Source organism: Allofournierella sp. (assembly GCF_048388525.1).
Taxonomy (GTDB): Bacteria; Bacillota; Clostridia; order Oscillospirales; family Ruminococcaceae; genus BQOK01.
Genome location: NZ_DBGCTQ010000045.1, coordinates 1 through 40,708 on the forward strand (window position 1 = coordinate 1; position 40,708 = coordinate 40,708).

Sequence of the window (40,708 nt, forward strand, 5' to 3'; positions counted from 1 at the left end):
TTTTCCCCTGAAAGCGGGGGGAAAGTTTGGTACAGCCGCATTTTGTTTTTTGTGCGCGGATGTGGTACACTTTTAAAAACCTTACGATCTGTGAAAGTGAAACGAAAAGGAGAATGTATTTATGGCGTATTATTTCGAGCAGCCCAGCCGCACCTTTGGCGAATATCTGCTTGTTCCCGGTTACTCTTCTTCCGCGTGTGTGCCGGACGCGGTGAGCCTGAAAACCCCCCTGGTAAAGTATCGCAAAGGGCAGGAGGAATGCCCCATCACCATGAACATCCCCATGGTGAGCGCCATTATGCAGTCTGTTTCGGGGGCTGAGCTTGCCATTGCGCTGGCAAAGCAGGGCGGCGTTTCGTTTATCTACGGCTCGCAGAGCGTGGAGAGCGAGGCGGAAATGGTGCGCCGGGTCAAGAGCTACAAAAAAGGCTTTGTGACCAGCGATTCCAACCTAAAGCCCACCGCCACCCTGGCGGACGTGCTGGCGCTGAAAGAGAAGACCGGCCATTCCACCGTGGCTGTGACCGAGGACGGCACCGCCCACGGAAAGCTGCTGGGCATCGTGGCAAGCCGCGACTACCGCATCAGCCGCATGGAGCTGACCGAGCAGGTGGCCGGTTTTATGACCCCGCTGGAAAAGCTGGTCATTGCGCCGGACACCACCACCCTGAAAGAGGCAAACGACATTATCTGGGCCAACAAGATCAACTCGCTGCCCCTGGTGGACGCCGAGGGTAAGCTGAAATATATGGTTTTTCGCAAGGACTACGACAGCCACAAGGAAAACGTGAACGAGCTGCTGGACGCGGGCAAGAGCTATGTGGTGGGCGCGGGCATCAACACCCGCGATTATGCCGAGCGCGTGCCCGCTTTGGTGGCCGCCGGGGTGGACGTGGTGTGCATTGATTCCTCCGAGGGCTTTACCGAGTGGCAGAGCCGCACGATCGGCTGGATCCGCGAAAATTACGGCGACAAGGTGAAGGTGGGAGCGGGCAATGTGGTGGACCGCGAAGGGTTCCGCTTTTTGGCCGAGGCCGGGGCCGACTTTGTGAAGATCGGCATTGGCGGCGGCTCGATCTGCATCACCCGCGAAACCAAGGGCATTGGCCGCGGGCAGGCCACGGCGGTGATCGAGGTGGCGAAGGCCCGGGATGAATACTACCGCGAGACGGGCGTGTATGTGCCCATTTGTTCGGACGGCGGCATCGTGCACGACTACCACATGACCCTGGCCCTTGCCATGGGAGCGGACTTTGTGATGCTGGGCAGGTATTTTGCCCGCTTTGAGGAGAGCCCGACCAATAAGGTGCGGATCAACGGCACCACCATGAAGGAATACTGGGGCGAGGGCTCGAACCGGGCCCGCAACTGGCAGCGTTACGACCTGGGCGGTGCCAGCAAGCTGAGCTTTGAAGAGGGTGTCGACAGCTATGTGCCCTATGCCGGCACCCTGGCCGACGGTGTGAACAGCACCCTTTACAAGGTGCGCAGCACCATGTGCAACTGCGGGGCGCTTAGCATTCCCGAATTACAGGAAAAGGCGCGCCTGACCGTGGTGTCGTCCACCAGCATCGTGGAGGGCGGCAGCCACGACGTGGTGCTCAAAAACAACGGCAGCAACAACTGAAAAAACGCTGAAAAGCGGCCCCGCCTGCGCGGGGCCGCTTTTTGCACGATGGGCGAAAGGGGAAGAGGGATACGCGGGCCGCTATTCGCTGCAAACCGCAGCCTCCGCCGGAGGCTGCCCGGTGCGGGAACGGATGCAGGCCGTGAGCGTTTGGCAGAGCTGCCCGATGTCCAGCGGTTTGCTCACATGGGCGTTCATGCCGGCCGCCAGGGCGTCGGCAATGTCGTCGGTAAAGGCGTTTGCGGTGGTGGCGATGATGGGAATGGAGCGGGCGTCGGGGTGGGAAGAAGCGCGGATGCAGCGGGCGGCCTCGTGGCCGTCCATGACCGGCATCTGTACATCCAGCAGAATGGCGGCGTATTCGCCGGGGCGGGAGGCCAGAAAGGTATCCAGGGCCTGCTGCCCGTCATCCACGCAGTCCACATGGGCCCCGTGCATTTTTAAAAGGGTGGCGGCGATCTCCTGGTTGAGCACGTTGTCCTCGGCGATGAGCAGCCGCAGGCCGTGCAGGGAGGTGATGCCCGGCTTGCCGGCTTCGGCGGGCGCCTGGCTGCGCTCCAGCGCGCTTTTGATGGCGGCATAGACCGAGGTGCGGTAAAGGGGCTTGGACAAAAAGCCGTTGACGCCGGCCTCCCGCGCTTCTTTTTCCACCTCGGAAATATCGTAGGCGGAGATCATCACGATGGGAAGGTCCTCGCCCACCTCGCGGCGGATGCGGCGGGTGACTTCCACGCCGTCCATATCTGGCATCTTCCAGTCGATCAGGCACAGATCAAAGCCCCGGCCGTCCCGCCGGGCCTCTTTTGCCAAGGTGACCGCCTCGGCACCGGACAGGCGCCACTGGGCGCGGATCTTGATCTTTTCCAGCAGGATGGAGGTCTGTTCGCACACCTGCTGCTCGTCGTCGACCACCAGGGCGCGCAGGCCCAGCTGGGCAAAATCCGGTTCCGGAACGCTGCTGCTCGCGGAGCGCTTGAAAGGAAGGTCCACGATACAGGTGGTCCCCGCGCCGGGTTCGCTCTCGATCTGGATCTGGCCGCCCATGAGCACCACCAGATTTTTGGTGATGGACATCCCGAGCCCGGTGCCGCCATAGCGCTTGGCGATGGAGGCGTCGGCCTGCTCGAAGGGCCGGAAGACGCGCTCGATGGCCTCCTGGGTCATGCCGATGCCGGTGTCGGAGAGAGCGAAGCGAAGCACATCCACGCTGCTTCGGCTTGCAAGCCGCGAGACCTTTAGCCGGATCTGCCCGCCGGCGGGGGTGAATTTGAGCGCGTTGGAGCTCAGGTTCAAAAGGATCTGGTTCAGGCGCAGGGAGTCGCCGATAAAGACGGTATTTTGGCCAAAGACGTCCATCTCCTCTTTGAAGTCGATGTTCTTGGCCCTTGCCTGGGTATAAACAGAGGCCACAAAACCGTTGACCAGTTCGAAAATATCAAAGGGTTCGTCTTGCAGGACCATTTTACTGCTTTCGATCTTGGACATATCCAGCACGTCATTGATGAGCATGAGCAGATGTTTGGAGGAAAAGGTGATCTTGGACAGACAGTCCTCCACCACGGCAGGCTCGTCGACCGAAGCGCCCGCGATGGTGGTCATGCCGATGATGGCGTTGAGCGGGGTGCGGATCTCGTGGCTCATGCGGGATAAAAACTCGCTTTTGGCCGTGTTTGCGCGCTCGGCGCTCAGCATGGCGTCCTGAAGCGCCTGGCGGGAAGTGACCTCCTCGGTGCGGTCGGAAAACACCGTGATCAATTGGGGGACATCCAGATTCATTACCCGATAGACCCGGATCAGAAGCCAGCGCGTATCCCCGCCCGGCCTGCGGTACTCGACCATTTTTTCGACCGAGGAAGAGGAACGCGGATCGGAAATGGCGGCGCGGAAGGCGTCCACATCCTCCGGCTTCATGCGTTCGTGCAGGGCATCCAGATCCGAGAGGGGGGCGCCCAGCACGCGCTCCATATTGAGGGCGCAGTAGTTGATGGCGTTGGTGCGGGCGTCGCGGATCATGAAGGTGTCGTCGATGCTCAAGGAAAGGCTGTCGAACAGCTTGCTGCGGAAAATAAGCTCTTTGCGCTGGCGGTGAAGCACGTATTGTGAGACCAGCAGAACGCCGACCATCAGCAGCATCAGAATGACCGAGGCCACCAGGGTGGCCTTTCGGAGCGTCTCTGCGGTTTGGCCATAGCCCACCTTTTTGTCCTGAGCGACAGAAGTGATCTGATCGGCCCGGCTGACCGCCAGATCATAAAGGGGCTGCAGGTCTTGTTTGGCGTATTCCTCGATCTCCTGGTCGGTGACGCCCGGCTGGCCAGCAAAGTTGAGGTAATCGCCCTGCGCGGTCTGCAAAAGCGCGATGACCTCGCGCAGGGCCTGCACGTCGTCCGGGCTGCCCAGGTATAGCTCGCTTACCTCGGCCAGGGACTGATCCAGCGAAGCGTAAAGTTTTTCCAGCTCGATGCGGGCCAGCCGGAGATCCTCGGCGCTGCGGTGGCGCTGCAGCCGTTCGGTGCGCAGGCTCATCTCCGAAATATGGCTTTTTACATCGCCGGTGGAGATCACCACCTCGAAGGGATGGCTGGAGATGATCTCGGTCTGGGCCGCCAGGCGGGCGGAACTGACGAGGGTCATAATGAGATAGGCCAGCATAAGCAGGATCAGAAGGGTTGTGCCCGCGGTGCTGATCCGCTGGCCCCGCCGAACGGGGTCGATCATATTTTGGGTGCTTTTGGGGGGCTTCATGGCTACGCCTCTCTTTTTGTGATGGCACATGAATGGCTGCAATTTCACAAAGGGCCGCTCATATGCATATTTATTTTAGTATATCAAATAAAGTAAAAAACGGCAATAGACTGAATCACAAATAGGCGAAGAAAAGAATAAGCGCCGCTTTGCCGGCATTCAAGTCGCCGCTGGTTGGTACGCAGGACCAGGGAGGGACGAAACCAATTATCGGCTTTCGGCATAAACTTATATTGGATACTGTTTTTGAGGTATCCGGGTGCGCATATCGTTTTGTGATTCCATACAGAAAGGAAGGGAAATATGAATACATATCATAGCGACAATGGCTGCAAGAATGAAAGACCCCACAAATATTGCTGCTGCCGGGGCCCGCAGGGGGAGCCTGGGCCGCAGGGCGAACCGGGCCCGCAGGGAGAGCCTGGGCCGCAGGGGGAACCCGGCCCGCAGGGGGAACCCGGCCCACAAGGGGAACCGGGCCCGCAGGGGGAGCCTGGGCCGCAGGGGGAACCGGGGCCGCAAGGGGAGCCGGGCCCGCAGGGAGAGCCCGGCCCGCAGGGCGAACCCGGGCCGCAAGGGGAGCCTGGGCCGCAGGGAGAACCGGGGCCGCAGGGAGAGCCCGGGCCGGCAGGTACCTTCGACCCGGGCGAGGTTCTGTTTTATATAAATGGCAACGGCGGCCCGATCCCGATCCGGTTCGGGGAGGATCTGAACTTTCTGTCCCCCAACCTGAATATTTTTTTGCACGGTGACCCCGCAACTGTTGAGATCGATGGCAAGGCAATGGATACTGCATTCGGCGGGCTCTATTCCAACATGAGCCAAGCGTTTGAATTTTCTTTTACTGATCAAAACGAACAGGTGCGGTTCAACGGTTATATGCCCGCTTTCAATATTGGGGCAAATCAAAATGAGCTGCAAATTTATATCCCGGGCGAATATGAGATCAATTATATGATCCGTATCGCCGCAGCGGAACTGCCGGACCAGGCGATTTCCGCGGGAGTACGGCAAGACGGAAATTTTATAGATTCTACGCTGCAATACAGCATACTTTCCACCACCGAAAACACGATCCTGCAGGGAAGCGTGATCGAATTCCTGGGCGGTCAAGTGGATTTGGCGTTTTTGGCTGCGGGAGCTGCGGCATTTGACTTGGCCCCGCTCACAAATGCTGTGCTTACGGTCAAACGGATCTCGCCTCTCCCGTAAATCTCCGCTTTTGCCCCTGCCGGCAAACCTGTATTTGTATTGTGCAATGCGGCCGGAAGATCTGACCGCGCCGGACTTTTGGACATAAAACAAGGCCCTGAATATTGAAGGTTCAAAAACTGTTCAATACCCAGGGCCTTATTGAATTGGTGCGAGGGAGGGGACTTGAACCCCCATGGTATATACCACACGCACCTCAAACGTGCGCGTCTGCCGGTTCCGCCACCCTCGCGTATCTGGCGGCCCTTACGGCCACAAGTGGTATTTTAGCAGAAACGGCGCCCCAAGTCAAGAGGGGGAGGGCGGTTCGACCGGCAGAATTTGCGCCGGGGCATCGGCGCTGGGCAGCTCGGTGACCTGGCGCAGCCGGCGCTGGATCTGCCTTGTGCGCACGCCCACCAGATTCTCCAGCTCGCTGCTGGCCTGGTTCAGCCGCGCCTGGGCCTGCGCAAGGGCCTGGCCGAAGGTGTCGAACTCGGATTTTACGCTGCCCAGCACCTTCCAAACCTCGCCCGAACGCTTTTGGATGGCCAGTGTTTTAAAGCCCATCTGCAAACTGTTGAGCAGGGCGGCCATGGTGGTGGGCCCGGCCACCACGATCTTGAATTCCCGCTGCAGGCGCTCGGCAACGCCCCGGCGCACCACCTCGGCGTACAGCCCCTCCACGGGCAGGAACATCACCCCGAAATCGGTGGTGTAAGGGGGCGCCAGGTACTTGTCGTGAATGTCCTTACCGAAGCCGCGGACCCGCTTTTCCAGCTCTTTGGCGGCCAGCTCAACGCCGGCCTTGTCACTTTGGTCGTAGGCGTCCAGCAGGGCGGAATAGGCGTCGACCGGGAACTTGGCGTCGATGGGCAGCAACACCTCGCCCGCCTCGTCACCGGGCAGCCGCAGCGCGTATTCCACCCGGTCGGCGCTGCCCGGCACGGTGGCCACGTTTTCGGCGTACTGCTCGGGGGCGAGGATCTGCTCCAAAATGGCCCCGAGCTGCACCTCGCCCAGGATGCCGCGGGTCTTCACGTTGCTGAGCACCTTTTTCAGGTCCCCCACGCCTGCGGCCAGGGTGCGCATCTCGCCCAGGCCCTTGTACACCATTTCCAGCTGCTGGCTCACCAGGCCAAAGCTTTTTTGCAGCTTGTCCTCCAAGGTCTTTTGCAGCTTTTCGTCCACTGTTTGGCGCACCTCGGCCAGCCGCCGGTCGGTGCCCGCCTGCATGGCGGAAAGGCGCACTTCCATAGTGGTGCGGATGCTCTCCAGCTTTTGCTCGGTCTGCACCGTGTTGGCCCCGAGGCCTGCCGCCACGCTGCCGCCCAGCTCCTGGCGGGTCTGGCGGATCTCGGCCAGCAGGTCCTGGCGCACCTTTTCCAGATCTTCGCCCGAAAGCTGATTTTTGGGGCGCCTTAAGAGGGCCAGCAGGCCAAAAAGGCATGCAAGAGCAGCAAGAATAAGGGTTGCAAGTTCCATCGCTTTCTCCTTGATCATAAAAGGGGATAAGTCCCCCCGGGCCGGCATAGGAATATAGGGAAAAGCCCCGCGGGGCCAAGGCTGCCGGTTACCATTAAGTATACGTGGTTTGCCGCGCCAAATCAACACAAGAAAACAGGGGATGGAACAGATGAAATTTTCGCTCAAGGGCAAAAAAGCGTTTTGGGCCGCAGGGTGGCTTGTTTGCTGCGCCGCCGCGGCCGGGGCCATGGTGTGGGCGGTGCGCCCGGCCACCGTTGGATGCGCCCAGAAGGACCTGACCCGCGTGCCGGTGGCCGGGGTCGTAGCGACGGCGAATTCCGGCAGCGAGGTACAGCAGGAAAAACGCGTTTTTCTTACCTTTGATGACGGCCCCAGCAAGACCACTGAAAAGATATTGGACGTGCTGAAAGAAAAGGGAGTGCCGGCCACTTTTTTTGTGATTGCGGCCCCGAACAATGAAGAAAATATGCCCACCATTCAGCGGGCGGTGGAAGAGGGGCACCAGATTGCACTGCACAGCTGCAGCCACGAATACAAAAAGATCTACAGCAGCCCCGCCGCCTATTGGGCCGATATCAAGCAGCTGCGGGAGAAGATCAGCCCTTATGTGGATGTGGAGAGCATTCACTGGCTGCGCTTTCCGGGGGGCAGCACAAACACCGTGAGCCACAGATACGGCGGCAGCGGGATCATGAAATCGCTCAAGGCCGAAGCGGAGGAAAAAGGGTATCATTATGTAGACTGGAACGTGTGTGCAGAGGATGCGGTGGGTGGGCACCCCAGTGCCGACACCATCTATAACAATGTGATCCGCGAGGCGAAGGGGCATGACATCTGTGTTGTTTTGATGCATGACACGAAAGCCACCAAGACGACGGCCGAGGCGCTGCCGCAGATCATCGACTGGTTTACCGAACAGGGGTACCGCTTTTGCAAAATCGACGAGCTGGACAAACAAATCTGAAAGCGATGCCGAGCAAAGGAACGAAACCTTGCGGCTTTGTAAACTTTTTGGGAAATTTGGCAGGAGCGTGGGGCGCTCCAATTGTAAAACCTTATAAAATGGTGTATCATAGTAAGGTCAATGGCTTGTGCCATTGGCCTTATTTTGATGAGGGGAAGGGGTTTTGCGGCTTGTTCGGTTACGTTACCCCCGCAAAGCCCGAGATGAAGGTCAGGGAGTTTGAGAGCTATAGGGCGGTGTATTGCGGCCTGTGCAAGCAGTTGAAACGGGATTACGGCTTTGCAAGCCGCATGCTGCTGAACTATGACCTGGTCACGGTGGCGCTTTTGGCCGACGGCCTTTCCGGAGAGGAGGGGCGCCCCTGCGCGGAGAGGTGTATCGCAAGCCCGCTGCGCAGGCGCTGTATGCTGCAGGAAACCCGGGGGCTGCGGTTGGCGGCGGCGGCGCTGGTGCTGCTGAGCTGGTATAAGCTGGCTGACGACGTGGCCGATGAAACCCTGGGAAAGCGCCTTGCCGCGCGCGCTGCGCGCCTGGCACTGCGTGGGGCACGCAAAAAGGCGGCTGCGGCGTTTCCTGATCTGGACGAATGCCTTGCCGCAGAAACTGCCCGCCAGCAGAAACTGGAAGCGAGGCAAAGCCAAAACCCGGACGAGGCGGCGGACCCCACAGGCCGCATGACGGGAGCAATCTTTGCGCTGTGTGCCGAAAACGAGGCCCAGGTGCACATTTTGCAGCGGCTGGGATTGTTTTTGGGCAAGATCCTTTACTGGCTGGATGCGGCCGAGGATTATGGGAAGGATGCGGAAAAGGGCCGTTACAACGTGTTCCGGCTGGCGGGCCTTGAGCAGGCGCAGGCGGCAGAGCGCACAAAAGTGCTGTGCCGCATGGCGGCGGGCGAGGCTGCCCGCTGTTACAACCTGCTGGATCTCCGGCTGAACCGGCCGATTTTGGACAACATCATTTTTTTGGGGCTTCCCGCCAGCATTGTGCGGGCCGGGCAGCCGCCCCAGCATACCAAACACGCGGCGATCGCCTGAGGGCGGGCGCGGAAAGGAACAGAAATGGACGCATACAAAGTACTGGGCATTGCCCGCGGCGCCGGGGAAGACGAGGTGAAAGCCGCCTACCGTGCCCTGGCACAGAAATACAACCCGGAAAATTACGAGGCGGGCCCGCTGCGGCAGGATGCTGAACAAAAGATGGACGAACTGAACCAGGCGTTCGACGCTGTGATGAGCGAGCTGCGGGGCGGCGCGCCGGCCAGCGGAGAGCCGGTGCAGCAGGCGCAGCCCGGGCAGAGCGGACCCCAGGGGGCGCAGGGCAGCCTGCCCGAAATACGCGCCCTGATCCAGCAGGGAAAGGTGGACGAAGCCCTGGCACAGCTGCAGGCCATTCCGAACGGCCCGGCGAACGCAGAGTGGAATTTTTTGATGGGAAGCGCTTACTATTATAAGGGCTGGCTCACCGAGGCCCTGCGCTATTTCCAGGAGGCGTGCCGGCTGGCGCCCTCCAACCGGGAGTATGCGGCTGCGCTGCACAATTTGCAGAGCAGCGCGGGCGGCCAGATGCCCGGCAACCCTTATGGGGCTTACGGAAACGGCGCGCAGGCCAATGCGGTGGGCTGCAGCTGCTGCGATATGTGCACGGCCATGATGTGCATGGACATGTGCTGCGGCTGCGGCGGGAACGGGTGCTGAGAAAATGCGGAAACGGCAGAGCGGGCGGATCGCTTTGTGCGGGGTCATGTGCGGTTTGTCGATCGTGATGATGCTCAGCGGCAGCATCATTCCCTTCGCCACTTTTTGCGCGCCTGCCATTGGGGGCATTTTGCTGATGCCGGTGGCGGTGGAGTGCGGTATGAAATTGGCCTGGGTCTGTTACGGTGCGGTGGCGGCGCTGAGCCTGCTGTTTGTGCCGGACAAGGAAATGGCGGCGATTTTTGTATTCCTGCTGGGATATTACCCGCTGCTGAAGGCATACATCGAACGGGCAAAGCACCGGCCGGTGCGCTTTGTGGTCAAGGCCGCAGTGTTCAACGGCGCGGTGTTCGCCATGTATGGGGCACTGCTGTACCTCTTTCCGCTGCAATATATCGTGCAGGAGTTCGCATCCACCGCAAAGCCCATGCTGGCGCTGCTGATTCTGCTGGGGAATTTGTGCTTTTGGATCTACGACGCAGCCCTGGCAAATATCCTGCAGCTGTATGTGATAAAACTCAAGCCCAAGCTCGCACATATTCTGTGAATGACCAAAAAGGAGCTTTGCGCCCATGAATCAAAACAACAAATGGCGGCCAAACCAAAATTTTTTCTCCAACCTGGCGGTGGTGCTGCTTGGCATTTTGTTCTATCTGGGGCTGTCGCATCTGGATCTGGTGCGGGGGACCCTGGGCGGCTTTGCCAGGATCGTGTCACCGTTCATCGGCGGCTTTGTGATGGCCTATCTTTTGGATGGGCCGGTCCGCTTTTTTGAAAAAAAGCTGCGCATACGCCGCAGCCTTGCGATCGTGCTGACGTATGTGCTGGCCATTGTGCTGGTGGCGGTGCTGCTGAGCTTTGTGATCCCCCAGCTGGTTCAAAGCGTGATGGCGCTGGTGGACAATGCGGGCGGTTATCTGAATGGGCTGAACGCGTTTGTGCAGGACCTCTCGAAGCAGTTTAAGCTGGACGAAGAGCTGTTGGACACCATGATGCTGTCGTACAAGGATCTGGTGCAGCAGGCGGCCAACCTGCTGAAGAGCGTGCTGCCGCAGCTGCTGAATTACAGCGTGGCGGTGGGCAGCGGCGTGATCTCGGCGCTCACGGCACTGATTGCCTCGATCTATATGCTGGTGGGCAAGGATAAACTGCTGGCACAGCTGCGCAAGGTGGTGTATGCGTTTTTGCCCCTGCCCCGCGCACAGCGCGTACTGGGCGTGTGCAGCCACGCAAACCACATTTTTACCGGCTTTATCAACGGAAAGATCATCGACAGCGCGATCATCGGGGTGATCTGTTTTGTTTGTACCAGCCTGTTTGGAATCCAGTTTGCCCTCCTGATCAGCGTGGTGGTGGGGGTGACCAACATCATCCCGTTTTTTGGCCCGTTCATCGGCGCTGTTCCCTGCATTATGATCCTGCTCATGGTGAACCCCATCCAGGCGCTGGAATTCGGCATTTTTGTGATTGTGCTGCAGCAGTTCGACGGCAACATCCTGGGGCCCAAAATTCTGGGCGATTCCACCGGCCTTTCCGCGATCTGGGTGCTGGTGGCAATCATCGTGGGCGGCGGCCTGTTCGGGTTTGTGGGCATGGTGGTGGGCGTGCCTACGTTTGCGGTGCTGTATTCGCTGACCAGCGATTTTCTGGCGGCCCGGCTGAAGGCAAAAAATATCAATGCCGCCGGTGAGCAGCTGCCGGCAGAAGGCCCGCCGCAGGAGGCCACGCAGAAAAAAAGCAAGGGATAAAACCATCTAAGATACAGTGAAGGGGCTGCGCCTGGGCAAAAACGCCGAAACCGGCCCCGCATTGGCCAAAATTGATGCAGGGAGGTGGTAAACACAATGCATTGATGCGTTTGCAGGATGCTTTATAGAGGGAATTTTATGTTCTAATTTGATATAAATGATACGTTTGCGAGGGAACTGAACAAGTTGAAAAAGGTTAAGACCTGACCTCTGGACCTGTCGGCTAATACCGGCGTAGGGAAGCAATTTCTTACGCCGGTTTTGCGTTTGAAAGAGCTTCCAATTTTTGGAGGCTCTATTTTTTATTGCTTCGCAATAAAAAACTTATTTCAATCGGCCGCGTTTCTCGCCCCGGCGGGGCAACCGAAACGCAAGGCCAAAAAAACAGCTTCCACTGCGTTGCAGCTGTTTTTACAATTAAAACACGGAGGTAGAAAAAATGACGTTTATGGAGAAGGTCCTGAAAAAGAACACGCCTGTTTGGAACGAGTGCGCTGCGACCCCCTTTGTGCGGGAACTGCGCGCCGGAACGCTGCCCATGGAAAAATTCAAGCTGTATATCATACAAGACAGCATTTATCTAAAGCACTATGCCCGTGTTTATGGAAAGGCGATCTATCATTCCACCGCTTTAAGGGAGATCCAGCTCTATTATTCGGCCCTTGGCTTCGTGACCGACAGGGAGTCGGCTGTGAGGCTGAAATATCTGACCCGATTTGGAATGACAGACGAGGACATTGAGCTGATTTCGCCGCTGGCGGAAAATCAAAACTACATTGATTTTATGCTGGGGATCGCGGCGCGGGGGAATGCCTGCGAAATACTGATGGCTGTTTTGCCGTGTATGTTGAGCTACAGCTATATTTTCAGAAAAATCGCCGCCGAACCGGGAACGCCCGATTCAAACTACATTGATTTTATTGAGGACTATGCGGAAGATGGGTATGCCGAAAGCTGTGAACAATGGTGTGGGTTCGCGGATAAAAAATGTTCCGTTTTGACCCGAAAGGAGCAGGACCGTGTAAACCGCATTTTTGAAAAGGCCAGTTACCTGGAACTTGATTTTTGGAAAATGGCGTATGGAGGATAAGCTGTGAAAAAAGTATTGAGTATTGCAGGGTCTGACTGCAGCGGCGGTGCAGGAATTCAGGCTGATCTAAAGACGTTTTCTGCCCATGGTGTTTTTGGCATGAGCGTGATCGTTGCCGTGGTTGCAGAGAATACCAGCCGTGTGATTGACATGCAGGACATTACGCCGGATATGATAAAAAAGCAGATCGATGCTGTGTTTGAGGATATTGAGGTGGATGCCGTTAAGGTGGGAATGCTGGCCACACCCCGATGCATGGGAGCCGTTGCGGAAAAGCTGCGTTACTATCGGCCGGGGAATGTTGTGATCGACCCTGTTATGTACGCAAAGAATGGCTGCCCGCTTATGGAGCCTGCAGCGGTTGGCGCGCTGATCAAAACTGTTATCCCGCTTGCGGACGTGCTGACACCGAATATTCCAGAGGCAGAGAAACTATCCGGCATGCGGATTTTGCGTGCTGCCGACATGGAAGCAGCCGCACGAAAAATTTGTGCGATGGGGTGCAAGGCCGTGATCATCAAGGGCGGGCACGCTGCCGGAGATGCGTTGGATATTTTGTTCGACGGGGAAAAATTTACTCGTTTTCAAACGGCGCGGATCCAAACAAAAAATACGCACGGGACAGGCTGCACCTTTTCCTCCGCTGTTGCGGCCCAGCTTGCAAACGGGAAAAGCCTGCAGGAAGCGGCCCGGGACGCAAAAAAGTATGTTACAACCGGGATTGAACACGCCCTTGCAATTGGGAAAGGATGCGGCCCCACGCATCATTTTTATGATGTTTATAAAAATGGGCTGCGGGGCATGGAGGAACAGGAGGCTGTAAAATGACGACTGATTATACGCTTTATCTTGTAACTGACCGTTCGCTTATGAGCACTGAAACGCTGGGGGAGGCAGTGGAACAGGCGATTCTGGGGGGCTGTACAATGATCCAATTGAGAGAAAAGGATATTTCGTCATTGGATTTTTATCAGCTGGCCACGGGGATCAAAAAAATCACGGACCGGTTTCATATCCCCCTGATGATCAATGACCGGATTGATATTGCATTGGCTGTGGATGCGGCGGGCGTACATATTGGGCAAAGCGACCTTCCCGCGGCGACCGCCAGAAAAATAATGAGGGAAGGGATGCTTTTAGGGGTGTCGGCAGCATCGGTTCGGGAGGCGGTGCAGGCGCAAAATGACGGAGCGGACTATTTGGGCATTGGAGCAATGTTTCCGACGGATACAAAAACGGATGCGGGACTTGTGACAAAAGAGGAATTGCAGAAAATCCGGCGGGCCGTTTCTTTACCGATCGTTGCGATTGGTGGAATCAAAAAAGAAAACGCTGAGGAGCTTTGTGCCGTTCCTGTAGACGGACTGGCCGTCGTGTCGGCAATCATTGCCCAACCGGATATCAAGCAAGCGGCGGCCGAGCTAAGAGGGATCTTCCGGAAAAGTGTTGTGAACAGATGAATTTTCAAACGGCAATTTCCGGTTTGGGCAGCGCCCTGCCAACTTGAATTTAAGATACATCCCTGCCGGCAAACGCCAGTGAAGAAAAGAGCTCCTGCCGAAGGATTGCCCTTCGACAGGAGTTCCCTTTTTTGCGGCGCGCTTTTCCGGGCAGCGCGCGCTGTTTTTACCGGGCTGTTTATTGTTCAGGGGAGCATTCGCGGCCCAGGGTGGTGTTGTCGGTCTTGCGGTCGCGCAGGGCGGGCACCGGGTTCGGCTTTTCCTCAAAGCGGTAATCCTGACCGTTTTTGGCCTGGTAGTCTGCAATGACCCGGTGGCTGGGGGTGTTCTGGGCGCCGCCCTTGTTCACTGTTTTTTGGTATTTGAAGAACAGCGCGCTCTGCGGCATCTCGTACACCGGGGTATATTGTTCGCAATCGGCGGTGAGCTCCACGGTCTTTTTCAGCACCTTGCGCACGTATTCTTTTTGGGGGCTGAATTTGAGCAATTCCGGGAAAGCGCCCTCCGGGATCACCTGCTGCCAATCCTTGCGTTCGTACTTTTTCAGCAGTTCGGCCGCCTTGTGCAGGTGGCTCACCTCGGCCTCGAAATTTTGCTCCCAGACGCCTTTTACATAGGGGTCGGTTTCATCCTCGTAGCAGGAGTAGTAAAGGTAGCACTCGTTGTATTCGTGCATCAGCAGGTTTTCCAGCCAGGTGCAGGTGGGGTCGAGCAGGCTGCCGTACTGGGTCACGTGCTGCTCCTCCACCATACCGATCTCCTGATACAGCTTGCGCCCCAGGTCGTTGGGGTAGAAAGCGCCCAGGTTCATATAGTAGTTCATGGTCTGCTGTTCAGCTGCGGTGATGATGCTGGTATCCAGCTTTGTCAGGGGATGGGCGGTCTTGAAATCGCAGGGGCGGCGCACACTGTCCATGGGGTGACGGTGGTGGGCGATGGTGGGCCGCCCGGGCATGATCTCGGTGTAGCTGCCCACAAGCCGCTCGGCCCGCACGCCCTGCTCCATCTCCAGAAGATCCGCATAGCGGTACAGGTGGTCAAAGTCCTCCAGCAGGGCAAAGTTCAGCGCCTGCACCACGTAAGGGTCCGGGTCGCGCTGTGCAAGGATCGCGGTCAGATCCACGGCAAGCTGCTCGTAGGTGATGGTGGTTTCCAGCTGGGTTTCGTCGGTAGGCTTCAGGCAGGCCAGCTGTTTTTGCTGCTGCTGCTCCACCCTGCGGCAGACGGCCAGCTCCCGCCGCAGGTCGTTGTTGTCGCAATGGCGGTGGAACTGGTGGCTGAACCATACCGCCTCGTATTCGGTGCCGGTCATCAGAATGATGCGCACCTTGGTATAAGCGTCCGTTTCGTCTTTTTGGTATGCCTTGGGGTAAAGGGCCTTCCAGCTCATAAAAGCGCTGCCCGGGCGCCCGGCCTTTTGTTCGAACGGGTTCATTGCGTTTCCTCGCTTTCCTGTTTTCTGCCCGCTTTTCCGCGGGCGGTCTGTCTTAGTATTTGGCTGGGCGGGCGGCTCTATTCAATTTGATTGACGGAATGCGTTCAAATGCGGTAGAATAACAAAAGCGCTGTGGGAATATGCGGCAGCAGCGCCCCATCACACCGGCCTCTGGGCCAAAAAGGAGAAACAAATATGTGGTTCAACGAGGCCTGTATTTATCAGATCTATCCGCTGGGGCTGTGTGGCGCGCCGGCAGAAAACGACGGCATCCGGGAGCACCGCATCCTGCGGGTGCTGGACTGGGCAGAGCATATCCGCGGACTCAACATGACGGCGGTGCTGTTCAACCCGGTGTTCGAAAGTGACCGCCATGGATACGATACCCGCGATTTCTTTGCGCTGGACTGCCGCCTGGGAACCAACGAGGATTTTGCACAGGTGTGCAATGCGCTGCATGCGGCGGGGCTAAAGGTGATGCTGGACGGGGTTTTCAACCATGTGGGCCGGGGTTTTTGGGCGTTCCGGGATGTGCAGCAGAAAAAATGGGACAGCCCTTATACGGACTGGTTCCATTTGGATTTTAACGGTGATACCCAGTATCACGACGGCTTTTGGTACGAGGGTTGGGAGGGCCACAACGAGCTGGTAAAGCTGAACCTGCAAAACCCGGCCGTGGTGGAGCATCTGCTGGAGGCGGTGCACCGGTGGACACAGGAATTTGGGGTGGACGGGCTGCGCCTGGACGTGGCGTACAGCCTGCCGCCGGAATTTTTGGCCCGGCTGCGCCGTTTTGCCGAACAGCTGAAACCGGAATTTGCCCTGTTGGGAGAAACGCTGCACGGCGACTACAACCGCTGGATGAACGATGACGCCTGCCATTCGGTGACGAACTATGAGTGCTATAAGGGCTTGTGGTCCAGTTTTAACAGCGGAAATATGTTTGAGATCGGCCACAGCCTTGCCAGACAGTTCGGCCCCGAGCCCTGGACGCTTTACAGGGGCAAGCATCTGCTGAGCTTTTTGGACAATCATGATGTGGAGCGCATCGCCAGCATGTTGACAAACCCGGCTCATTTGCGCCCGGCCTATGGCCTGTTGTTCGGAATGCCCGGGGTGCCGGCGGTTTATTACGGCAGCGAGTGGGGGGCTCAGGGCAAAAAAAGCGAAGGGGACGCCGCCCTGCGCCCGGCGCTGGAAATACCTCAAAAAAATGAACTTACCGATTGGGTGGCCGCTCTGGCGGCAGCGCGACAGAAAAGTGAAGCGCTGTGCTATGGCAATTACCGCAACCTGCTGCTGACAAACGCACAGATCATTTTTGAGAGGGCCGTGGAAAAGGAGCGGGTGCTGGTGGCGGTGAACGCTGCAGGGGAACCCTTTACGGCGCATTTTGACGCGGGCGCGGGCTGCGCGATTGACCTTGTGACCGGCCTGCCCCACGATTTTGGGGGCGGCAGCCTGTTGGAACCCTATTCTGTCTGCTATTGGCAAGTGAGTTGACTTTACAGCGGCTTGCTCAAACTTGGCAAAAGTTTGCTTCTTTTATTGTATAAGCTGGAAGCACTTGTAAAATATGGACGGAAGTGTTATGATAAAAATACAGGAAGGTTTTCATAATTTCCCTTTCTGCTCATTCTCCTTAAACAAGCAAAAAGCCCGATGTATGCCAGTGCATCGGGCTTTTTGCTGTTTTTTATGGATATTTACAAAAATTTTGTTCTGGCCGCGCACCAACGCGCTTAGGGCGTTTGGCAAAGCAGATAGCGTGCGGTGGCGTTGTTGGGCTGATGCGAAAGCTGTAAAGGCGTTCCACTGAACATTAACTCGCCGCCGTTGCTTCCGCCGCCAGGGCCCAGGTCCACCACCCAATCGCAATGGCGGATGAGCTGCTGGTTATGCTCCACCGCGATCACGGTATGGCCTGCGTCCACCATGCGGTCCAGCAAGGTCAAAAAATGCTCAACGTCCTGCGGGTGCAGGCCGGCGGTGGGTTCGTCCAGCAGATAGAGGGTGCGCCCGCGCCCGCCGGTGATCAGTTCCGAGGCCAGCTTGAGCCGCTGTGCCTCGCCGCCCGAAAGGGTGGTGAGGGGCTGCCCCAATTCCAGGTAACCAAGCCCCACATCGCACAAAAGCTGCAGAGTTCGGCGCAGCTTGGGGGACGCACGGAAAACCGGAAGTGCGTCCGCCAGCGGCAGGGCCAGCACCTCCAGGATAGAAAGGCCCTGGCAGCGCACGGCCAGAACATCCGGGCGGAAACGACTGCCGCCGCAGGCGGGGCAGGGGACCTGCACCTCCGGAAAAAACAGCAGGTTGCTTGCGACTGTGCCCAGCCCCTGGCAGGTTTCGCACCGGCACCCGGGAAGGTTGAAGGAAAAGTGTTTGGCCTGAAGCCCGGCTGCCTTCGCGCCGGGACTGGCCGCAAACAGCGCGCGGAGCTGGTCATAGGCGCCGGAATAGGTGGCCACGTTGGAGCGTTTGTTCCTGCTGATCGAGGCCTGTTCCAGGCAGATCACCTGGCTGAATTGCTCCAAACCCTCCACGATTTTGCCGCCCTTGGCCAGCACTTCAAAGATCAGGGTGGATTTGCCTGAACCGGAGGCACCGGTTACAGCTGCCAGACAGCCGCAGGGAAAGCGCACCGAAAGGTGATCGAGATTAAAGAGCACGGCGTTTCGTACACCAACAAAATGCCCGTTTCCGGGGCGTGGCTCTGTTTTGAAATCGTTTTGTGCTGCCAGCCAGCGGCCGGTAAGCGAGGCTGGCTGCCGCATGAGCTGGGCCGGCGTGCCGCAGGCCACGACCTGCCCGCCCTGTTTGCCTGCGCCCGGCCCCAGATCGATCAGATGATCGGCCGCGCGGATGATGTCCGGATCGTGCTCAATGACCAGAACGGTGTTGCCGTTGTCGCGCAGGGCGCGCAGAATATCCACCATGCCGGCGGTGTCCTGCGGGTGCAGGCCCGCGGTGGGCTCATCCAGGATATACAGCAGGCCGGTGAGATCCGAATCCAGGGTGGCCGCCAGTTTCAGGCGCTGGGCCTCGCCCCCGGAGAGGGTCATGGTCTGGCGGTCCGGGGTTAAATAGCCCAGGCCAACCCGGGCAAGGCGCCGGAGCTTGGTTTCAAGATCCAATAGAAAGGGCTCGACCTGCCCGCGTGCCGGCCCGGCCAATTGCCGGTCCAGCGAACCGAGCCAGCCGAGCAGCTGGTCCAGGGAAAGAAGATTTGCCTGTGCAAGGCGCACTCCAGCCACGGTTACCTGGCGGCTGGTCTCGTTCAGCCGGTCGCCGCCGCAGGCGGGGCAGGGGACAGAGGTGAAGCAGCGTTCCAGCTTGCCGCCATCGCCGGCCCGGGCCTCCATCCGCTTCCACAGAAGGGGCTCCACGCCCTCGAAGCGGCCAAGCTCGACGGTGCGGGGAGGCGCTTGGCCGGGGAATGCGGCCTGCACGGCCGCGGAGCCGACCCCCTGGTACAAAATAGTCTTTTGCAGGGCGGAAAAACACTCCACCGGGGCGCCCGGGGCAAGGGGCAGGCCATAGTGTTCCAGCGCACGGTAAAATGCGCCGGTCTGGTATTCGCCATAGCGCCGCTCCCACCAGGTCACAGCGCCTTCTTCCAGCGAAAGATGTTCGTTTACCGCGGCGCTGCGATCCACTGCTATAACCCGGCCCAGGCCGGCGCAGGCGGGGCAGGCCCCCTCTTTGGTATTAAAAGAAAAATGGGAGCGGGTGAGCTTTGGCATCCGGTGGCCGCAGCGGCAGCAATCCATCCACACCAAAAATTTACCGCCCTGCTTTTCTGTGGTTTCCACACAGTCGGCTGCACAGATCGTTTGCCCGCAGGCTGGGCAGCGGCGCACCCCCAGCTTTTCGAACAGCATGCGAAGGCCGGTGTAAATGTTGGTGGCGGTGCCCACAGTGGAGCGGGGGTTTTTGTTGGCGCCGCTCTGGCTGATGAGGATCGCGGGCCCGGCGCCCCGGACCCGCTCCACCTTGGGTTTGGGGATTCCCTGAAAGCTCATGGCCTCCAGGTATTGGCGCTGGCATTCCATGTAAAGAACGTCCCGCAAAAGGGTGGATTTGCCCGAACCTGAAAGCCCGGTGAACACCACCAGCTTTTCCCGGGGAATTTCCACTGAAATCCGTTTCAGATTGCCTTCACAGGCCCCCTGGATAAAAATGTTGCGCATGGCCGCCTCCCTTGCCAAAAATACAAAACGACTGATGGCGGGCGCCGTCAGTCGTTTTACTATACAACAGTTTTCCTCGTTTTACAATAGGGTTTGCAGGGAGGGAGCATTTGATGCGGCAGGGGCTACACCGCACACGGTAAGAAGCCCTTGCTGCACCGTGAATTTGACCTCGAGACCGGCAAAGAAAAAGCCGTAGACCCGGTCTGGATCGGCCTGATAGGAGGGGCGTGGATCCTGCGCGAGCACCGCGGTGAGGGGCGCGCGCAGGGGCTGCGGCACCCGCGCAAGCCAGCGCTCCGGGAACTCCACCTCGAGGGCGTAGGCCCGGGCCGGCTGGGCAAAGCCGCCTGCGGCGCCGGGGCGGCTGTCGGTATAAGGGAGATAGGGTTTGAGATCGAAGATCGGAGTGCCATCCATCAGGTCGGCGCCTGCCACGGTCAGCACAGGGCCCAGCGCGGCATCCTGTGTAATGCCTTCCAGCTTTACACAGGACAGGCCCAGGGCGTTGGGCCGGAAAGGCGAACGGGTGGCGAACACCCCCATGCGGGTATTGCCGCCCAGGCGCGGCGGGCGCACGGTGGGGCGCCAGCTGCCGCGCACTGCTTCGGAGAATTGCCAGATAAGCCAGAGATGCGAAAAGCCCTCCAGGCCGCGGAGCGCGGCGGGAACGCGATACTCCGGCTCGAACACGATCGTGGACAGCAGCTGTTCCACGAGGCCGCTCTGGCGGGGGATTCCGAACTTTGTGGGGAAATCGCTGTGGATGCGGGCGATCGTTTTGAGCGTATATCCCTCGTCCATCTCAAGGCTCCTTTTTGCCGGCAGGCGCCGCAAGGCGCGCCGAGGTTTCGGCGTCCAGCAGGCGGCGCAGCTCACACAGCAGCGCGTCGTTTTCAAAATAGGAGCTGCCGTAGCTCAGGTTAAACGCATAATCAAAATCCGGCGGCATGCTGCCCTGATTGTGCTGCAAAATGGTTTCGGCTTTGTCCAGCGCTTTTACAAAGCGCGCCTCGGGGGTCGTGCACGCCTCGTATTCTTCCCACAGGGACAGAAAGAGCGTTTTTTGCGCAGGGGGCAGCAGCTGGGTAAGCCGCAGCACCGCAGCTTGTTCCAGGCACCGCTTATGCAGGGGGTCAGGCAGGAGTGCGGCGGAAATATCGCCGTCGTAGGCTTCGCCCAGATCGTGGATAAGACACAGCAAAAGCACCCGTTCGGCGTTCAGCCCGGGGCGGCCAGGCAGCAAAACCGCGGCCAGCATTGCCAGCCGCCAGGAATGCTCGGCCGTGCTCTCGTGCCGGCCGCTGCTGGTCCAGGCGGTGCGGGTGGTATTTTTCAGGCGCTCCAGTTCCCGAACAAACTCAAGCTGCTGCACAAGGTCGCTCATATTGTTTCCCCTATCTTTGAGATGAATTTTTGCTTCCGGGCTTTTTAGAGAAGAGTGTGAATATTTACTGTGGGTCTTCTGTTAAGTCTCCGCCGCGGCAAAAGTCTGCAAGCTCAAAATCTGAACGATGCTGTTTCTTTTTATCGGTATCTTCGTACTGCAAGCTAAAGTCAAAGAGAATGGTATCGCAATTTTTACACCGGAATTCGCACTTTGCAGTTCTTTGCATTTGTGTTCCGCATTTTTTACAATAATGAGGGTTCATGAAATTCACATCCTTGTTATTTGTACGATGCTTTCCACATGTTCGGTGTGCGGGAACAGATCCACCGGCTGGATGTGTTCGACATGCCAGCCGCGCTGGATCAGGAATTCCAGATCGCGGCGCTGGGTGGCGGGCTCACAGGAAACATAGACCGCGCGGCGGGGGGCCAGGGCGTCCAGCGCGGTGAGAAATTCCGGCGTGCTGCCCGCCCGGGGCGGGTCCAGGATCACCACGTCCGGCCGCTGGCCGGACGCCGCTAAATCCAGCATGGCTTTGCCCGCATCGGCGCATATAAAGCGGGCGTTGCGGATCCCGTTGAGGCGGGCGTTCTGTACGGCGCACTGCACCGCGCTGCGGTTCACTTCCACGCCAAGCACATGGCGGGCCCTGCCCGCGCAGGAAAGGCCGATGGTGCCCACGCCGCAGTAAGCGTCCAGCAGGGTTTCGGCCCCGGTCAGGGCGGCGGCCGCGATCACCTGGTTGTAAAGCAGCTCTGTTTGAACGGGGTTTACCTGATAAAAGCTGGATGCCGACACCTGAAAGCGCACGCCGCACAGGCTGTCTTGGATGCAGCCCCTGCCGTACAGTACTTTTTCGGCGCTGCCCAGTACGGCGCTGGAATGGCGAGGGTTGATGTTCTGCACTACGGTGGATACCTGGGGGCAGAGCTGCCGAAGCTTTGCCACAAACGCCCGCGAACCGGGCAGCTCGGGAGCAGCGGTCACAAGGCAGACCAGAACCTCGCCGGCCGCCCGGCTGTGACGCACCAGCACATGGCGCAGAAGGCCGGTGCGGGCGTCCTCGTTGAAAGGCTCATAGCGGCAGGCCGCAGCGGCGGTCCGCACTGCCGCGATGGCCTCGTCCAGGGCGGGATGGTGGAGCAGACAGGCTTCGACCGGCACCACCTTGTGGGTACCCTGGGCATAAATGCCGCTGCGCAGTGATCGGCCGGGGCCGGCGGCGAAGGTGGAAACGGCTTTGTTCCGGTAGTGCCAGGGATCGGCCATCCCCAAGATGGGGCGCACGGGGCCAAAGCCGCCCAGCAGCTTTTGTATGCGGACCTGCTTTTTTTGCAGCTGCCCGGGATAGGGCAGAGCCAGCAGGGGGCAGCCCCCGCAGCCCTTTTTGAAAAGTGGGCAGGGATACATTTTATGTGGAACCTCCCGCCAAACGGCAAATCAGATGAAAAGAGAAGGCAGGGCTCAGCCGATGCCGCCGTACACAAAACCAAGGATCAGGATGAGCGCAGTCAGGGGTACATAGAGATATTTGGCGGCACGGCCGAAGGCGCGGCTTAAGGGGCGGGCGCGGCCTGTTTCAAGCTCTTGCCGGATACGGGGCCAGCCCAGCACATAATAGACCGCGACCGCGCCCAGCACCGCGCCGATGGGAACGACCACGATGGTGATAAAATCCAGCCAGGCGCCCACCACGGGCTCGGCTTCCAGAAAGACGCCCACCGTAAAAGTAACGCCGCCGCACAGGGCCACCGCCGCGCCCCGGGGCAGGCAAAAGCGGGTTTGCCAGCTCTCGATCACGGCCTCGAACATGTTGATGAGCGAAGTAATGCCGGCAAACGCCACGGAAAGGAAGAAAAAGACTGCAAAAAAGCGGCCGAAAGGCATCTTCTGGAATACGGTGGGCAAGGTAATGAACATCAGGGAGGGGCCGCGGGTCACATCCACGCCGAAAGCGAAGACCGCGGGCATAATGGCAAGGCCGGCCAAAAGGGCGGCCATTGTGTCGAACAGGGCCGTGCGCAGCGAGGCCGCGGGGATATCGGCGCTTTTATCCAGATAGGCGCCGTATACGATCATGCCGGAGCCGGTGATGGAAAGCGAGAAAAAGGCCTGGCCCATCGCCATGACCCAGGTGTCGAGCCGGAGCAGAGCCTGCCACCGGGGCACGAACAGAAAACGATAGCCCTCGGCGGCGCCGGGCAAAAAAGCGACCCACACCGCCAAAAAGAGAAACAGTGCAAAGAACAGAGGCATCAGGACCTTGCTGGCCTTTTCGATGCCTTTTGTTACGCCCAAGGCGAGAACCAGGCACACCACCGCCACAATGGCGGCGTGCCAGGGCAGGCTGCCAAAAGCCCCGGTGGCCCCCGAAAAGTAAACCGACGGGTCGGAGGCCAGCAGGCGGCCGGTGACCGAACCCGCCAGGCTGCGCAGCACCCAGCCCAGAATAATCGCGTACCCGATCGCAATGCCCAGTGAGCCGAGCAGAGGGATCCAGCCCAAAGCGGTGCCCAGCCGGCGCCTGCCGCGGCGTTCAAAGCAATAGCCATACGCGCCCAGGGTGCCGGTGCGCGCCAGCCGCCCGATACCGAATTCTGCGGAAAGGCCGACCCAGCCGAACAACAGGGTAAACAGAAGATAAGGGATCAAAAATGCGGCGCCGCCGTATTGCCCCACCCGGTAAGGGAACATCCAGATGTTCCCAAGGCCCACAGCACTGCCCACACAGGCGATAATAAACCCCACAGAAGAGGTGAAGCCCCCGTTGCGATGCGAGGGCAAAGAGCTGTTTTCTTTCACGTGTGATCCATTCCTTTTGCCCGCCGAAAAGCAGAGGGCGTTTTATCGTTTTGCGCACAGTGCGGCAGGGAAAACGGGGCGGATCAAAGCCTGCCCAGCGCTTTTAGAACAGAGTGCTCGCCAAAAGCCCAGTGGTAGCGGGTCCAGCAGGAGAAGCTGCAGTACAGGGTGTCGAGCTTTTGGAGCGTGGGCAGAAAGGCCTGCCGCGCTTTGGAGTATGGCTTTACGGTGATCTCGTCCCAAACCGAGGCGTCGCTTTTTAAGGCAAGGCGGACGGTGGATTCTTTGGCAGGGCAGGGAAGCACGAAGCTGCCATCCTGCACAGCCAGGGGGGCTCCGTTCACGGTGGCGGTAAAATTGGCCGCCGGATCTTGCGCCAGCGCCCGCAGTTCGGGCGTGCTGCCATACACCCCCAAAAGGATATCCTGCCGGCTTTGCGGGGTATAAGTATAAAGAAAATTGCCGCCTGCATCGGTGACTTTGATGAAGGCAGGGCCCTGGGCATCCGCGGCATAGGCTTCCAGCTCACAGAGGCCGGGGGCCGATCCCTCGGTTTCCAAAAGTTCCACCGTGAAGCTGCTGAGCCCGGTGGGAGCGGGCAGCGTTAACCGGGTGGGGGCGCCGCCGGGGTCCAGGGGGCCGGTGAGCAGCTGCTCGCCGTTTTCCAGCGTGATGCGCGCCTGAAGGACGTTGTCCTGCAGGGAAGGCGAATCGTAGAACACCAGTTCGTTTATAACAGCCGGGGCCGCGAGCTCCACCGTGAGCACATCGCCCGGGGCGGGGGTCCATACCCCATCAAAGGGGCGATGTTCCCGCTGCGCCACATGCGCGGAATCGGCCAGCTTAAAATCGGTCAGCCGCCCAAGGCCATCGGTGCTTTGGGCTGTGAGGCGGGCGGTATAAAGCAGGCTGTCGGTGCGGCGCGGCCAGAACACCTTGTCGCCGTTCACCACCCGCCCCATGCGCTGCAGCGCCCGCTGGGAGCCATAGCTGGCAAAGGCGGAGTAGAGCGCGCTCGCACGCCTGGTATAGGCCATATCCTGCGGGTGCAGGGGCAGGCGCAGCCGGTCGGCCCAAACGTAAGTGTTGGTTTCTTCCATGCGGCCGCTTTCATATGGCAGCAAAGCCGAGGGCAGGTTGGGGGCGTAATAGTCGTCTGCAGCCAGCCAGGAGGTGCTGTAGCCGAACCCTTTGTATACGAGGGGATGATAATCGGCGCCGGAGCCCAGCAGGTTGCCCAGTGCCGTTTCAAAAATCAGCGAGGTGCCCCGGTGATCGGGGTGGAAATCCTGGTCGATGCAGTAGATCACGTCCGGCAATTCGGCGCCCAGGAATTCCTGCATGTCCCAGATCACATTGTCGTAGGTATAGTCTGACCAGCCGCCGGAAACCGAGGCGCGGTATTCCGGGTGGCGTTTCAGGCCATACGTGTGGGTGCGGCCCGCGTCCGAAGGAACAAGTTCGCCGGCGGGTGCGTTGTAGATATGGCCGTAGGGGCTGGTATACTGGTCGCCATAGCCGAGAAAGACCACGTCGCCGGCTTCCACGCCAAGGACCTTTTGGCAGCGCAGCGCTTCGTTCAGGCGGTAGCCGTCTTGAAAGCCGGCGTCGCCGTTGCTCAAAAAAAGAACTTTTACCTGGGTGCCCGCGGCGCGGTAAGCGTCGATCACACCAGCCGCCAGATTCAGGTCGTCGTCCTGGTGCGGCACCACAAACAACACCTTTTGAGGCGCGGCGTACAGGCTTTGCTGCCAGCTGCCCTGGGCGGAATACCGCCCGCCGCCCAGAGTGACAGCCAAAAAGACAGCGGCCGCGCCCAAAACCCCCAAAGCGTGCAGCGCGGCAAATACCCGGGCAAAAAAGCGGGGCAGTAAGCGGCAGACAGGCAGCAGCACCACACAGTAGCCCAGCGCAAACCAGAGCGCGCGCTTTTCCAGCCCGAGTGAGCCATAAAACAGCACGCAGAAACCGCCGGACAAAGCGGTGAACAGAATGAGCAGCCAGCGCCGCAGACATTTTTTTAAGGCGGGGTTCATGAAAAGCCTCCTGACATGCAGTATGGGAAAAACGGACTCAGTTGTTGGCACTGGAGCACTTTGCCGCATCGATTGCCAGTGCGATCATGAGAACCAGCAGGGCGTTCTGCGGGTCGGGAATGTCCAGTACGTAGGTATCGGTCACGTGCAGCAGTTCTTTGGAAAGATAGGCCACCTCTGCGCCATAGGCGTCGGTGATGGTATAATCCCATTCAAACAGATTGCCTTCCACCTGCCAGCCGTTGCAGTCCAACGTGAACACCGGCTTGAAAAAGGTGAATTCCTTTTTGATCTGACCGATGTATTCATCGCCCAGGTACATGGCAAAACGGGGCAGGAAGGTAAAGACCTCCTCTTTTACTGTGCCCAGGGGCGATCCGCCGGCGTTCAGGATTTCCAGCCGGTGCCCCCAGGAGAGCTTGCCCTCCACAGTATAGACCGTATTGCCGGCCTCATCGTAGATATCATAGCTGTCCAGCCAGGAAAAAAAGCGCTGTTTGAATAAAAGTTTCATAAAGAACTCCTTTGATGTCAGATCGCCCGGTTCAAACTAAAAACCAGTTTTTTGTGCCTTTTTCGCCCTCCGACAGGACCGAATAAACGGATCTTTTCATGATACCCTCAAAATGATCTTTATACCCCAAGGTTTTGTTCCACCGCTCCACAGTAAACGGATAGATGCCATAGCGCCGGGTGGTGTCGACAAATCGCTTTTCTAAAAGGCAAAAACCCTCCGCGTCCGCCAAAGCGTCGCAAAGAATGATCAATGTATCGTAGTCATTGTATTCAATGTTTTCCAGATACTGCTTTATAAAAGCATATTGTGCCGCGGTGACGTCTTTTTTGGCGATATCCGCTTCAATGTCTTTTATGGGGAAAGAATGCGTGAGGCAGACCCTGGCGACCTCGTCCCAGCCTTGTGCCGTCGCGTAATCGTAACCGTCGATCGTGTGCCGCAGCGCGGCAACCCCCGTTCTTCTTCCAATATCGTGAAGCAGGCCGCACACGAAGGCTTTTTCCTCCTCCAAGTGACCACACTGCGCGGCGATTCTTTTGGCCGCCAATGCCACGTTGTAGCTGTGCTTTGTCCAGGGGCCCGGGTTCAGCGCACCGGCTGCTTCCAATTCTTTCAGGGCGATTTTTTGATCGGGAAACATGACACAGCTCCTTTGTTTTGTGACGGAAAAAGCCCCAAAAGGAAGCTTTCTTGCATCTTTATTCCGCCTTGACCATCAGAATCACGCACTCCACATGCTTTGTGCGGGGGAACAGGTCCACCGGCTGCGCCTTGACCGCGCGGTAGCCGTGGGCGGCCAAGAACGCACAGTCCCGCGCGGCGGTGGCGGGGTTGCAGCTCACCATTACAACCCGGCCCGGCGCCATTTTGCACACCGCGTTCAGGGTGGCTTCATCGCAGCCTTTGCGGGGCGGGTCCAGGCAGACGACGCTGGGCGTGAGCCCCTCGGCGGCAAGCTGTGCGGCGGCCCTGCCGGCATCCGCACAGAGAAAACGGGCGTTGGCCGCGCCCATGGCGGCAGCGTTGCGCCGGGCGCTTTCCACCGCTTCCGGCACGATCTCCACCCCGATTAGCTTTTTGCACTCCCGTACCATGGAAAGGCCGATGGTGCCCATGCCGCAGTAAAGGTCCAGCAGGGTATCGCCCGGGCGCAGGGCTGCAAATTGTTTTGCCACGCCGTAAAGAAGTTCCGCACCCGGTGTGTTCACTTGGTAAAATGAGAGGGGACCCAGCTGCACCGGCACACCGCAGAGGGTGTCCTCGATATAGCCCGGCCCGTACAGGGGAATACATTCGGCGCCGGTGATCACGTTGGTCTTTTGGCGGTTTACGTTCAGCACTACCGTGCGCACTGCGGGAAAGTGGACTGTGAGCGATTCGCAGAATTCCTGCGCGCGGGGCAGGGAGCGGCCGTTTATCACCAGGCAAACCAGGACCTGGCCGGTGTGCCAGCCCTGACGCAAAAAAATATGGCGCACCAGGCCCGTGTGGGTCTGCTCGCTGTAAAGCGGAATGGCGTTCTGCTGCAAAAAATTGCAGATCCAGCCCGCAATTTCGTTGAGCGGCCGCGGCTGGAGCCGGCAATCGTCACAGGGGACAAGCCGGTGGCTGCGGGGGGCGTAGAACCCGGCACTCACGCGGCCACCGGCGTCCAGGGCCACCGGGAACTGCACCTTGTTGCGGTAGCGCTGCTGCAGGGGGCTTGCGAGCAGCGGCAGAACAGGGAGGTCCAACCCGCCGATGCGGCGCAGGGCATCCCGCACAAAGCCCTCTTTGGCCTGGGCCTCGGCCTCGTAACTCAGGTGGCGGAAGCAGCAGCCGCCGCAGGGGCGGTACACGGGACAGTCCGGTTCGATGTGCTGGCGGCTCAAGGCCACCGGCTTTTCCAGGATGCCGAACGCATAACGGCCCATATCCTTGGCGATGCGGGCCTCGATGCGGTCGCCGGGAGCAGTGTACGGCACAAAAACAGCCTTGCCTTCGTAATGCCCCACGCCGCTGCCATCGCTGGAAAGGCTTTCGATGGTGAGGGGAAGAATTGTGTTTTTAGGGGTCGGCACAGGGCGAAGCCTCCTTGTTGGGGTTATTGGATGAGCTGGAACGGCAGGATAAATCGGCCCTCCACATCCGGCGAGAGACCGGTATCCTGCCCTATAAAACGGAAGGCCATCGCATTTTGTGCCATGGCGGCCGCAGCCCGCGCCGCAGCTTGGGGATCGTAATAGGGCACGGCCAGGGCCACCCCGTCGGCCACCAGCGCCTGCGCGTCCTCGCGGTTCTGCGCCACTGCGCCGATGCGCACCGGTGCGTCGCCCTCCAGCCAGCCAAGCTCCTGCGCCACCGCATAGGCGGTGCGGGCATCCTGCGGGCTGGTGCACAAAATGAACTCGGGTTTTCGCTGGCCGGTCAGGCGCTCCGCATTAAAGGGCAGGGGCTCACCCTCCTCGCCTGCGTATTCCAAAAGCGCGGTGTATACGCCGTAATGTTCGCATTCTTCCAGGGCATAGCGGGCGAACTGGCTGTGGGTCCCGCCGCTTTCGGTCTGAAAAAGCGCATACTGCAAAAGGTGGTCGCCGTTTTCGTCGGCGATCACGCCATTGCGGTAGGCCAGAGCCACCTGCTTGCCGAGCAGCTCGCCCCCGTGTGCGGCTTCACTGCCGAGGTACCAGGCTTTATCGCTGGCGGCAAGGACCGCGGCGCCCGGGTCGCTGCCCACGAACACGAGTGTGGCCCCGGCCTGTGCGGCGGCGTCCAGCAGGGCGCTGCTGACCTGCGGATCATCCTGCCCCACAATCAGCACCCGCGCGCCGAGTTGCAGCAGGCGCTGCGCGGCTGCCGCAGGAGCTTCGCCCTCGTCGCTTTCGAGAAGCGAAACGTCACCGGCCGCAAGTTCGTTTTTTAGAACATCCAGATCCAGGTAGGCGGCCCGGGAGGGGGAATGGATGTAGCCCACCGCGGGGGCGGGAGTAAAATAGCCGGTCACATAAAGGTAAAGGTAAATACAGCCCGCTGCGCCGGCCAGCACGAACAAAGCCCTGAAAATAAACAAAAAAATGCGTTTCATGAAGCGTTCTCCCAGTGGATGATTATTTTATAAAAACACCTGCGCCGCCCGTTCGCGGAGCGGGCAGCACACAAGGGCCGGGATTTTGCCGCTGCTGTTTTGCGGTCAAATTTTAAACGGAAGGGGCTTCCAGGCTGGCCAGATAGCGACTGGGGGGAACGCCCTTGGCCTTTTTGAACACGCGGGAGAAATAGAACTTGTCGAAAAAGCCCACGCTCATGGCGATCTCCGCAATGGACAGCTGGGAGTTCTTGAGCAGGTTACAGGCTTCGTCGATGCGGTAGCCGGTGAGATAATCGATGGGGCTCTGCCCCACATGGCTCATAAACAGGCGGTAAAGATGGCTGCGGCTCACGCCCACCGCTTTGGCGATGTCGTCGATGCTGACCTCGTGGGAGTAATTGTACTGGATGTAACGGATGGCACTGGCCACATATTGAGCGCCCGCCCCACCGTGGGGGTCTGCCTCGCGCGCCTGGCCCATCAGGCCGGACAGGAACAGATAGAGATGCCCCACCCGCGCCGCCTCGTTTTGCGGCTCGGAGCCCTGGGCGGCAAAAATAGCCAGAAGCGCCGTTTGCAAAGGCGCGGGATCCGGCGAATGGTACACTGGCTCCTGCTCGGTAAAAGGGGTGCTGCGCATGAGTTTGTTGGCAAACGCGCCGTTGAACCCAACCCAGGAGTATTCCCATGGGTCCTGCTGGCTGGCCGTGTATGAGGCCAACTGCCCGGGGCGCAGCAGAAAAAGATCGCCCGCGCCAAGCCGGTATTCCTTGCCGCCCGTTTTGTAGCTGCCCGCGCCGCGCAGTACAAGGTGGATCAAATAATGGTCGCGCAGGCCCGGCCCCCAGGTGTGCCCGGGCGCGCAGGATTCACGGCCGCCGTTGAACACGCACAAATCCAGGTGATCGCTGGAATCCTGCCAGAACGACTGTTTGTAGGTTTCCGCCAAGAGAGAAGCCCCCTTTTGCCCAGTATAAAACCGCAAAAACAGCACTCTGCGGCAATATAACTCATTTTAGCAGAAAATTCAACAAAAGTCCATCTTGAAAATAAAAAGTGCGCCCAGGCAAAAGCGCATGGGCGCGCTTAAAGAAACCCCCGTGCCCTCCAAGGCAAAAAATGCTTGCCTTGGAGGGCACGGGGGAGGTGTTTGGAGCTGGAAACGTGACTTGAACACGCGACCTGCTGATTACGAATCAGCTGCTCTACCGACTGAGCTATTCCAGCATGGGGCTGCTTTCCACCGCGCAACGGTATCATTTTAGCGGAAAACGTTGCCCGCGTCAAGGGGGAACAGTCAATCCAAACGAAAATCCTCGGCGGTGAAGCTGGGCAGCTTTGGCTGGCGGCGGGGAACGCGGAGCAGCGGGTCGTAGCAAAAGCGCTTGCAATGGTAATAGGGCGACACCACGCCGCGCTTGCAGCACAGGATCATGCGGGGGTCGGCGGCGCGCCGGCCATGCTCGCAGTACCCGCAGGCAGGCGGGATGTCGGCGCCATAAAACGTTTTTTTGCGGAACATGCTTACCCCCCCTTCGCTCGCTTTATTATAGCCGATTGTTTGGCCGATGTAAAGCCGCCGGCCCGCCAAAGCACCGCGCAGCAGAGCAAAAACAGCACCAGCGCAGCGTCGGGCGCAATGCGGGTGCGGGTGATGACACGGTCCGCCAGGGTACTGGCCGCCGCAGCCTCGCCGGGAACAAAGCGCAAAAACACTTTGAGCCAGAGCAGCGAGAACGCCAAGTGCAGGGGCCTTGCCGCCAAGAGGGGCGCCAGCGACAGCTCGCTGCACAGCAGCGCCCGGACCTGGAGCAGCACTGAGAGGCTTTGGATACTCAGCGCACAGCAGCAGGCGGCCACAGCGGCGCCGCCCGAGAGCTGCGCTGCGGCCGCGCAGCCGCTGGTCACCTCCAGCAGGGCGCTGGCAATGAACTGCGCAGGCGCGCTTGGGGGCAGCAGCTCAAACAACACCGCCCCCAAAAAACGAAAAAAGATCACAAAGCCGCAAACGGTCAGCATACTGGCCACCGCCGCCTGCACTGCCTGCACAAAGCCCGCCTGCCCGTCTGCTTCACGACTGGCCGGAGCGCTGTAAAAAATCTGCTCGTCCGAGCGGGGAAGAGTGAACCGCGCTGCGATACCGGTACACAGGTTGGCGCATAAAAGCGCACCGAACAGACAGGCGCCCAGGCGGGAGCTGCCCAGCATCAAAAGGCCGACGGTGTTTAAGATGAACGCGGGCCCGGAACCCACTCCGCACACCAGCAAAAGCTGCGCCTGGCGGCGGCTGAGCTGCCCCTGGCGGTATAACTGGGAAACCGTGCCGGCGGCCACAGCAAACCCGCCCAGCCAGCTCACCAAAAGAGCGGTGGCTCCCTTTTGACCCTTGATGCCCAGCCCAAAACGGGTGAAAGGCCACACCAGCGCGCCCAGGCCGTTTGCAAGCGGGCTTGCGATCAGCAGATTTGCCACCACAAAAAAGGGGAACAATGCCGGGATGACCTGCAGCGCACAGCACCCCAGGCCCTCGCTGATGCCCCGGGCACTCTGGCTGGGAAAGGCCAGGATCAGCGCGAGGAACGCGACGGCGGCCAGACCGCCTGAAAGACGGCGGGAAGCACAAATTTTCATAAGGGTTTCCTCCTGACTAATATAAATAAAGAAAGAAGCAACAGAAAGGGGGCGCGCAGCATGAAGCGCAAGAAAAAGGAGCGCGAACGCCTGGGCGAAATGATCAAGGGGCTGCTGGGGCAGCCGCAGCCAGGGTTCTACCGCCAGCCGGTACTGCACATCAACTGCCGCGGCCAGATCGAGGTGGAAAACTGTAAAGAGATATTACTTTACAATGAGGAGGCCGTCCGCCTGGACATGGGGCATTGGGAGATATCGCTATTCGGCAATGAGCTGGAGCTGTGCTCCATGGGGCGGGCCCTGCTTACCCTGCGCGGAAAGGTATTTCGGGCGGAATTTACATATAAGGAGTAAACGGCATGGTTTGGGATAAATGCTTTGCAAGGGTATGCTTTTGCGCCCAGGGCGGGCGGTATGAAAAGCTCATTACCCTTTGCGGCCAGCAAGGGGTGCCCCTGGAACATGTCCGGCCTGTGCCGGGCGGGTTTACCGCCGCGCTGCCCGCGCGCTATTACAGGCATACCGCGCACATGGCACGCCGCTGCCGCACCCGGCTGCGGGTACAAAAAAAGCAGGGGCTTTATTTCCGGTGCAAGCGCTACCGGGGGCGATGGGGCCTGGCGGTGGGACCGCTGCTGTTTTTGGCGGCAATAGCGCTGTTCGGAAAAACGGTGTGGGCGATCCGCTGGGAGGGCCTGAGCCCGGTGCAGCAGCGCCAGGTGGAGGCGGCGCTCTACAATATGGATATTTACGAGGGCGCGTTTTTAACCCAGGAAAAGATCCGCCTGAGCGAAAAACAACTTCTCAGTCAATCGCAGGAGTTGGGCTGGATCTCGCTGAATTTCGGCAAGGGGCGCCTGGTGGTGGAAGCTGCCCCTGCCCGCGAAAAGCCTGTGATCGAACCCAATGACCCGGTCGATCTGGTAGCTGCGGCGGACGGCATCGTGCTGGAAACCAATGTGCAGGAGGGCTTTTTGCAAAAGAAGGTCGGCCAGACTGTGGCCCAGGGGGACGTGTTGATCAGCGCGGTGCTGCCGGACCACAACCTCATTCCCATTGAATCCCACGCAAAGGGCAGAGTGATCGCGGCGGTGAAAAAAACCTACCAATGCACCCAGCCGCTGGTCTATGCAGCCAATGCCCTGACAGGGGAGGTGCAGAGCGAAAAAGCGCTGCGGCTGGGGCCCTGGCGCCTGGCGCTGGGCCGGCAGAGCCTGGCACAGCAAGAGGATGTGAAAATCCGCCATGAACAATTGGGGGTATTGGGCTTTGCATTGCCGGTCACACTAGAAGAGCGGCTGAAAGCCCCCAGCGAACAACAGGAATTTCACCTTGACCAGCAGGCCGCCCGGGAATACGCGCACTATGCTTGTATGCAGCAGCTATATGCGGAGTTCCCCGGCGCCGAGCTGGTGACCGAGAGCGCCCAGGAGGACTGGCAGGACGGCGCGCTGGTGTACACCCTCACGGTGGATATGAAAGCGGATATCACCAGGCCGCAAGCTGGCTGAAACCAGCCAAAAATTTTGTGGAACATTGACAGTTCCCAATGAAAAATTTTGTGATATAATAATACTTGTAATGTAAAGAAAAAAAGCAGGTGCAGAATGGCCGAAAAATTGATTGAACTGGACAGCGTGGATACAGCCCTTGCTATTTTTGGAAGCTGTGATGAGAACATCCGGTTATTGGAAAAAGAGTTCGGTGTGACCGCCGTGTGCCGCGGCACCGAGATCAAGTTGGCGGGCGAGGCCGGTGCAGTGGCCGCTGCGGGCCGCGCTGTGGATGCCATGCTTACCCTGCTGGAAAACCGCACTCCCCTGGAAGAGCAGGCGGTGCGCTATTGCATCGGCCTCGCGGGGGCGGGGGAGGAGCGCAGGGTAAAGGAACTTACCGAAGACTTTATAGCCATTACGGCCAAAGGGCGCCCCGTGCGCGCCAAGACCCTGGGCCAGCAGGAGTATCTGCGGGCCATCAAGGCGAATTCCATCACCTTTGGGGTGGGGCCCGCGGGCACAGGAAAAACCTATCTGGCGGTGGCCATGGCGGTAAAGGCTTTTAAAAGCAAAGAGGTCACGCGCATCATTTTAACCCGGCCCGCGGTGGAGGCGGGCGAAAAGCTGGGCTTTTTGCCGGGCGATCTGCAAAATAAGGTGGACCCGTATCTCCGCCCGCTGTACGATGGGCTGTACGACATGCTGGGGGCCGAGGGCTTTCAAAAGCTGCTGGAAAAGCAATCCATCGAGGTGGCGCCGCTGGCCTATATGAGGGGCCGCACGCTGGACGATGCGTTCATCATTCTGGATGAAGCGCAGAATACAAGCCCCGAGCAGATGAAAATGTTCCTGACCCGCATGGGGGCTGGCAGCAAGGTGGTGGTGACCGGCGATATCACCCAGATCGACCTGCCGGACAAAAGCCGCAGCGGCCTGGTGGACGCGCTGAGCGTGCTCAAAAATGTGCCTGGCATCGCCCGGGTGCATTTTTCTGAAAAGGATGTGGTGCGCCACAGGCTGGTACAGGAGATCGTAAAGGCTTATGACCGGGCCGCGGCGGCCCGGCTGCACAAGAATTAAGGAATTGGCCCTCACCGTGCAGTGAGGGAGGAACATAAGAGCTATGAGGTGAAAAAAGTGTCGAATAAAGTGCTTATTTCAAATCAGCAAAAGACCGTGAAGGTGCCCTCGGGCCTGCGAATCCTGATTCGCCGCAGCTGCAACGCGGTGCTGGAGTTTGAAAAATTCCCCGAGCCGGCTGAGATCAGCGTCACTTTTGTGGATAACGCCGAGATTCAAAAGCTGAACAGCCAGTATCGAAACAAGGACATGCCCACCGACGTGCTGAGCTTCCCCTTGGGCGAGGGCGGGGTGTACGACCATAACCGGGATACGGGTGCCGCACTGCTGGGGGACATCGTGATCTCCATGGAGCGCGCGATGGAACAGGCCGAGCTCTACGGCCACCCGCTGCAGCGGGAGGTGGCGTTTTTGACCGTGCACTCCATGCTGCATCTGCTGGGCTACGACCACGAGGTCGGGGGCCTGGAGGCGGTAAAGATGCGCGAAAAAGAGGAGGCTGTGCTGATTCAGCTGGGGCTGCCGCGCACGGTGTCCTACACGGCGGACCAGCTTTGAGATGAGGGCCTTTATCGCAAGCTTTGGCTATGCCGCCCGGGGAGTGGGCCGCGCGGTGCAGGCCGAGCGCAATTTTCGCTTCGAGCTGTGCGCGGCGGCCTACGTTCTGCTGGCCTGCCCCTTTTTTGGGTTTACCCCGGCGGAGTGGGCGCTGGTGTTCGTGTGTATCGGCGGCGTGCTGGCCCTGGAACTGGTGAATTCGGCCATTGAGCGGGCGGTAGAGGATCCGGACCCCGCCCACTGGCGGCCTGCGGGCGCGGCAAAGGATATGGCGGCCGGCGCGGTGCTGGCCGCGGGCCTGGCGGCGCTGGCGGCAGGGGTTGCCCTGTTTTGGCGGCCGGGGGGCTGGCTTGCGCTGTTTGGCTGGTTTGCCGCGCGCCCGGCGGTTTTGGCTGCCTTGGCTGCTTCGCTGCCCGCTGCGGGCTGGTTCGTTTTTGGCATGGGAAAGAAAGGATAAACATTTTGCAGACTTCTTCGGTATTTGTGGCCCTGGTGGGCCGGCCCAATGTGGGAAAATCCAGCCTGACCAACCGCCTGGTGGGGGAAAAGGTGGCCATTGTGACCTCAAAACCACAGACCACCCGCACCCGCATCACCGGGATCGTGACCCGGGGGCCGGTGCAGTATGTGCTGCTGGACACGCCGGGGGTGCACATCCCGCGCACAAAGCTGGGCGAGCGGATGAGCAAGGCGGCGGCCGACAGCGTGGCCGATGTGGACGTGAGCCTGATGCTGTTTGAGCCTTATGGTGAGTTCACAGAGGCGGAGCTGGCCATGATCGGGGCGCTGAAAAAGGGCGGCGGGCCGGCCATTGCAGTGATCAACAAGACCGATACCTTAAAGCGGCCGGCAGACCTGGAGGCGCGCCGCGCCCAGCTGAAAGCGCTGGAAACCTTTGAAGCGGTGGAGGCTGTGAGCGTGCTGGCCGACGAGGGGTGCGAGGAGCTGTTCGGCCTGCTGGCCGCCCACGCGGTGGAGGGACCGCATTTTTTTGCGGACGACGCATACACCGACCTGCCGGAAAAGGCGCTGGTGAGCGAGATACTTCGGGAAAAGATGCTGCTGAATCTTTACGACGAGATCCCCCATGGCATTGCCGTGACGGTGGAGCGCTTTAAAGAGCGGCCGGGCACGAACCTGATCGACATTGACGTGAACATTTACTGCGAGCGCAAGAGCCATAAGGGCATGATCATTGGCAAGGGCGGAAAAATGCTGAAAAAGATCGCCAGCGAGGCCCGCACCGAGTGTGAGGATTTTTTGGGCGCGCGGGTTAACCTGCAGTGCTGGGTGAAGGTGAAGGACGACTGGCGTGACAGCGACTTTTTGCTGAATGACTTCGGTTTTCGGCAAGAGCGGTAACGCCGTCGTTTAATCACGAAAGCGCGGGAACGGAAAAGGAAATTTTTCTACAGGGCTGGACAACTTTTCCGGGCATATCTGTTTTAAAATGAAGGAACAGTAGTGCCAGGGAAGGTGAATCGCAATGAACAGCAGCAACTCTTATTGGAAAGCGTTTGAGAGCACAGGCAGCGTGCAGGAGTATCTGCACTATAAGCAGGTGCAAAAACGGGAGGGCGGCAAGCAGACCGCCCCAGCGGGGGAAAACCATGCAGATCGTAACGCCGGGCCTGGTACTGCGGGAAGTCAAAGTAGGGGAATCTGACCGGATCATCACCCTGCTCACCCCAAAACTGGGCGTGATCACTGCATCCGCAAAGGGGAGCCTGCGGCTGAAGAGCAAGCTTTTCAGCGCATGCGGGCTCTTTTGCTATTCTGAGTTCACCCTGTTTCAGGGCAAGACCATGTATGTGGTGGACGACGCCCAGGTGAAACAGGTGTTTTTTGGAGTGAGGGAAAGCATTGAGGGCACAGCCCTGGCCATGTATCTGGCGGAATTGACGCTCACCCTTTCGCCCACCGGCACCGAGGCTGCGGCCCTGCTGCGCCTTTTGCTCAACAGCCTGTATCTGATCGGCGAGGGCAGAAAAACGCCCGGCCAGATCAAGACTGTGTTCGAGCTGCGCGCGCTGTGCGAGGCGGGGTATATGCCGGCGCTGATCGGCTGCGGCGCCTGCGGTAAATACGAGGGCGGCCCCTTTTACTTTAACGAAGCCGCGGGAACCCTGCGCTGTGCCGACTGCGCGGCAAAGGAGGGAAAGACCCCGAACCTGGACGGCGCTGCGCTCACCGCGCTGCGGCATATCGCCTTGGTGGAGGACAAAAAGATCTTCAGCTTTTCCATTCCGCCCGAGAGCATGGAGGCCCTGGGCCGGGCGGCCGAACATTATGCAGCCCACCACCTGGACAAGCCCTTGAAAACCCTGGAATTTTTGAAGACGGTATTGCTGTAAAGGCGGGCCGCTTTGCACAAAAAGCGCCCGCCCATTTCTATAAAACAATGAGGAAACCGACCCATGGATAAAACCTACTTAAAAACACTGGAACTGGATAAGATACTGGCGCAGGCGGCGGAGTATGCCACCTGTGCCGAGGCCCGCGCGCTGCTGTTGGAACAGCCCGCCTGCGAAAATGCAGAGGAAACCCGTTTTGCGCTCAGCCAGACCGACGCCATCAACAGCCTGCTGCTGAAAAACGGCAGCCCGCGCTTTGGCGGGGTGAACGGGGTAAACAAGATTGTGAGCCGGGCCGTTAAGGGCGGCGTGCTTTCGATGGCGGAGCTGCTGGAGGTGGCGGGCGCGCTGCGCAACTTTCAAAATCTGGTGAGCTGGTATCACATCAGCGAACACGATCTGCTGCCGGTGGATGACCTGTTTTATGCGCTCACCCCCCAGCCAGCGCTGGAAAAAGCCATCAGTGAGTCCATTCTTTCGCCGGAAGAAATGGCGGACACCGCCAGCAACACCCTGTTTGAGGTGCGCCGCAAGATCCAGGCCACCGAGAACTCGATCCGCGACAAGCTGGACGCCATCATCAAAAACAGCACCACCAACAAATTTTTGCAGGATGCGGTGGTCTCGCTGCGCAACGGCCGCTTTGTGGTGCCGGTAAAGGCCGAGTACCGGGGCGAGGTGGGGGGCGTCATCCACGACGTTTCCAGCACCGGCGCCACGGTGTTTGTGGAGCCCACCGCCGTGGTGGAGGCAAACGCCAGGATCATGCAGCTGCGCAGCCAGGAAAAAGCCGAGATCGAGCGGATTCTGGTGGCCTTTACCGAGCAGGTGGCGGGCATCGAGCCGGTGTTCAATTTCAGCTACCAGGCGATGCTTGCGATCGACGTGCTGCTGGCAAAGGCCCAGCTGGCGCTGGAACAAAAAGCCTATATGCCGCAGGTGGCGGACGGAGTCTGGTTCGATTTGAAAAAGGCGCGCCACCCCCTGATCGACAAGACAAAGGTTGTGCCCATCGACGTGGCCCTGGGCGGGGAGTACGACACCCTGGTGATCACCGGCCCGAACACGGGCGGCAAGACCGTGACCCTGAAAACAGCGGGGCTTTTGTGCGCCATGGCGCAGCACGGCCTGCTGATCCCGGCCCACGAGCACAGCACGGTGTGCGCTTTTGCCGACTACTTAGTGGACATCGGCGATGAGCAGAGCATTGAGCAGAGCCTTTCCACCTTTTCGGGGCACATGAAAAAGATCACCGGTATCCTGGATGGCGCCTTCAAAGGCAGCCTGGTGCTGCTGGACGAGCTGGGCGCCGGCACCGACCCCGCCGAGGGGGCGGCGCTGGCGGTGAGCATCATCGAGCAGCTGCGCATCCAGGGGGCGCTGGTCATGGCCACCACCCATTACTCCGAGCTGAAGGTGTTCGCGCTGGAAACGCCGGGGGTGGTGAACGCCAGCTGCGAATTTGATGTGGAGAGCCTGCGCCCCACCTACAAGCTGAGCGTGGGCGTGCCGGGCAAATCCAACGCGTTTTTGATCGGCGAAAAGCTGGGGCTGCCGCCCAGGGTGATCCAGCGGGCGGAGACCCACCTTGCCAGCGACGACAAGCGCCTGGACGACGTGCTGGCCCAGCTGGATGATTTAAAGCTGGAGCTCAAAGAGAGCCAGGCCCAGGCCGAGGCGGCAAAGGAGCAGGCGGCCCACGCGCTGGAAAAGGCGAAGGAAAAGTGCGACGCGCTGATCCGCCAGGGCGAAACCGAGCTGGAGGCCGCCCGCGCCAAGGCCCGCCAGATGGCCCAGCAGGTGCAGGCCGAGGCCTTTGCCCTGACCGACGAGCTGCGCAGGCTGCAGCGGGACGACAAACAGAGCGCCGCCCAGCGCGCAGCGCGGGCGCGGGAGATCGCCCGCAGGGACGCCGAAAACCTGTACGGCAAGACCGACGTGGTGCACAACGCGGTGCGGGAGTTTGTGCCGCTGAAGGAGGTGCGCCTGGGGCAGGAGGTGGTGATCGCCGAGTACGACCAGCTTGCCACCGTTACCAGCCTGCCGGACCGGAACGGCATGGTGGAGGTGCGGGCCGGCATTTTAAAGACCAAGGTGCCCCTGGCGGGCCTGAAAGCGCCGGACAAGCTGCAAAAAAGCGGCCCGGCAAAGCCCCGCACGCCGCCCCGCAGCGCCACGGTGCAAAAGGTGGAGCGAACGGCCAGCATGGAGGTCAACCTGCTGGGCATGACCGTGGAGGAAGCGCTGATGGAGGCCGACCAGTTTATCGACCACGCGGTCATGACCGGCCTTATGGTGGTGTACCTGATCCACGGCAAGGGCACCGGCGCGCTGCGAAAGGCCATCCACCAGCACCTGCGGGGCCACAAGAATGTGAAGAGCTTCCGCCTGGGCCGCTATGGCGAGGGGGAGGACGGCGTGACCGTGGTGGAGCTGAAATAGCGCATGCCGAAGCGGCAGGCACGACACCGAAAAGGAGGGGCCGGCGATTACAAAGCGTAAAAAACTCGTGATCGGAATGTGAGCCCTTTTGGCTGTGGTATGTGGCATTTATGCGGTTAAAAAAGGCCTGGACCCGCCCATTGAAAAAGTGGTAAAAGAAAACCAAGCGGAGCTGATGGAGATCGTGGAAACGATCCTGGAGAATAAAACGATTTCGGGCTACAGTTCCTACAAAGGGTTCAGAATTTTATACAGCCACGAATACAACGATATGATTTTATTTGGCAAAGCGGCAGGCGGGTTTGGCTCCGAGACATGTTATAAAGGCTTTTACTATTCGCCTAACGATCAGCCGCTCAGCTCGCAGGGCGAGGGTTACACCGCGACGCCGGAGGGGGAGGAGTGGCATTGGAGCGATGGAACCGACAACTGGAGCTACACCGAGAGAATTATGGAGAACTGGTTTTCTTTTAGCGAACATTGGTGAAGCCCAGCCATAATAAAGGGAGCCCAAAAGCATAAATAAACTGAACGTTTCCACCGGCAAGCCCTGAGCCTGAACCGCCCCAGATAAAATAGACAGTAAAAAGGAAAGCCAATCGCAGAATATCTCAGGATTACACCGTCTGGCACCGTATTTGAAACGGAGTCAGACGGTATTTTAATTGAAACCGCTCAAAGTTGTAAAAATGGATATAGT

Annotated in this window: 36 protein-coding genes, 2 tRNA genes and 1 riboswitch; of the genes, 20 read left to right on the forward strand and 18 right to left on the reverse strand. The window is 59.3% G+C overall.

Going from position 1 to position 40,708, the window contains the following annotated elements; genetic code table 11:
- Positions 1-121: 121 nt before the first annotated feature.
- Positions 122-1,627, forward strand: a complete 1,506-nt coding sequence (locus ACMLHZ_RS04905; protein ID WP_418666676.1) for an IMP dehydrogenase — start codon at positions 122-124, stop codon at positions 1,625-1,627.
- Positions 1,628-1,708: 81 nt separating this feature from the next.
- Here ACMLHZ_RS04905 and ACMLHZ_RS04910 read toward each other — a convergent pair whose 3' ends face one another.
- Positions 1,709-4,372, reverse strand: coding sequence for a response regulator (locus tag ACMLHZ_RS04910; RefSeq protein ID WP_418666677.1), 2,664 nt, complete (start codon positions 4,370-4,372; stop codon positions 1,709-1,711).
- A gap of 783 nt (positions 4,373-5,155) precedes the next feature.
- Here ACMLHZ_RS04910 and ACMLHZ_RS04915 point away from each other — a divergent pair.
- Positions 5,156-5,584, forward strand: a complete 429-nt coding sequence (locus ACMLHZ_RS04915) for a hypothetical protein (RefSeq protein ID WP_418666678.1) — start codon at positions 5,156-5,158, stop codon at positions 5,582-5,584.
- Between the two features lie 147 nt (positions 5,585-5,731).
- Here the strand turns inward: ACMLHZ_RS04915 and ACMLHZ_RS04920 are convergent.
- Both ACMLHZ_RS04920 and ACMLHZ_RS04925 read right to left on the reverse strand, forming a co-directional pair.
- Positions 5,732-5,816, reverse strand: a tRNA-Leu gene (locus ACMLHZ_RS04920).
- Positions 5,817-5,872: 56 nt separating this feature from the next.
- Positions 5,873-7,048: a DNA recombination protein RmuC gene (locus ACMLHZ_RS04925; protein WP_418666679.1), complete on the reverse strand. Its 1,176-nt coding sequence runs from the start codon at positions 7,046-7,048 to the stop codon at positions 5,873-5,875.
- A 151-nt stretch (positions 7,049-7,199) separates the two neighbouring features.
- Here ACMLHZ_RS04925 and ACMLHZ_RS04930 point away from each other — a divergent pair, with 151 nt between their 5' ends.
- The 8 genes from ACMLHZ_RS04930 (at position 7,200) to thiE (ending at position 14,010) form a co-directional block, all read left to right on the forward strand.
- On the forward strand, positions 7,200-8,015 hold the full coding sequence (locus tag ACMLHZ_RS04930; protein WP_418666680.1) for a polysaccharide deacetylase family protein: 816 nt from the start codon (positions 7,200-7,202) through the stop codon (positions 8,013-8,015).
- 170 nt (positions 8,016-8,185) lie between these two features.
- Positions 8,186-9,052, forward strand: coding sequence for a DUF5685 family protein (locus ACMLHZ_RS04935; protein ID WP_418666681.1), 867 nt, complete (start codon positions 8,186-8,188; stop codon positions 9,050-9,052).
- A 24-nt stretch (positions 9,053-9,076) separates the two neighbouring features.
- Positions 9,077-9,712 carry a DnaJ domain-containing protein gene (locus ACMLHZ_RS04940; protein WP_418666682.1) on the forward strand — a complete coding sequence of 212 codons (636 nt, stop codon included), beginning with the start codon at positions 9,077-9,079 and terminating at the stop codon, positions 9,710-9,712.
- Positions 9,713-9,716: 4 nt separating this feature from the next.
- Positions 9,717-10,259 (forward strand): hypothetical protein, encoded by a 543-nt coding sequence (locus ACMLHZ_RS04945; protein WP_177565987.1) that lies wholly within the window; start codon positions 9,717-9,719, stop codon positions 10,257-10,259.
- A 25-nt stretch (positions 10,260-10,284) separates the two neighbouring features.
- Positions 10,285-11,460 (forward strand): AI-2E family transporter, encoded by a 1,176-nt coding sequence (locus ACMLHZ_RS04950; RefSeq protein WP_418666683.1) that lies wholly within the window; start codon positions 10,285-10,287, stop codon positions 11,458-11,460.
- A gap of 160 nt (positions 11,461-11,620) precedes the next feature.
- A riboswitch (TPP riboswitch) is annotated at positions 11,621-11,719 on the forward strand.
- A gap of 180 nt (positions 11,720-11,899) precedes the next feature.
- Entirely contained in the window at positions 11,900-12,550 is a 651-nt protein-coding gene (locus ACMLHZ_RS04955; protein WP_418666684.1) for a transcriptional regulator, read from the forward strand.
- 3 nt (positions 12,551-12,553) lie between these two features.
- Positions 12,554-13,378 carry a bifunctional hydroxymethylpyrimidine kinase/phosphomethylpyrimidine kinase gene (gene thiD, locus ACMLHZ_RS04960; RefSeq protein ID WP_418666685.1) on the forward strand — a complete coding sequence of 275 codons (825 nt, stop codon included), beginning with the start codon at positions 12,554-12,556 and terminating at the stop codon, positions 13,376-13,378.
- A complete protein-coding gene (gene thiE, locus ACMLHZ_RS04965; RefSeq protein ID WP_418666686.1) occupies positions 13,375-14,010 on the forward strand; it encodes a thiamine phosphate synthase in 636 nt (211 codons plus the stop codon). The genes thiD and thiE overlap by 4 nt, the downstream gene beginning before the upstream one ends.
- A gap of 178 nt (positions 14,011-14,188) precedes the next feature.
- Here thiE and ACMLHZ_RS04970 read toward each other — a convergent pair whose 3' ends face one another.
- Positions 14,189-15,445, reverse strand: a complete 1,257-nt coding sequence (locus ACMLHZ_RS04970; protein WP_418666687.1) for a hypothetical protein — start codon at positions 15,443-15,445, stop codon at positions 14,189-14,191.
- Positions 15,446-15,640: 195 nt separating this feature from the next.
- On the opposite strand from ACMLHZ_RS04970, the gene ACMLHZ_RS04975 reads away from it, so the two are divergent.
- The gene (locus ACMLHZ_RS04975) at positions 15,641-16,948 is read left to right on the forward strand and encodes an alpha-amylase family glycosyl hydrolase (RefSeq protein ID WP_418666688.1); all 1,308 of its coding nucleotides are present in this window, start codon (positions 15,641-15,643) and stop codon (positions 16,946-16,948) included.
- A 239-nt stretch (positions 16,949-17,187) separates the two neighbouring features.
- Here the strand turns inward: ACMLHZ_RS04975 and ACMLHZ_RS04980 are convergent, their stop codons facing one another.
- The 14 genes from ACMLHZ_RS04980 to ACMLHZ_RS05045 all read right to left on the reverse strand — a co-directional run bounded on the left by ACMLHZ_RS04980 (position 17,188) and on the right by ACMLHZ_RS05045 (position 32,078).
- A complete protein-coding gene (locus ACMLHZ_RS04980) occupies positions 17,188-19,635 on the reverse strand; it encodes an ATP-binding cassette domain-containing protein (protein ID WP_418666689.1) in 2,448 nt (815 codons plus the stop codon).
- An 81-nt stretch (positions 19,636-19,716) separates the two neighbouring features.
- A complete protein-coding gene (tsaA, locus tag ACMLHZ_RS04985) occupies positions 19,717-20,439 on the reverse strand; it encodes a tRNA (N6-threonylcarbamoyladenosine(37)-N6)-methyltransferase TrmO (protein ID WP_418666690.1) in 723 nt (240 codons plus the stop codon).
- A gap of 1 nt (position 20,440) precedes the next feature.
- Positions 20,441-21,022, reverse strand: a complete 582-nt coding sequence (locus ACMLHZ_RS04990; protein WP_418666691.1) for an HD domain-containing protein — start codon at positions 21,020-21,022, stop codon at positions 20,441-20,443.
- A gap of 270 nt (positions 21,023-21,292) precedes the next feature.
- Positions 21,293-22,435: a 23S rRNA (uracil(1939)-C(5))-methyltransferase RlmD gene (gene rlmD / locus ACMLHZ_RS04995; protein ID WP_418666692.1), complete on the reverse strand. Its 1,143-nt coding sequence runs from the start codon at positions 22,433-22,435 to the stop codon at positions 21,293-21,295.
- A gap of 54 nt (positions 22,436-22,489) precedes the next feature.
- Positions 22,490-23,827 carry a sodium-dependent transporter gene (locus ACMLHZ_RS05000; RefSeq protein WP_418666693.1) on the reverse strand — a complete coding sequence of 446 codons (1,338 nt, stop codon included), beginning with the start codon at positions 23,825-23,827 and terminating at the stop codon, positions 22,490-22,492.
- An 83-nt stretch (positions 23,828-23,910) separates the two neighbouring features.
- Complete coding sequence (locus ACMLHZ_RS05005) at positions 23,911-25,863, reverse strand: PIG-L family deacetylase (RefSeq protein ID WP_418666694.1); 1,953 nt, start codon at positions 25,861-25,863, stop codon at positions 23,911-23,913.
- A 37-nt stretch (positions 25,864-25,900) separates the two neighbouring features.
- A complete protein-coding gene (locus ACMLHZ_RS05010; protein WP_418666695.1) occupies positions 25,901-26,377 on the reverse strand; it encodes an LURP-one-related/scramblase family protein in 477 nt (158 codons plus the stop codon).
- 31 nt (positions 26,378-26,408) lie between these two features.
- On the reverse strand, positions 26,409-27,020 hold the full coding sequence (locus ACMLHZ_RS05015; RefSeq protein ID WP_418666696.1) for an HDOD domain-containing protein: 612 nt from the start codon (positions 27,018-27,020) through the stop codon (positions 26,409-26,411).
- Between the two features lie 58 nt (positions 27,021-27,078).
- A complete protein-coding gene (gene rlmD, locus ACMLHZ_RS05020) occupies positions 27,079-28,440 on the reverse strand; it encodes a 23S rRNA (uracil(1939)-C(5))-methyltransferase RlmD (protein WP_418666697.1) in 1,362 nt (453 codons plus the stop codon).
- Between the two features lie 23 nt (positions 28,441-28,463).
- Entirely contained in the window at positions 28,464-29,444 is a 981-nt protein-coding gene (locus ACMLHZ_RS05025; RefSeq protein WP_418666698.1) for a substrate-binding domain-containing protein, read from the reverse strand.
- Between the two features lie 112 nt (positions 29,445-29,556).
- Positions 29,557-30,396, reverse strand: a complete 840-nt coding sequence (locus ACMLHZ_RS05030; protein ID WP_418666699.1) for an AraC family transcriptional regulator — start codon at positions 30,394-30,396, stop codon at positions 29,557-29,559.
- 202 nt (positions 30,397-30,598) lie between these two features.
- A tRNA-Thr gene (locus ACMLHZ_RS05035) sits at positions 30,599-30,674 on the reverse strand.
- 70 nt (positions 30,675-30,744) lie between these two features.
- Complete coding sequence (locus ACMLHZ_RS05040; RefSeq protein ID WP_418666700.1) at positions 30,745-30,969, reverse strand: hypothetical protein; 225 nt, start codon at positions 30,967-30,969, stop codon at positions 30,745-30,747.
- A gap of 2 nt (positions 30,970-30,971) precedes the next feature.
- On the reverse strand, positions 30,972-32,078 hold the full coding sequence (locus ACMLHZ_RS05045) for a hypothetical protein (RefSeq protein ID WP_418666701.1): 1,107 nt from the start codon (positions 32,076-32,078) through the stop codon (positions 30,972-30,974).
- A 60-nt stretch (positions 32,079-32,138) separates the two neighbouring features.
- Between ACMLHZ_RS05045 and ACMLHZ_RS05050 the strand changes: the two genes are divergently transcribed.
- The 9 genes from ACMLHZ_RS05050 to ACMLHZ_RS05090 all read left to right on the forward strand — a co-directional run bounded on the left by ACMLHZ_RS05050 (position 32,139) and on the right by ACMLHZ_RS05090 (position 40,495).
- A complete protein-coding gene (locus ACMLHZ_RS05050) occupies positions 32,139-32,432 on the forward strand; it encodes a YabP/YqfC family sporulation protein (protein ID WP_418666702.1) in 294 nt (97 codons plus the stop codon).
- Between the two features lie 5 nt (positions 32,433-32,437).
- Positions 32,438-33,589 carry a sporulation protein YqfD gene (locus ACMLHZ_RS05055; protein WP_418666703.1) on the forward strand — a complete coding sequence of 384 codons (1,152 nt, stop codon included), beginning with the start codon at positions 32,438-32,440 and terminating at the stop codon, positions 33,587-33,589.
- A gap of 96 nt (positions 33,590-33,685) precedes the next feature.
- Positions 33,686-34,654 (forward strand): PhoH family protein, encoded by a 969-nt coding sequence (locus tag ACMLHZ_RS05060; protein WP_418666704.1) that lies wholly within the window; start codon positions 33,686-33,688, stop codon positions 34,652-34,654.
- A 57-nt stretch (positions 34,655-34,711) separates the two neighbouring features.
- Complete coding sequence (gene ybeY, locus ACMLHZ_RS05065) at positions 34,712-35,212, forward strand: rRNA maturation RNase YbeY (RefSeq protein WP_418666705.1); 501 nt, start codon at positions 34,712-34,714, stop codon at positions 35,210-35,212.
- 1 nt (position 35,213) lies between these two features.
- Positions 35,214-35,669: a diacylglycerol kinase gene (locus ACMLHZ_RS05070; RefSeq protein WP_418666706.1), complete on the forward strand. Its 456-nt coding sequence runs from the start codon at positions 35,214-35,216 to the stop codon at positions 35,667-35,669.
- A 2-nt stretch (positions 35,670-35,671) separates the two neighbouring features.
- Complete coding sequence (era, locus tag ACMLHZ_RS05075; protein ID WP_418666710.1) at positions 35,672-36,574, forward strand: GTPase Era; 903 nt, start codon at positions 35,672-35,674, stop codon at positions 36,572-36,574.
- Positions 36,575-36,822: 248 nt separating this feature from the next.
- Positions 36,823-37,566, forward strand: coding sequence for a DNA repair protein RecO (gene recO, locus ACMLHZ_RS05080; RefSeq protein WP_418666707.1), 744 nt, complete (start codon positions 36,823-36,825; stop codon positions 37,564-37,566).
- Positions 37,567-37,629: 63 nt separating this feature from the next.
- A complete protein-coding gene (locus ACMLHZ_RS05085) occupies positions 37,630-40,008 on the forward strand; it encodes an endonuclease MutS2 (protein ID WP_418666708.1) in 2,379 nt (792 codons plus the stop codon).
- A gap of 88 nt (positions 40,009-40,096) precedes the next feature.
- Positions 40,097-40,495: a hypothetical protein gene (locus tag ACMLHZ_RS05090; protein ID WP_418666709.1), complete on the forward strand. Its 399-nt coding sequence runs from the start codon at positions 40,097-40,099 to the stop codon at positions 40,493-40,495.
- Positions 40,496-40,708: the final 213 nt, after the last annotated feature.

Coding starts and splice junctions, on each gene's coding strand:
- ACMLHZ_RS04905 (WP_418666676.1), top strand. CDS start 122: ATGGCGTATTATTTCGAGCAGCCCAGCCGCACCTTTGGCGAATATCTG.
- ACMLHZ_RS04910 (WP_418666677.1), bottom strand. CDS start 4,372: ATGAAGCCCCCCAAAAGCACCCAAAATATGATCGACCCCGTTCGGCGG.
- ACMLHZ_RS04915 (WP_418666678.1), top strand. CDS start 5,156: ATGGATACTGCATTCGGCGGGCTCTATTCCAACATGAGCCAAGCGTTT.
- ACMLHZ_RS04925 (WP_418666679.1), bottom strand. CDS start 7,048: ATGGAACTTGCAACCCTTATTCTTGCTGCTCTTGCATGCCTTTTTGGC.
- ACMLHZ_RS04930 (WP_418666680.1), top strand. CDS start 7,200: ATGAAATTTTCGCTCAAGGGCAAAAAAGCGTTTTGGGCCGCAGGGTGG.
- ACMLHZ_RS04940 (WP_418666682.1), top strand. CDS start 9,077: ATGGACGCATACAAAGTACTGGGCATTGCCCGCGGCGCCGGGGAAGAC.
- ACMLHZ_RS04945 (WP_177565987.1), top strand. CDS start 9,717: ATGCGGAAACGGCAGAGCGGGCGGATCGCTTTGTGCGGGGTCATGTGC.
- ACMLHZ_RS04950 (WP_418666683.1), top strand. CDS start 10,285: ATGAATCAAAACAACAAATGGCGGCCAAACCAAAATTTTTTCTCCAAC.
- ACMLHZ_RS04955 (WP_418666684.1), top strand. CDS start 11,900: ATGACGTTTATGGAGAAGGTCCTGAAAAAGAACACGCCTGTTTGGAAC.
- thiE (WP_418666686.1), top strand. CDS start 13,375: ATGACGACTGATTATACGCTTTATCTTGTAACTGACCGTTCGCTTATG.
- ACMLHZ_RS04970 (WP_418666687.1), bottom strand. CDS start 15,445: ATGAACCCGTTCGAACAAAAGGCCGGGCGCCCGGGCAGCGCTTTTATG.
- ACMLHZ_RS04975 (WP_418666688.1), top strand. CDS start 15,641: ATGTGGTTCAACGAGGCCTGTATTTATCAGATCTATCCGCTGGGGCTG.
- ACMLHZ_RS04980 (WP_418666689.1), bottom strand. CDS start 19,635: ATGCGCAACATTTTTATCCAGGGGGCCTGTGAAGGCAATCTGAAACGG.
- tsaA (WP_418666690.1), bottom strand. CDS start 20,439: ATGGACGAGGGATATACGCTCAAAACGATCGCCCGCATCCACAGCGAT.
- ACMLHZ_RS04990 (WP_418666691.1), bottom strand. CDS start 21,022: ATGAGCGACCTTGTGCAGCAGCTTGAGTTTGTTCGGGAACTGGAGCGC.
- rlmD (WP_418666692.1), bottom strand. CDS start 22,435: ATGTATCCCTGCCCACTTTTCAAAAAGGGCTGCGGGGGCTGCCCCCTG.
- ACMLHZ_RS05005 (WP_418666694.1), bottom strand. CDS start 25,863: ATGAACCCCGCCTTAAAAAAATGTCTGCGGCGCTGGCTGCTCATTCTG.
- ACMLHZ_RS05010 (WP_418666695.1), bottom strand. CDS start 26,377: ATGAAACTTTTATTCAAACAGCGCTTTTTTTCCTGGCTGGACAGCTAT.
- ACMLHZ_RS05015 (WP_418666696.1), bottom strand. CDS start 27,020: ATGTTTCCCGATCAAAAAATCGCCCTGAAAGAATTGGAAGCAGCCGGT.
- ACMLHZ_RS05025 (WP_418666698.1), bottom strand. CDS start 29,444: ATGAAACGCATTTTTTTGTTTATTTTCAGGGCTTTGTTCGTGCTGGCC.
- ACMLHZ_RS05040 (WP_418666700.1), bottom strand. CDS start 30,969: ATGTTCCGCAAAAAAACGTTTTATGGCGCCGACATCCCGCCTGCCTGC.
- ACMLHZ_RS05045 (WP_418666701.1), bottom strand. CDS start 32,078: ATGAAAATTTGTGCTTCCCGCCGTCTTTCAGGCGGTCTGGCCGCCGTC.
- ACMLHZ_RS05050 (WP_418666702.1), top strand. CDS start 32,139: ATGAAGCGCAAGAAAAAGGAGCGCGAACGCCTGGGCGAAATGATCAAG.
- ACMLHZ_RS05055 (WP_418666703.1), top strand. CDS start 32,438: ATGGTTTGGGATAAATGCTTTGCAAGGGTATGCTTTTGCGCCCAGGGC.
- ACMLHZ_RS05060 (WP_418666704.1), top strand. CDS start 33,686: ATGGCCGAAAAATTGATTGAACTGGACAGCGTGGATACAGCCCTTGCT.
- ACMLHZ_RS05070 (WP_418666706.1), top strand. CDS start 35,214: ATGAGGGCCTTTATCGCAAGCTTTGGCTATGCCGCCCGGGGAGTGGGC.
- recO (WP_418666707.1), top strand. CDS start 36,823: ATGCAGATCGTAACGCCGGGCCTGGTACTGCGGGAAGTCAAAGTAGGG.
- ACMLHZ_RS05085 (WP_418666708.1), top strand. CDS start 37,630: ATGGATAAAACCTACTTAAAAACACTGGAACTGGATAAGATACTGGCG.